Origin of the sequence: Pseudomonas fluorescens (assembly GCF_902497875.1) — a bacterium.
In the GTDB taxonomy this organism is placed as follows: domain Bacteria; phylum Pseudomonadota; class Gammaproteobacteria; order Pseudomonadales; family Pseudomonadaceae; genus Aquipseudomonas; species Aquipseudomonas fluorescens_BR.
This window is the reverse complement of the sequence record NZ_CABVHY010000042.1, coordinates 1-49,407: the sequence shown is the minus strand read 5'-3', so window position 1 is coordinate 49,407 and position 49,407 is coordinate 1. Positions and strand designations below refer to the sequence as shown.

The 49,407-nt window shown below is 58.0% G+C and carries 52 protein-coding genes, 1 rRNA gene and 1 pseudogene; 20 read left to right on the top strand and 34 right to left on the bottom strand.

Translation table 11 applies throughout. The features are described 5' to 3' along the window. Window positions 1-195: ribosomal RNA gene (locus F8N85_RS30160) — 16S ribosomal RNA — on the bottom strand; the annotation flags it as partial. Window positions 196-897: 702 nt separating this feature from the next. Between F8N85_RS30160 and rhtA the strand changes: the two genes are divergently transcribed. After that, on the top strand, window positions 898-1,785 hold the full coding sequence (rhtA, locus tag F8N85_RS30150; RefSeq protein WP_150807098.1) for a threonine/homoserine exporter RhtA: 888 nt from the start codon (window positions 898-900) through the stop codon (window positions 1,783-1,785). Between the two features lie 157 nt (window positions 1,786-1,942). Next, entirely contained in the window at window positions 1,943-2,224 is a 282-nt protein-coding gene (locus tag F8N85_RS30145) for a hypothetical protein (RefSeq protein ID WP_150807097.1), read from the top strand. 12 nt (window positions 2,225-2,236) lie between these two features. Here the strand turns inward: F8N85_RS30145 and F8N85_RS30140 are convergent, their stop codons facing one another. Further along, a complete protein-coding gene (locus F8N85_RS30140) occupies window positions 2,237-2,806 on the bottom strand; it encodes a TetR/AcrR family transcriptional regulator (RefSeq protein WP_150807096.1) in 570 nt (189 codons plus the stop codon). Between the two features lie 92 nt (window positions 2,807-2,898). Here F8N85_RS30140 and F8N85_RS30135 point away from each other — a divergent pair, with 92 nt between their 5' ends. Both F8N85_RS30135 and F8N85_RS30130 read left to right on the top strand, forming a co-directional pair. Further along, on the top strand, window positions 2,899-3,639 hold the full coding sequence (locus F8N85_RS30135) for an SDR family oxidoreductase (protein ID WP_150807095.1): 741 nt from the start codon (window positions 2,899-2,901) through the stop codon (window positions 3,637-3,639). Window positions 3,640-3,678: 39 nt separating this feature from the next. Then, window positions 3,679-4,269 (top strand): 2-hydroxychromene-2-carboxylate isomerase, encoded by a 591-nt coding sequence (locus F8N85_RS30130; protein WP_150807094.1) that lies wholly within the window; start codon window positions 3,679-3,681, stop codon window positions 4,267-4,269. Here F8N85_RS30130 and F8N85_RS35515 read toward each other — a convergent pair whose 3' ends face one another. From F8N85_RS35515 to F8N85_RS30100, 7 genes are all read right to left on the bottom strand, one after another. Beyond that, the gene (locus F8N85_RS35515; RefSeq protein ID WP_263596394.1) at window positions 4,270-4,395 is read right to left on the bottom strand and encodes a hypothetical protein; all 126 of its coding nucleotides are present in this window, start codon (window positions 4,393-4,395) and stop codon (window positions 4,270-4,272) included. A 65-nt stretch (window positions 4,396-4,460) separates the two neighbouring features. Further along, window positions 4,461-6,269, bottom strand: a complete 1,809-nt coding sequence (locus F8N85_RS30125) for an aminopeptidase P family protein (protein ID WP_150807093.1) — start codon at window positions 6,267-6,269, stop codon at window positions 4,461-4,463. A gap of 54 nt (window positions 6,270-6,323) precedes the next feature. Continuing rightward, the gene (locus tag F8N85_RS30120) at window positions 6,324-7,493 is read right to left on the bottom strand and encodes a cysteine desulfurase family protein (RefSeq protein WP_150807092.1); all 1,170 of its coding nucleotides are present in this window, start codon (window positions 7,491-7,493) and stop codon (window positions 6,324-6,326) included. A gap of 299 nt (window positions 7,494-7,792) precedes the next feature. Next, window positions 7,793-9,166, bottom strand: coding sequence for a DUF1552 domain-containing protein (locus F8N85_RS30115; protein WP_150807091.1), 1,374 nt, complete (start codon window positions 9,164-9,166; stop codon window positions 7,793-7,795). Window positions 9,167-9,168: 2 nt separating this feature from the next. Further along, entirely contained in the window at window positions 9,169-13,335 is a 4,167-nt protein-coding gene (locus F8N85_RS30110; protein WP_150807090.1) for a DUF1592 domain-containing protein, read from the bottom strand. A gap of 312 nt (window positions 13,336-13,647) precedes the next feature. After that, window positions 13,648-14,265 (bottom strand): LysE family translocator, encoded by a 618-nt coding sequence (locus F8N85_RS30105; RefSeq protein ID WP_150807089.1) that lies wholly within the window; start codon window positions 14,263-14,265, stop codon window positions 13,648-13,650. 97 nt (window positions 14,266-14,362) lie between these two features. Next, window positions 14,363-14,656, bottom strand: coding sequence for a hypothetical protein (locus F8N85_RS30100; RefSeq protein WP_412072523.1), 294 nt, complete (start codon window positions 14,654-14,656; stop codon window positions 14,363-14,365). Between the two features lie 188 nt (window positions 14,657-14,844). Here F8N85_RS30100 and F8N85_RS30095 point away from each other — a divergent pair. After that, window positions 14,845-15,018 (top strand): annotated as a pseudogene (locus F8N85_RS30095) (FMN reductase); the annotation flags it as partial. A gap of 19 nt (window positions 15,019-15,037) precedes the next feature. Next, window positions 15,038-16,183, top strand: coding sequence for an FMNH2-dependent alkanesulfonate monooxygenase (gene ssuD / locus F8N85_RS30090; RefSeq protein WP_150807087.1), 1,146 nt, complete (start codon window positions 15,038-15,040; stop codon window positions 16,181-16,183). Window positions 16,184-16,241: 58 nt separating this feature from the next. Here ssuD and F8N85_RS30085 read toward each other — a convergent pair whose 3' ends face one another. Next, window positions 16,242-16,607, bottom strand: a complete 366-nt coding sequence (locus F8N85_RS30085) for an antibiotic biosynthesis monooxygenase (RefSeq protein WP_150807086.1) — start codon at window positions 16,605-16,607, stop codon at window positions 16,242-16,244. A 94-nt stretch (window positions 16,608-16,701) separates the two neighbouring features. Between F8N85_RS30085 and soxR the strand changes: the two genes are divergently transcribed. The 6 genes from soxR to F8N85_RS30055 all read left to right on the top strand — a co-directional run bounded on the left by soxR (window position 16,702) and on the right by F8N85_RS30055 (window position 23,726). Next, complete coding sequence (gene soxR, locus F8N85_RS30080; RefSeq protein ID WP_150807085.1) at window positions 16,702-17,169, top strand: redox-sensitive transcriptional activator SoxR; 468 nt, start codon at window positions 16,702-16,704, stop codon at window positions 17,167-17,169. A gap of 161 nt (window positions 17,170-17,330) precedes the next feature. After that, on the top strand, window positions 17,331-17,792 hold the full coding sequence (locus tag F8N85_RS30075; RefSeq protein WP_150807084.1) for a VOC family protein: 462 nt from the start codon (window positions 17,331-17,333) through the stop codon (window positions 17,790-17,792). A 222-nt stretch (window positions 17,793-18,014) separates the two neighbouring features. Continuing rightward, complete coding sequence (locus F8N85_RS30070; protein WP_150807083.1) at window positions 18,015-19,787, top strand: N-acetylglutaminylglutamine amidotransferase; 1,773 nt, start codon at window positions 18,015-18,017, stop codon at window positions 19,785-19,787. A gap of 3 nt (window positions 19,788-19,790) precedes the next feature. Continuing rightward, on the top strand, window positions 19,791-21,536 hold the full coding sequence (gene ngg / locus F8N85_RS30065) for an N-acetylglutaminylglutamine synthetase (RefSeq protein WP_150807082.1): 1,746 nt from the start codon (window positions 19,791-19,793) through the stop codon (window positions 21,534-21,536). 207 nt (window positions 21,537-21,743) lie between these two features. Continuing rightward, complete coding sequence (locus tag F8N85_RS30060; RefSeq protein ID WP_150807081.1) at window positions 21,744-22,931, top strand: osmoprotectant NAGGN system M42 family peptidase; 1,188 nt, start codon at window positions 21,744-21,746, stop codon at window positions 22,929-22,931. A 567-nt stretch (window positions 22,932-23,498) separates the two neighbouring features. Beyond that, complete coding sequence (locus F8N85_RS30055) at window positions 23,499-23,726, top strand: YheU family protein (protein WP_150807080.1); 228 nt, start codon at window positions 23,499-23,501, stop codon at window positions 23,724-23,726. Between the two features lie 4 nt (window positions 23,727-23,730). Here F8N85_RS30055 and csrA read toward each other — a convergent pair whose 3' ends face one another. The 3 genes from csrA to F8N85_RS30040 all read right to left on the bottom strand — a co-directional run bounded on the left by csrA (window position 23,731) and on the right by F8N85_RS30040 (window position 25,350). Beyond that, window positions 23,731-23,916: a carbon storage regulator CsrA gene (gene csrA / locus F8N85_RS30050; protein ID WP_150807079.1), complete on the bottom strand. Its 186-nt coding sequence runs from the start codon at window positions 23,914-23,916 to the stop codon at window positions 23,731-23,733. 221 nt (window positions 23,917-24,137) lie between these two features. Then, window positions 24,138-24,470: a YnfA family protein gene (locus tag F8N85_RS30045; protein ID WP_150807078.1), complete on the bottom strand. Its 333-nt coding sequence runs from the start codon at window positions 24,468-24,470 to the stop codon at window positions 24,138-24,140. Window positions 24,471-24,534: 64 nt separating this feature from the next. Then, window positions 24,535-25,350: an SDR family oxidoreductase gene (locus F8N85_RS30040; RefSeq protein ID WP_150807077.1), complete on the bottom strand. Its 816-nt coding sequence runs from the start codon at window positions 25,348-25,350 to the stop codon at window positions 24,535-24,537. A gap of 333 nt (window positions 25,351-25,683) precedes the next feature. Here F8N85_RS30040 and F8N85_RS30035 point away from each other — a divergent pair, with 333 nt between their 5' ends. Continuing rightward, a complete protein-coding gene (locus tag F8N85_RS30035; protein ID WP_150807076.1) occupies window positions 25,684-25,836 on the top strand; it encodes a DUF3309 family protein in 153 nt (50 codons plus the stop codon). A gap of 70 nt (window positions 25,837-25,906) precedes the next feature. On the opposite strand, the gene F8N85_RS30030 is transcribed toward F8N85_RS30035, so the two are convergent. Further along, window positions 25,907-27,994, bottom strand: coding sequence for an LTA synthase family protein (locus tag F8N85_RS30030; protein ID WP_150807075.1), 2,088 nt, complete (start codon window positions 27,992-27,994; stop codon window positions 25,907-25,909). 23 nt (window positions 27,995-28,017) lie between these two features. Here F8N85_RS30030 and F8N85_RS30025 point away from each other — a divergent pair, with 23 nt between their 5' ends. After that, entirely contained in the window at window positions 28,018-28,197 is a 180-nt protein-coding gene (locus F8N85_RS30025) for a hypothetical protein (RefSeq protein ID WP_150807074.1), read from the top strand. Window positions 28,198-28,295: 98 nt separating this feature from the next. On the opposite strand, the gene speE is transcribed toward F8N85_RS30025, so the two are convergent. Further along, on the bottom strand, window positions 28,296-29,171 hold the full coding sequence (speE, locus tag F8N85_RS30020; RefSeq protein WP_150807073.1) for a polyamine aminopropyltransferase: 876 nt from the start codon (window positions 29,169-29,171) through the stop codon (window positions 28,296-28,298). 177 nt (window positions 29,172-29,348) lie between these two features. Between speE and F8N85_RS30015 the strand changes: the two genes are divergently transcribed. After that, the gene (locus F8N85_RS30015) at window positions 29,349-29,822 is read left to right on the top strand and encodes a methylated-DNA--[protein]-cysteine S-methyltransferase (RefSeq protein WP_150807072.1); all 474 of its coding nucleotides are present in this window, start codon (window positions 29,349-29,351) and stop codon (window positions 29,820-29,822) included. Window positions 29,823-29,872: 50 nt separating this feature from the next. On the opposite strand, the gene F8N85_RS30010 is transcribed toward F8N85_RS30015, so the two are convergent. The 5 genes from F8N85_RS30010 to F8N85_RS34700 all read right to left on the bottom strand — a co-directional run bounded on the left by F8N85_RS30010 (window position 29,873) and on the right by F8N85_RS34700 (window position 33,605). Next, a complete protein-coding gene (locus F8N85_RS30010) occupies window positions 29,873-30,064 on the bottom strand; it encodes a PLDc N-terminal domain-containing protein (RefSeq protein WP_150807071.1) in 192 nt (63 codons plus the stop codon). A 71-nt stretch (window positions 30,065-30,135) separates the two neighbouring features. After that, window positions 30,136-30,666: a hypothetical protein gene (locus F8N85_RS30005; RefSeq protein ID WP_150807070.1), complete on the bottom strand. Its 531-nt coding sequence runs from the start codon at window positions 30,664-30,666 to the stop codon at window positions 30,136-30,138. A 221-nt stretch (window positions 30,667-30,887) separates the two neighbouring features. Beyond that, window positions 30,888-31,406 (bottom strand): ankyrin repeat domain-containing protein, encoded by a 519-nt coding sequence (locus F8N85_RS30000; protein ID WP_150807069.1) that lies wholly within the window; start codon window positions 31,404-31,406, stop codon window positions 30,888-30,890. Between the two features lie 93 nt (window positions 31,407-31,499). Further along, window positions 31,500-33,338: a long-chain-acyl-CoA synthetase gene (locus F8N85_RS29995; protein WP_150807068.1), complete on the bottom strand. Its 1,839-nt coding sequence runs from the start codon at window positions 33,336-33,338 to the stop codon at window positions 31,500-31,502. A 99-nt stretch (window positions 33,339-33,437) separates the two neighbouring features. Next, the gene (locus F8N85_RS34700; RefSeq protein WP_191636293.1) at window positions 33,438-33,605 is read right to left on the bottom strand and encodes a hypothetical protein; all 168 of its coding nucleotides are present in this window, start codon (window positions 33,603-33,605) and stop codon (window positions 33,438-33,440) included. A 543-nt stretch (window positions 33,606-34,148) separates the two neighbouring features. On the opposite strand from F8N85_RS34700, the gene F8N85_RS29990 reads away from it, so the two are divergent. After that, window positions 34,149-34,424 (top strand): DUF3509 domain-containing protein, encoded by a 276-nt coding sequence (locus F8N85_RS29990; RefSeq protein ID WP_150807067.1) that lies wholly within the window; start codon window positions 34,149-34,151, stop codon window positions 34,422-34,424. A 161-nt stretch (window positions 34,425-34,585) separates the two neighbouring features. Here the strand turns inward: F8N85_RS29990 and F8N85_RS29985 are convergent, their stop codons facing one another. From F8N85_RS29985 to aroC, 6 genes are all read right to left on the bottom strand, one after another. Next, on the bottom strand, window positions 34,586-34,807 hold the full coding sequence (locus tag F8N85_RS29985; RefSeq protein ID WP_150807066.1) for a response regulator transcription factor: 222 nt from the start codon (window positions 34,805-34,807) through the stop codon (window positions 34,586-34,588). A gap of 260 nt (window positions 34,808-35,067) precedes the next feature. Then, on the bottom strand, window positions 35,068-35,751 hold the full coding sequence (gene mtnC / locus F8N85_RS29980; RefSeq protein WP_150807065.1) for an acireductone synthase: 684 nt from the start codon (window positions 35,749-35,751) through the stop codon (window positions 35,068-35,070). A gap of 4 nt (window positions 35,752-35,755) precedes the next feature. Then, complete coding sequence (locus F8N85_RS29975; protein ID WP_150807064.1) at window positions 35,756-36,301, bottom strand: 1,2-dihydroxy-3-keto-5-methylthiopentene dioxygenase; 546 nt, start codon at window positions 36,299-36,301, stop codon at window positions 35,756-35,758. 98 nt (window positions 36,302-36,399) lie between these two features. Then, window positions 36,400-37,020 carry a methylthioribulose 1-phosphate dehydratase gene (locus F8N85_RS29970; protein ID WP_150807063.1) on the bottom strand — a complete coding sequence of 207 codons (621 nt, stop codon included), beginning with the start codon at window positions 37,018-37,020 and terminating at the stop codon, window positions 36,400-36,402. After that, the gene (locus F8N85_RS29965; protein WP_150807062.1) at window positions 37,017-38,162 is read right to left on the bottom strand and encodes an MFS transporter; all 1,146 of its coding nucleotides are present in this window, start codon (window positions 38,160-38,162) and stop codon (window positions 37,017-37,019) included. Before F8N85_RS29965 ends, F8N85_RS29970 begins: the two co-directional genes overlap by 4 nt. Before the next feature lie 34 nt (window positions 38,163-38,196). Further along, complete coding sequence (aroC, locus tag F8N85_RS29960; RefSeq protein ID WP_150807061.1) at window positions 38,197-39,288, bottom strand: chorismate synthase; 1,092 nt, start codon at window positions 39,286-39,288, stop codon at window positions 38,197-38,199. Window positions 39,289-39,412: 124 nt separating this feature from the next. Here aroC and F8N85_RS29955 point away from each other — a divergent pair, with 124 nt between their 5' ends. Beyond that, on the top strand, window positions 39,413-40,411 hold the full coding sequence (locus F8N85_RS29955) for an alpha/beta hydrolase (protein WP_150807100.1): 999 nt from the start codon (window positions 39,413-39,415) through the stop codon (window positions 40,409-40,411). Between the two features lie 97 nt (window positions 40,412-40,508). Beyond that, window positions 40,509-41,300: a hypothetical protein gene (locus F8N85_RS29950; RefSeq protein ID WP_150807060.1), complete on the top strand. Its 792-nt coding sequence runs from the start codon at window positions 40,509-40,511 to the stop codon at window positions 41,298-41,300. Between the two features lie 61 nt (window positions 41,301-41,361). Here F8N85_RS29950 and F8N85_RS29945 read toward each other — a convergent pair whose 3' ends face one another. From F8N85_RS29945 to cysK, 3 genes are all read right to left on the bottom strand, one after another. After that, window positions 41,362-42,225 carry a DMT family transporter gene (locus F8N85_RS29945; protein ID WP_150807059.1) on the bottom strand — a complete coding sequence of 288 codons (864 nt, stop codon included), beginning with the start codon at window positions 42,223-42,225 and terminating at the stop codon, window positions 41,362-41,364. A gap of 427 nt (window positions 42,226-42,652) precedes the next feature. Beyond that, on the bottom strand, window positions 42,653-43,591 hold the full coding sequence (locus F8N85_RS29940; protein ID WP_150807058.1) for an aspartyl/asparaginyl beta-hydroxylase domain-containing protein: 939 nt from the start codon (window positions 43,589-43,591) through the stop codon (window positions 42,653-42,655). Between the two features lie 428 nt (window positions 43,592-44,019). Continuing rightward, entirely contained in the window at window positions 44,020-44,994 is a 975-nt protein-coding gene (cysK, locus tag F8N85_RS29935; protein WP_150807057.1) for a cysteine synthase A, read from the bottom strand. A 127-nt stretch (window positions 44,995-45,121) separates the two neighbouring features. Between cysK and F8N85_RS29930 the strand changes: the two genes are divergently transcribed. Continuing rightward, the gene (locus tag F8N85_RS29930; RefSeq protein WP_150807056.1) at window positions 45,122-46,198 is read left to right on the top strand and encodes a DUF748 domain-containing protein; all 1,077 of its coding nucleotides are present in this window, start codon (window positions 45,122-45,124) and stop codon (window positions 46,196-46,198) included. 360 nt (window positions 46,199-46,558) lie between these two features. Here the strand turns inward: F8N85_RS29930 and F8N85_RS29925 are convergent, their stop codons facing one another. The 5 genes from F8N85_RS29925 to F8N85_RS35265 all read right to left on the bottom strand — a co-directional run bounded on the left by F8N85_RS29925 (window position 46,559) and on the right by F8N85_RS35265 (window position 48,786). Continuing rightward, the gene (locus F8N85_RS29925) at window positions 46,559-47,185 is read right to left on the bottom strand and encodes a recombinase family protein (RefSeq protein WP_150807055.1); all 627 of its coding nucleotides are present in this window, start codon (window positions 47,183-47,185) and stop codon (window positions 46,559-46,561) included. Between the two features lie 144 nt (window positions 47,186-47,329). Continuing rightward, the gene (locus F8N85_RS29920; protein WP_150807054.1) at window positions 47,330-47,545 is read right to left on the bottom strand and encodes a hypothetical protein; all 216 of its coding nucleotides are present in this window, start codon (window positions 47,543-47,545) and stop codon (window positions 47,330-47,332) included. Between the two features lie 172 nt (window positions 47,546-47,717). Further along, entirely contained in the window at window positions 47,718-48,128 is a 411-nt protein-coding gene (locus F8N85_RS35270) for a hypothetical protein (RefSeq protein WP_224795777.1), read from the bottom strand. After that, a complete protein-coding gene (locus tag F8N85_RS29910) occupies window positions 48,125-48,385 on the bottom strand; it encodes a hypothetical protein (protein WP_100783151.1) in 261 nt (86 codons plus the stop codon). The genes F8N85_RS35270 and F8N85_RS29910 overlap by 4 nt, the downstream gene beginning before the upstream one ends. Window positions 48,386-48,426: 41 nt before the next feature. Then, window positions 48,427-48,786, bottom strand: coding sequence for a hypothetical protein (locus tag F8N85_RS35265; RefSeq protein WP_224795776.1), 360 nt, complete (start codon window positions 48,784-48,786; stop codon window positions 48,427-48,429). Between the two features lie 215 nt (window positions 48,787-49,001). On the opposite strand from F8N85_RS35265, the gene F8N85_RS34695 reads away from it, so the two are divergent. Continuing rightward, window positions 49,002-49,407, top strand: a 406-nt coding sequence (locus tag F8N85_RS34695) for a hypothetical protein (RefSeq protein WP_191636292.1), incomplete at its 3' end; no start/stop codon positions are given.

The following is a 49,407-nucleotide window of genomic DNA, read 5'->3' as shown; positions in this document are numbered from 1 at the left end:
GCTTTCTCCCGTAGGACGTATGCGGTATTAGCGTCCGTTTCCGAACGTTATCCCCCACTACCAGGCAGATTCCTAGGCATTACTCACCCGTCCGCCGCTCGCCACCAGGTACAAGTACCCGTGCTGCCGCTCGACTTGCATGTGTTAGGCCTGCCGCCAGCGTTCAATCTGAGCCATGATCAAACTCTTCAGTTCAAACATCTTTGGGTTTTTAAGAAACCCTAAACTTGGCTCAGCAATCGTTGGTTACATCTTTGATTTCTCGCGGAGTAACTTGTGATGCTGATAATCTTGTTGACTATCAGTCTGACTCCACAAGCACCCACACGAATTGCTTGATTCAGTTGTTAAAGAGCGGTTGGTTAAGATCTTTCGTCTCAACCGAGGCGCGCATTCTACGCTTTCCTCTGCTGCTGTCAAGCGGTTATTTTCAGAAGCTTTCAAAGTTTCCCTTGTAACTTCAACCACTTGGCGCTTCCGATCACTCGTTAGCGGGAGGCGAATTCTACAGCGTTACTCGCTGCTGTCAACACCTGTTTTACACCGCTTTCGACCGAGTGGATCGAACCGTCAATAGGGCCAAACCCGCCGACCTTACCAACTCCTTCTGGGCTTCAATGAACTGAAGCAGCCCGCTGTCGAAAACCGCGTAACTCTTTGTTTACCAAGGAGTTTTCCGTTTCGACTGCGCCGGAAGTGGGGCGAATTATAGACTTCCAGGATCTGCCGTCAACACCTAATTACGCTTTTCTATCAACAACCACCGAAAACCTGAAAACCTGCTTATATATAAAGGTGCATCAAACGGTATGCGCACTATATTGCTCATTTGGCATTAGTTGAGCATCATGTGTCCAGCACACCTCCCTGCCCTACTATTGCGGATGACGCCTCGTAATGACTGACCAACCCCGCAGCCTTGCATCGACTCTTATCCCGGTCGGCCTGCTGCTTATCGCCATGGCTTCCATTCAGTCCGGAGCATCCCTTGCCAAAAGCATGTTCCCCGTAGTGGGAGCACAAGGTACAACAACCCTGCGGCTGATCTTTGCCAGCATCATCATGCTGCTGCTGTTACGCCCCTGGCGTGCCAGGTTCACCGCCAGCAGCCTGCGCACGGTCGTCGTTTACGGCATGGCGCTTGGCGGGATGAACCTGCTCTTCTATATGTCACTCAACACCGTTCCGCTGGGGATTGCGGTTGCCCTTGAGTTCACCGGCCCGCTGGCGGTGGCTATCTATGCTTCACGCCGGGCAATGGATTTCCTCTGGATCGGCCTGGCAGTCATCGGTTTGCTTCTGCTGATCCCCACCGGCGATACCAGTTCCGGGATTGATCTCGTCGGCGCTGGCTATGCGCTGGGTGCCGGGGTCTGCTGGGCGCTGTATATCCTTTTCGGCCAGAAGGCCGGGGCCGATAATGGCGTTCAAACTGCCGCACTGGGCGTGATGATCGCCGCGTTGTTCGTCGCGCCGGTGGGCATCGTCCATGCTGGAGCGGCTTTGCTGACGCCTTCGCTGATCCCGATCGCCATTGGCGTGGCGATTTTGTCTACCGCCCTGCCTTACACCCTCGAGATGGTTGCCCTCACCAGGATTCCAGCCAGGACTTTTGGCACATTGATGAGTATCGAACCCGCTTTCGGTGCCTTGTCAGGCCTGTTGTTCCTTCACGAACACCTGTCCCTTGCCCAATGGCTAGCCATCGCTTGCGTTATTCTTGCCTCCGTCGGTGCCACCCTGACCATGCGCCGCGTATCCAGCCCCATGCTCGCCACTGAGTGAGTTTGGTGTAACCTAGCTCTGGCATTGTCTATTCAATCAGGCCATGTTTGAGCCGTGTAAGTCCTTGATATTTTCGTATGGGTAGCACCAACGACACGCATGAGCGGATAACGCCAGACTCGGGCGCCAGACCCGAGGCCAGCTATAAAGGAAGGGAATGAAACGAGTTTTGATACTTTTAATCGTGCTTGCCATTGCAGGCTGTGCCGCAACTTCAAAAACCGAGGTAAAGCGCGGCAAGAAGGGGCTGCATATCAACTGCTCCGGCCTGTCCTCTTCCTGGGACAAGTGTTACGCCAGCGCCGCCAATTCCTGCGGCGCCAAGGGCTACAAAACGATCGCCAAATCCGGCGACGCAGTGGAAGAGCCCGGCGATTATCCCTTTGGCCTGAACCCCGCCGGCTATACGAGCCGCAGCATGATCGTCATCTGTAAATAAACTGGCACGTTTTTATTCACCGCTCTGTAGCGCAATCTGGCGACCGATCTCGTCGTGGCTCGACTTCAGGACCTTGCGTTGAAGGTCCGGACTGGCCAGCATCCGCGCCACGACCAGCGTGCCCACGCACTGCGACAGAATCGCCCACGCCAGACTGTCGCTGCCCAGGGTGCGAGCCCAGCTTTCCTGCAATCGACAGATCCACTGCTCTGCCTGCTGCCGGACAGCAACGTCGGCACGGGAAATTTCCGCTCCCAATGCCGGCAACGCACAGCCCGTCTCGGGTTGCTCTACATGGGCCATGCTCAAATAGTGCTTGAGACAGCGTTCAAGCCGTTGCCGATTCTGCTCCCCATCCCCGCTTAATCGTTCAAGGCTTTGACGCAGCTCTCGCTCGACGATCGAACCAAACAACTCATCCTTTGAAGAGAAATGGCTATAGAAAGCCCCGCCACTAAGCCCTATCGCTTTCATCAGGCCATCGACGCCGACCGTGGCAAAACCTGCCTGTTTAGCCGACACAGCGCTGCTTTCCAGCAATCGCTCCCGGGTTTCCTGCTTGTGGCTGGCTGAATAACGCATCACTCCTCCTCCGGATCTATCGCCTTGACGCCTTGCAAATCATAGCATAACGTTCGTTTAGTTAACGATCGTTTACTAACAAGGCGATATCCATGACTACAGCTATCAATAACAACAAAGTCGTTTTGGTCGTCGGAGCGGGCGATGCCACCGGTGGAGCAATAGCCAAGCGCTTTGCCCAAGAGGGATTTATCGCCTGCGTCACTCGGCGCAGCGCGGACAAATTGCAACCTTTGGTCGATAGCATTCAGGCTGCGGGAGGCCAGGCCCATGGCTTCGCCTGCGATGCCCGCAAGGAAGAGGAAGTGATCGCGCTGGTCGAACAGATCGAGAGCCAGATTGGTCCGATCGAAGCCTTCGTTTTCAACATCGGTGCCAACGTGCCGTGCAGCATTCTTGAAGAAACCGCGCGCAAGTATTTCAAGATCTGGGAAATGGCCTGTTTCTCAGGTTTCCTCAACGCTCGTGAAGTCGCCAAACGCATGGCCACCCGCCAACGCGGCACCCTCCTGTTCACCGGTGCCACCGCGGGGATGCGCGGGGCTGCCGGGTTCGCCGCGTTTGCCGGGGCCAAGCACGGAATCCGCGCGTTAGCGCAAAGCATGGCGCGCGAGCTGGGGCCAATGAATATCCACGTCGCCCATATCGTCGTCGACGGCGCCATTGATACCGACTTCATTCGCAATAGCTTCCCGGAAAAGTACGCGCTCAAGGATCAGGACGGAATACTCAATCCGGAACACATCGCCGAAAACTACTGGTACCTGCACAGCCAGCCAAGAGATGCCTGGACCTTCGAGCTGGACCTGCGGCCATGGAGCGAACGCTGGTAAGCCCGCCTCAACAACAATAATAATCAGAGAGCCTCGACCATGAGCAAAACCCTGGAATTTTTCTTCGACCTTGGCAGCCCGAGCACTTACCTGGCCTATACACAGCTAGAAAAAATCTGCGCCCAGACCGACTGCCAGCTCATCTATCAACCGATGCTGCTGGGGGGAGTCTTCAAAGCCACCGGCAATGCCTCGCCGATCACCATACCGGCCAAGGGACGCTACATGCTGCATGACCTGGATCGTTACGCCAAACGCTACCAGGTCCCGCTCAATTTCAATCCGCACTTTCCGATCAATACGCTTTTACTGATGCGAGCGGTCACCGGCATGCAACTGCGGCACCCGGAACGCTTCCTCGATTTTATCGACTGCCTCTTCCGCGCATTGTGGGTCGATAAGCGCAACCTCAATGCCCCTGAAACGGTCGCTGCGGTGCTGACGGAAAACGGCTTTGAGCCGACCGAAGTCCTGGCCCTGGCCAACGATGACGAGGTCAAGGCGGCCCTCAAGGACAAGACCGAACAGGCCTTGCAACGCGGTGTATTCGGCGCGCCGAGTATGTTTGTCGATAACCAGCTGTTCTTCGGCCAGGACCGTCTGGATTTTGTCCTCGAAGCCTTGAGCTAGCTAGATCTCGATCACCCGCCGCCCTTGCGCCTCTCCTGCTACAAGCAGGTCATAGCCAGGGTCGGCGAGGATCTGCCCGATGATTGTCGCGCCCCTACCGGACAGCAACGGCAGTAAGGTGAACATTCCAGAATAGGCTGTCCCCGAAAGGACATGGCGGCTCAAGCGCCTGAGCTTGCGCCGCCCTCGGCTTAAATAGCCGCCGTCCGAGTGTTCAGCCACTCCAATGCTGCACCTTCAAGCAGTGGGCTCAAACGCTCACGGACTTGCGCGTGATAGCCGTTGAACCACTCTTTCTCCTCTTGAGTCAGCAATGCCGGCTCCAGGCATCGGGTGTCGATCGGGCACAGGGTCAGGGTTTCGAACTTGAGAAATTCACCGAACTCAGTGCTGCCCGCTTCGCGATTCAACACCAGGTTCTCGATCCGCACACCCCAGCGGCCAGGACGATAAGTGCCCGGCTCGATGGAAGTGATCATCCCCGCTTGCATCGCCGTTTGTGGCGCGGCCACTGCCTGATAGGCAATCACCTGCGGACCTTCATGGACGTTGAGGAAATAACCGACGCCATGCCCGGTGCCGTGACCGTAGTCGACGCCTTCGGCCCAGATCGGCGCACGGGCGATCGAGTCCAGCAGCGGCGATAGAATGCCCCGTGGGAACTGCGCGCGGGACAGCGCGATCACGCCCTTGAGTACCCGCGTGCAATCGCGCTTCTGCTCCTCGGTCGGGGTGCCGACAGGGACCATGCGGGTAATGTCGGTGGTGCCGCCCAGGTACTGACCACCGGAGTCGATCAGCAACAGGCCATCGCCTTCGATCAGCGCATGCTCTTCTTCGGTGGCGTGATAGTGCGGCATCGCACCGTTGGCGTTGAACGCCGCGATGGTGTTGAAACTCAACGAGACATACCCCGGCCGACGGGTACGCGCCGCCGTCAGGTGCTCATCAATGGTCAGCTCGGTAACCCGCTCACGACCCAATGCGCTGTCCAGCCAGGCGAAAAATTCGCACAAGGCCGCGCCATCCTGCTCCATGGCCTGACGAATATGTTCGGCATCGGCGAGGCTTTTTTGCGACTTGGCCAGGGTGGTCGGGTTCAGCCCTTCCAGCAGCTTGACGCCACTGCCCAGATTGTCCAGCAGCCCCGCCGTGACCCGTGCAGGATCGACCAACAGGCTCGAGCCGTTCGGTACTGCACTCAATGCCGCGGCCACTTCGCTGTAATCGCGCAAGGTCACGCCATCCTGTTCAAGGATCGCGCGCAATGGCCCATCGACTTTGCTCAGCGCCACAAACAGCGTCGCCTGCTGCTGGCCGATCAGGGCGAAGGAAACGAATACCGGGTTGAACGACACATCGGCGCCACGCAGGTTGAACAGCCAGGCGATGTCATCGAGGGTCGCGATGAAGTGCCAGTCAGCGCCACGGGCTTTCAGGTTTTCGCGCAGTTTGGCGAGTTTCTCACCACGGCTGACGGTGGCCTGAGGCGGCAAGTGTTGGTAGATCGGCTGATCCGGCAGCGCTGGACGGTCTTGCCAGACTTCGTTCAACACATCGATATCGGTCCGCAGTCGAGCGCCTCGCTCCTGGAGCTTGCTGCCCAGGGTACGCGCCGAAGCAACCGCCATCACCGCGCCATCGACGGCGACCACGCCACCTTCGGGAGTCTGCTCGGCCAGCCAGTCCAGCGGGCCTGGTTGCCCGGGTTGAAGTTTTACCAACTCGATACCGCTGCCCTTGAGTTCCTTGCCAGCCTGCTCCCAGTAACGGCTGTCAGCCCAGACGCCGGCGAAATCAGGGGTCACTATCAGCGTGCCGACCGAACCATGAAAGCCCGACAGCCATTGCCGTCCCTGCCAATAGCCTGGCAGGTATTCCGACAGGTGCGGATCGGCCGACGGCACCAGCAGGGCATGAATGCCCTCCCGGCTCATCAGCTCGCGGGTTTGCGCCAGGCGCTGGGAAACCGCTCCGTTGCTCAATGGTTGCGTGCTCATTGTGTCTCCTGCTAATCACTCATGATTTTTATTGGGTGCCGTGTGGATCAGCCCCTATGGTTGGGCAACGGCCCAGAACGCCGGTGGACTGGCGGATGAAGCCTTGATCAATTGTGCCGCTTGATCGACGTCCTGCTCGGTGGTGAAACGCCCCAGACTCAGACGGATGGTGCGACTGGCCGCCCGGGCGTCATGCCCCAGGGCCAGCAACACATGGGACGGTGCATTACTCGCCGAGTTGCAGGCCGAGGTCGCCGAAAAGGCGATCGATGCACTCAACGCCGCCGGATTGAACTCGCCCTCATTGAAGGTCAGGCTCAAGGTATGGGGAATGCGCTGGGTCTCGCTGCCGTTCAAGCGTACACCAGGAATACTGAACAGTTGCTCAAGCAAACGTTGACGCAAACCGGCGATGGTTGCAGCTTCTTCGTCGAAGGACTCTGCCGCCAAGGCAAACGCCGCGCCCATGCCCGCAATCTGGTGAGTCGCGAGCGTCCCGGAACGCAAACCGCCTTCGTGCCCGCCCCCATGAATCTGTGCCTGCAGGCGCTGCTGCGCACGCGGGCCGACATACAACGCACCGATGCCCTTGGGGCCATAGATCTTGTGCGCCGAGAATGACATCAGATCTACCGGCCACTCGGCCAGGTCAATCGCCACCTTGCCTGCGCCTTGCGCGGCATCGACGTGGAACAACGCGCCATGCTCTCGCACCCGTTGGCCGATGGCCGGGATGTCATTGACGGTACCCAGTTCGTTATTGACCAACATCAGCGACACCAGAAAGGTGTCCTCGCGCAGCGCTTCACTGACCGCCTGCGCACTGATCAGCCCCTCGGCATCCGGTACCAGCCAGGTCACTGCGACCCCGGCCTCCTGCAATTGCCTGGCAGTATCGAGAATCGCCTTGTGTTCGATTTGACTGGTAATGATATGTCCACCCGACACACCGCGAGCCTGGGCGACGCCCTTGAGCGCAAGGTTGTTTGATTCGGTGGCGCCGGAGGTCCAGACGATCTGCGCAGGCTCGGCGCCGACCAGTTCGGCCACCTGCCCGCGGGCGTGCTCAACCGTTTGCCGGGCCTGCTGGCCGAAGGCATGGGAGCTGGAGGCCGGGTTGCCGAAGTTACCGCTGAACCCCAGACAATTGACCATCACTTGAATGACCCGTTCATCCACCGGCGTGGTGGCGGCGTAGTCGAAATACAAAGGACGTTTATTCATAAAAGAAGACTCGCAGAGCGTGTTCCGGGATCAGGCGTGCTCGGTGATGAACATTGACTGGCGCCACCCCGAAGTGGCGCAGAACGGCAGACCGTAAGCAATACCTGATCGGATGCAGTTAAAGAAGGACAACTTCTCTTAAAAGTGCGTAGGAACGCTCCTGAAATTCAGCTTAACAGGCTGCATAAGGGGCTAGCGAGAGGTGATCGGCCAATGGCCACGCCTATCGCCAGATCAAAACATAAAAACCGGAAAGCCCGACACCAGGACTTTCCGGTTTTTGAGCAGCAAGACGTCATTCAGACATTGGTGAATATACCGGTCACCGGAGTGATATTGCCTGCGTAAGGCACGCTGGTTCCCGCTGCTTTGGCGATGGTGGCCCAGATGCGTTGCATGTCGACGAAGTTCTTGCCGATGTCCGGATTCCCCGAGTGATGCGGTCGATCGAACTGTGAAGTGATATTGAAATAGCGTCCGGCACCGTCGCCACTCTTCAGTAATCCACCGGCTCCGCCCATAAGCACCAGAGGCATGTCGATCATGTGCTCTGGCGCGCCATCGGCCATTTCGCTGGTCACTACGACCAGCGTATGTTTCAGCAGATTGTCACCCGGCACATCAGGATCGGCATGTTTTGCCAATTCGTCCATGAACAGTTTGACCCGCTTGACGTACCACTGACGCGTACCTTTCCAGAAGGCTTCTCCGGAACGCCGGTGAGCGCATTCATGAGGATTACTGGTAGGGCTGACGTCAATAATGTTCAGCGATTCTGCCGAACGCCCGACCTGAATCGTGGCGACGCGACTGATTCCGCAACTCAAGGCGGTAGCGACGACCTGGTGATGACTCGCCTGCACTCGAGTCCGATAATCCGCCGACTTGAACGGGAGAGGTTCCAGGCTCAGTGGAGGGCACTCGCCATCCGGCGGCAGCGTATCGTCGATATCCTTGATGACCTGCTCCACCGAGTCCATATGGGTTTCCAGCTTCTGTCGCTGAGCGCCGGAAAGTTTGCCTTTGAGCTCCTGGATTTCGATCCGCGCAGGATCAAATATGCTGGTGTTATGGACTTGCTGTTCACGCGCCGCACGGCTGGGAATACTGAGTATCGATTCATACATCAGCACCGGATCCTGATAGGGCGTGCGAATTGCATTGCCGGTCCATGAAACAAACCAGGACGTATGATCAATGCCTGCATGAGGTCCTGAAAACAGGCTGCGCTGGGATGGAACCGAGCCAGGTAATGCCTGCCCCAGCAATACGTCGATGGACGACATGCTGGCCGCACTGTCACGCAACACCCAAGTCCAGCCTTTATGACCGACATTTCCGGGTCCAAGGATGATGCCGCGAAGGTACAGGGACTGGCTGCGATAGGCTGCCAACTCCTGGCTGACCTCATTCAACTCGAACACGGTGGTGTCTGTACTACCCTGCGTCTGCGGATGCGGATGCCACAGGCCGCGTCCATCGCCAAAGCCACCACCCTGGAAAGAGTCCACCGCCAGGCCATCCGGTAACACCACAAACACCACCTTCAATTTTGCCTGCTGGGTTTGCCCCGCCAAGGCCATGCGCGCAAGACCGAACTGAGTCAGGGGACCATACACACCGGCTGCGGTCAGGCCAGCTAAAAAACGTCGACGACTTTTCAAGATACCCATGTTCACTCCCTCTCGGTCTTGTATAGGAATGCATTGGAAGTGCCCAGGGCTCTGAGCATTTCACGCAGAGAACCGGAGGCCTGCAAACCATCGGCGATAGCCTTGACGGTCCCGGAAGTCGCCTCATCGGATTTGTTGCCGAATGCGAAACGGAAGTAGCTATCCGCCATGCAGAACAACGACGCGGGATTACGCGGAATCAGCTTTGCAATATCGCGGACGTCATTGATGTCTTCAGTCCCGGTGGTGCTCAAGAAAGGACCGGAAGACTTGATCGGCAACATTTGCGGGTAGTGCACATAGTTGAAGGCGGGTTCCACAAGACGATAGCGCCCCGCCGCGTCGTAATGCTCCATCGAAGAACCGGTGTCATTCATGTATTGATGGCATTGCCAGCAACGTCCCCCGGACGCCTGTTCGCCGTTGACCAGATCCCAGTGTTCACGGGTGGTGATTGCACGTGCGGGGTATTCCGGCTCTGTAGGATCCGCTTCGACGGGTGCGCCAAACTCACGACAGAACATCTGCTCGCGAATCATGATGCCGCGCTTGACCAATGACGTAGCCTGGTAGTCCGAGGTGGCTGCCTGAGTGAGTCCGAGATGAAGCAACCCGCCTCGCTTTTCATCGACCGCGACTTTGTGCAGGGTGTCACCACTGACGCCACTGATCCCGTAATGCGCTGCAAGAGGAGCGTTGAGGTAGGTATACCCAGGGTTGAACAGTTCATTAAGCGTTCCTTGCCCATCCAGCATCACATTGCGCGTTAACAGATACTGTTCCCGAGCCATCAACTGGACCATGGCCGCGGTCAACCCCGGCTTCTCCTGTACGCCGCGATTGGTCTTGATGTAGTAGCTGACAAAGCGGTTGAACTGCTCGACACCTCGATCGGAGCGCATCATCCGCTCGATCTCAGCCCCGATTTGTTGTGAGGTTTCCAGTTCGTTCCTTCCGGCCTTGGCTAAAAGTTCAGTACCAGGCGTGGTTCCCTCAAAGGCATAGGAGAGCGCCGTCGCCAATTCGAACGGTGTGAGTTTGAACACGGTTGAGCGGCCCGCCACCGTCTGCCCGAGCTCCGAGCGATACAAGAAGTTAGGTGACAGCAGCATCCCGGCCACCAGGCCAGTTTGCCCATCCTTGTCCAGCAAAGACTTATAGCGTGCATGTTCTGCATCACTCAAAGGACGCCGGAACAACCGGTAACCCAAAGCGGTCACGAGGTCAGGCTGGCGGGCCACTTTGAGTAAGGCCCATTGTTCGGGAGCAACCTTGTCAGCCACGAACAACGCCATGTCGTAGAACAGTTTTACATCTTCGGTCTGAAGAATGCCTTTATCCGCCTCGCCTGGGTATTTGAAATCCTTCTCCGATTTGTCCGCCGGTAACTTCTCGGGATTGATCTCGACAGCCAGTATGTCTTTAACGCTGGCGGCATATTCCGCAGGCGTCAGCAGTCGCAGTTGCCGCTCACCATAGGACTCGGCCGGGTTCAGGTAAGGCGCCCAGACGACGTTGTACAAGTGCTTGCTGATTTCCGAGGCACAGGTGGTATCGCAATGCCCCGCTACCGGCATGCTCTTGATCTGTTTTACCAAGGCATCCTGACCCGCCACACTCCAGGCAAGGGCCATGCGCAAGCTATTGAAATACTCCACGGCGTGACATTTGGTGCAGGTCTCGGCAAGTACCACAGGGCCCAGTTCTTCAACCTTGCGGTACGACATCGGTAAAATCGACATGTCTTCACTCGACTCATCGATCACTACGCTCACCCGTTCAGGCTGCGGTTTTTCTTTTGCATAGAACGGATAAAGAATCTCGTACTGACCGTAGTTCAGAATCTGCGTAACACTTCCCCCCCAAGGGACGTTTACCGTCCGTGGTTGCTCAGCAAGATCGGCCTTGTTCCTGAGGGTAATAGTCCATTGGTCATCAGTTACTGATGCAGGTTTTTGCGGGGCCGGAACAGTCACCTTGACCTCAAGTTTTATCGGCCGCTCGCGGTACTGCAAGTTGATCGATTTGGTTTTGTTTGCTGCGGACAATGTGAAGTGGGTCGTGCGAACTTGCGGAATCCAGTTTTTTACATCATTGAGCTTTAGCTGATAATCCCCATAGCTGAGTCCCTTGAGTACCAACCCGGCCTCGCTGTCAGAGGGATGCCATGACACATGAAACAGTCGGCTATTGCCGCCCGGGGAGATCAAATATCCGCTGATCATCTCGTCGTCCAATTCAGGGGCAGGTACCAACATCGGACGCAACGCCAACTGGGTATCCAATACCGCGCCGGCGTCGTAGCGCACGCGATAAATCATCCCGGCCACGTCATCGGAAATCAGCAGACTTTTGTCTGCCAGTTCGAGGAAGTCCGTCGGCCGCCCCGTTGAACCATTCAGCGCATACACATCGTTTTGATCAAGGTCCTGCACGGAGTGATTGATCAGCGGGATCTGATTGACCACCCGGGTCCCGCCCTGGATCGTCAGCATCCGCACATCCATCCCCGGCCTTTCGGTTGAACCGGCACCGTGTAGCGCTACCAGTAACCGCTGGGTGTCCCCCTGAGTTGGGTAACCATCCCAGAATTTGACACCCAATGGCGCAGTATTGGTACCCAACGCAAACACCGCAGGCACGTAATCCTGTGAATTGATCTGCTCCAGCGACTTGTCTGAAACAATCGCACCGGGCACCAACGGAGGCTGAACAACACCAGGGTTTTCGAACTCCTCTTTTGTGAAACCTGGCGTATCTTTGCCGAACCGATAGGGGACTCCGAAATGCTGACCCTGGCCACTGATCCGGTTGACTTCATCGGGATTGGGAAAACCCTGCCGATTGTTATCGCTGAACCAAATCTCCCGAGTCTTGGGATTCCAGTCAAACCCCACGGTGTTGCGAATCCCCTTTGCCAGCACTTGCGCCTTGCCGGTCTCCAGGTCATAACGCAGCAACGCACCGTAACGCCCGTCGGCGGGAATCATGCACAGGTTGCAGGGCGTTCCGACCGCCGTGTACAGCCCCTTGTCCTCCGGATCGAACGGGTTGAAATGCAGCGGATGCTTCATATGCCAGATACGCGTTGAAGAACCTGACGCCTGGGACGGCAAAGGAAATAGAGTGTCGTCTGCCGGAAAGTTCAGAACACGTTCAGGCTTGGGGTCTTTGTAGTTTTCATCGGCATTGCTCAACCGATAAAGTCCACCGGTGGTCGAGTAGTACAAATCGCCATCGCGGTAAGCCACGCCATGAGGTTCCTCCAGACCGCTGGCGATCACGTAGATTCCCGTCGGCTTGCCAGCGCCATCCAGAGGTAGCGCATAAATCATGTCGGCAATTTTCCCGTCATGGACATACGACGGAATCGCACTGGAACCGACATAGAGTACGCGCTTGCCCATGGCCATTTGCCGAGGCTGGATCAGCCCTTGGGCAAACATCTCGATCTTGATTCCGGGCAGGCCACTGAGTTTGCCGATATCGATCGGCGGACGATATTTCACGGTCAACGTCTGATGATCGCCCTCATCTTCTTTGAAGGACACGATTCGCGGCGTGTTGAGCGGCGCAAAACCATCGGCAACATCCATTACCAGCTGATAGTCGCAGGCTTTCAGACCATCGATATCGAGCGTTTCATTGGCTTTGGCACTGATGGGAATTTCCTGCGCCTTGCAACGCAAGACTCCGGTGACGACCTGATCGGCGCGAGCGACACCGATCACCGCCTCTTTCAACGGGGCTTTGCCACTGAGGGTGGCAAAATTCAGACTTAGACGGTTGCCTTCAAAACCACCGCATTCGAGTTCTTTCCAGGCGTCAGGCCAATTCGCTGAGTTTTCGGGTTTTCCGGGGGCGTAGGCTGCCTGTTTACACCACTTCCAACTGTCTGGACCAAGCGGTGCCTCGTCATCTTTCCAACACTCGAAATACCGGTCGAGGTTCTTTACCTGATCCCCTTGCTGATAGTCCGTGCCCGCAATATAAGGATCCGCCGCACACGCCGCCGGTGGCTTTTGCGCTGACTTGGCGGGCGCCGCAAGCGTTTGGCCGATGGACGAGTCAGAGAAATAGGCAAAGACAAACCAGCCGCCCAGTAACAGGACCGGTATGACAAGACATGCAGTCCAAAAAAAGCGCTGAAAGACGATAGGCGCACGCATATATAGCTTCTCCTTGCTAACCCGATACGCCCCTGCATGGCAGACAACTTGTTCGCTATTGCAAGAGAGTATTCGGAGCCGAAACTCACTGCTCAACACTGTTGAGCAGTGATGTTTCTATTGAAAGCAAGCCCAAACAATTCCACTACGTCCACACCCTGACAGGAACGCGCAAGCACTCACTTTATTATCAAGTGCGCGACCAAAAAGACTGTTTTTATCGCCGCGCTTCTTAGGCTTAGTTCGGCTCTATAACGGCGTCAAAAAAGACTATCAGAACTACTAGTCACTTCATTCCGGCTATTGACAAAACTAGTGTCCTGCACTCTCCAATAATAACGGGTACAGCGAGACCACCAGCAGCAAGGCCATGCTCAAATTGAACACCCGCAACCAGCGCGGATCGCGCAATACCTTACGCAACAAGCTGCCACAGGCGACCCAAAGACTGACGCTCGGCAAGTTGATCACAGCAAAGACCGCGGCGATCACCACTACGTTGGTGAAGTATCCCTGCAAGGGTGTGTAGGTGCTGATGGCGCCGACCGCCATGATCCAGGCTTTGGGATTGACCCACTGAAACGCCGCCGCACCCCAATAGCTGATCGGTTTGCCTTGCCCCTGCTCTGTTTCGGAAACCGGCCCGGAGCGGGCGATTTTCCAGGCCAGGTACAGCAAGTAAGCCGCGCCGACATAACGCAGCACGTTGTAGAACAATGGATAGGTCTGAAATACCGCACCCAGGCCGAAACCGACCGCCAGCACCAGGACGAAGAATCCACAGCTGATGCCGAGCATATGGGGAATGGAGCGGTTGAAACCGAAATTGACACCCGAGGCCAGCAGCATGGTGTTGTTGGGGCCGGGGGTGACGGAGGTAACTAGCGCAAACAGGGCGAAGCCCAGCAGCAAATCCAGCGAGAGAGTCATGGGGCAATCCATCAGGGTCGGTCAGGCGTTGACCCTATCCCAGGAACCCGGTGAAACCCACGGACAGTTGCGCAAAACTTTGAGCAGTACAGTCTACTCAGCTGGGGCGCCCAGGCAGGGTCACGCTACGCTCGGCGTTCATTTCGCCTTGAGCATTGAAACCAAGGGCTTTTTTCGAATGGCCGAGCAATTCGGCTTTTTTCTGGTTGTACTCATCGAAAGACAACCCGCGACGATTCAACGCTTCCAACGCCAGCTCACGACTTTCTTCTGCTGTGTACGGCCGCAACTCGGGGGAGTAATGAGTCCCACAGCCGGCAAGAACCGAGGCGGCAAGCAGCAAAAAAATGGCGAGAAAACGATTCACGGGAGTCCCCTGACAAGCTGGCATTAGGCAATGAACACAGGCTACTCCCAGGCTTTGGCCGACAAAAATCAACACGCTCAATAGTCGCTATTCGACTTCGACATAAACAGATCCATTCGCGCCGCATATGCTATATCGATCTATCAATATCTTTTTACGATATTTTACGGAATAACTACGAGCCTTTATAACGAACCTGCTCGCAGTGATGTCGTCCGCTGTTCAGCTTTTTCCAGGCACTGACCCTGCCAAACAGTGTGTACGCCACCGAGGCCGACTTCTCCCACTATCAAATAACCAGTGAGCCTTTGAAGGCTCGCATTCGTCTTGCTGCAGAACGCGCCGCACCGCTGCTCTTCGGCGTGCACTCAACCGCTCTGCTGTAAATCGCTTAAGGATCTGTTCATGGATGTTTTCTGGTTTCTCCCCACTCACGGCGACGGCCATTACCTGGGCACCACCCAGGGCGCGCGCCCGGTCACGCTCAATTACTTGAAACAAGTGGCCCAGGCGGCAGACAACCTCGGTTACCACGGAGTGTTGATTCCCACCGGACGTTCATGCGAAGACTCGTGGGTCATCGCTTCGGCCCTGGTGCCATTGACCGAACGCCTGCGTTACCTGGTGGCGATTCGTCCAGGAATTATCTCGCCGACCGTTTCGGCGCGCATGGCCGCGACTCTCGACCGGCTGTCCAATGGCCGCTTATTGATCAACGTGGTAACCGGTGGCGACCCTGACGAAAACCGTGGCGATGGCAGCTTCCTTGATCACAGCGAACGCTACGAAGTCACCGATGAATTCCTCAAGATCTGGCGCCGGGTACTGCAAGGCGAATCGGTGGATTTTGAAGGCAAGCATCTACGGGTGCAGAACGCCAAGGCGCTGTATCCACCGGTGCAGAAACCTTATCCACCGTTGTACTTCGGCGGTTCTTCCGAAGCGGCCCACGACCTGGCCGCAGAGCAGGTCGATGTCTACCTGACCTGGGGCGAACCACCAGCCGCTGTCGCCGCGAAGCTGGCCGATGTCCGTGAACGCGCGGCGCGTCAGGGCCGTACGGTGAAGTTCGGGATTCGCCTGCACGTGATCGTCCGCGAAACTGCCGAGCAAGCCTGGAAAGCTGCCGACAAACTGATCGAGCACATCAGCGACGAGACCATCGCTGCGGCACAAAAGTCCTTCTCGCGCTTCGACTCAGAGGGCCAGCGACGCATGGCCGCGCTGCATGATGGTCGGCGTGACAACCTGGAAATCGCCCCCAATCTCTGGGCTGGAGTCGGCCTGGTGCGTGGCGGTGCCGGCACCGCGCTGGTCGGCGATCCGCAGCAAGTGGCGGCACGGATCAAAGAGTACGCGGACCTGGGCATCGAGAGCTTTATTTTTTCTGGCTACCCGCACCTGGAAGAGGCTTACCGCTTTGCCGAACTGGTGTTCCCGTTGTTACCGGAACCCTATGCCAGCCTCGCCGGTCGTGGCATCACCAACCTCACCGGACCGTTTGGCGAAATGATCGCCAATGATGTTTTGCCTGCTAAAGCCCGGGCTTGATCGATTGACCTGCTGAACGGGGCTCTGTGGTGGCTAACAGAACTAGCCACACAGGCCACTAATGCACCAGGTTGCAGTGCAACGCATCGTCATGGCTGCGCTCGATGCTGCGCAGCACCTGGAATGAACCGAAGGTAACGGTCCTGGCCTGAAAGGCGCGGATCAGTTTCCAGAAATCCTGTTCGCCATTCTCGAAACTCTGGAAAGCCGCCTCACCCGCCTCCCGCGATTGCCATTGCAGATAATTGAGCACCCGCCGGCCGTCATCGCTGGCCTGCACGCTGGCGCTGAGAAAACCGCTATAAAGCTGGGCCAGACGTTCGGTCTGTGCAGACAAGGCCGAGACCAGCCCTGGCTGCTGATGAGGTTCGATTTCGAATTCGATCAGTTGCGTGAAGCTGCGATTTTTCTCAAGCGACTGCATGAATAGTCCCCACTGACAGGTAAGCGGAATCTTGCGATCCGAGGCCATGCAGGGTAAAACCTCTAGTTAACTAGAGGTCAAGTGGCAAATTTCAATGATCAGCAACGAAACTATCCACAAAGAACTGACCGTCGGCCAATTGTCGGCGCGCAGCGGCGTCGCAGTCACTGCCCTGCATTTCTACGAGTCCAAGGGGCTGATCAAAAGCACTCGCAACCAGGGCAACCAGCGCCGTTACCCGCGGGAAGTCCTGCGGCGGGTGGCGATGATCAAGGTTGCACAACGATTGGGCATTCCCCTGGCAGAGATCGGCGATGCCCTGAAGTCACTGCCCAACCATCGCGCGCCGACCGCGGCGGACTGGAAGCGGCTGTCAGAGCAGTGGAGCAAAGATCTGGATGAGCGGATCAACCAGTTGATCATGCTGCGCGACAAGCTCAATGGCTGCATCGGTTGCGGCTGTTTGTCGATGGAGGCTTGCCCGCTGCGCAACTATGGCGATGTGCTAGGTGAACGCGGGCCGGGGGCGCAGTTGTTGGAGTCGAGGGCGGAAACACAATAGCGTCGCCCCTGTGGCGAGGGCACTTGCCTCCGTTTGGCCAAATAGTGGCGATGCTACTATCCGTCGACCCCTCGGCTCCCCGGTTTTTCGTGACCTATAGTGAATCGACCGGAAAACGGTGAAGGATTACGTTTATCCCCCCAACGAAAAGGAGAACCGACATGAGCGTTAAACCGATACCTGAGGGCTATCACAGCATCACGCCATATCTGGGCATCAAAAAAGCCGCGGAGGCGATCGACTTCTACAAAAAAGCATTCGGCGCCACGGAAATCATGCGCCTGGTTGCACCCAACGGCGACATCGGCCACGCCGAACTGCGTATCGGCGACTCGGCCATCATGCTCGCCACCCCCTGCGAGGCTGCGTCTCTGCGCAGTCCTGAACAGACCGGCATCTCGGTAGGTCTGCATTTGTATGTCAACGATGTCGACAAACAATTCGCCCAGGCGATTGCCGCCGGAGGCGAGATGGTCTCTGAAGTCAAAGACCAGTTCTACGGCGATCGCACCGGCACGCTGAAAGATCCATACGGTCACTTGTGGTTTCTTGCAACCCATAAGGAAGACTTGTCCCAGGAAGAAATCGCCAAGCGCGCCGCAGAGATGTTCAAGCAAGCTTGAGTAAAGCCTTTGCCTCGGACCGAGAAGCCCTGCAGCTTTTAATATGTGCAGGGCTTTTCTGCTGTTAGTCCCGCCGTGATTGCTGCCCTCAAAGCCAACCCAGGCGACTTATAACTTATCGATCTAAAACTCCAGAGATTCACCCGGGTCAGTTTCAGAGTACCTGCCATTTGGCGCGGTAACGCTTGACCCCTCCCCAACGGAAAAGCCGGTAAGGAATTTATGTGCGGATTAGCTGGAGAATTACGTTTCGATCACCAACCTGCCGACCTGGCTGCGGTGGAACGGATCACCCATCACCTGGCACCTCGCGGGCCTGACGCGTGGGGTTTTCACAGCCAAGGGCCGATTGCCCTGGGCCATCGTCGTCTAAAGATCATGGATTTGTCGGACGGCTCGGCGCAACCGATGGTCGACGCTCAACTGGGCCTGTCCCTGGCCTTCAACGGCGCGATCTACAACTTCCCGGAACTACGCGCCGAACTGGAAAGCCTTGGCTATGCCTTCTATTCCAGCGGCGACACCGAGGTGCTGCTCAAGGGCTACCACGCCTGGGGCGAGGATCTGCTGCCCAAGCTCAACGGCATGTTCGCTTTCGCGATCTGGGAACGTGACAACGAACGGCTGTTCATCGCCCGCGACCGTCTGGGCGTCAAGCCTTTGTACCTGTCGCGCACCGGCCAGCGCCTGCGGTTTGCCTCGGCATTGCCGGCGCTGCTCAAGGGCGGTGATATCAACCCGGTCCTCGACCCGGTGGCGCTCAATCACTACCTGAATTTTCACTCGGTGGTTCCGGCGCCGCGCACCTTGCTGGCAGGCATTGAAAAGCTGCCGCCAGCCACCTGGATGCGCATCGATGCCAATGGCACCACCGAACAGAAAACCTGGTGGACCCTGCCCTACGGCCCGCGCGCCGATGAACTGAATCTGACCCTGGAAGACTGGCGCGACCGCGTGCTCGAAAGCACCCGTGAAGCGGTGGCGATCCGTCAGCGGGCTGCTGTGGATGTCGGTGTCCTGCTTTCGGGCGGCGTCGATTCGAGTCTGTTGGTCGGGCTGTTGCGGGAAGTCGGTGTGGAGAATCTGTCGACTTTCTCCATCGGCTTCCAGGATGCCGGTGGCGAGCGTGGCGACGAGTTCCAGTACTCGGACCTGATCGCCAAGCACTACGGCACCCAACACCACCAGTTGCGCATCCAGGAAAAAGAGATCATCGAGCAACTGCCCGCGGCGTTCCGCGCCATGAGCGAGCCGATGGTCAGCCATGACTGCATCGCCTTTTACCTACTGTCGCGGGAAGTGGCCAAGCATTGCAAAGTGGTGCAGAGCGGCCAGGGTGCGGACGAATTGTTCGCCGGTTATCACTGGTATCCGCAAGTCGATGGTGCGAGCGATCCGTACGCGGCCTATCGCGATGCGTTCTTCGATCGCAGTTACGACGACTACGCCGCTACCGTGCAGCCTAAATGGTTGACCGCCAACGACGCCGCTGGCGACTTCGTCCGTGAACATTTCGCCCAACCGGGTGCCGATGCCGCGGTGGATAAAGCACTGCGTCTGGACAGCACGGTAATGTTGGTGGATGACCCGGTCAAACGCGTCGACAACATGACCATGGCCTGGGGCCTGGAGGCGCGCACGCCGTTTCTCGACTATCGACTGGTGGAACTGTCAGCCCGCGTTCCGGGCAAATTCAAACTGCCGGACGGTGGCAAGCAGGTGCTCAAGGAAGCCGCTCGGCTAGTGATCCCCAGCGAAGTCATCGACCGCAAAAAAGGTTACTTCCCGGTGCCGGGCCTCAAGCATTTAGAGGGCGACACGCTGCATTGGGTTCGTGAACTGCTGCTCGATCCAAGCCAGGATCGTGGCCTGTTCAAACCGGCGATGCTCGATCGCCTGTTGACCGATCCACAGGGCCAGTTGACCCCGTTGCGCGGTTCCAAGCTGTGGCAACTGGCGGCGCTGAATCTGTGGCTCAGCGAACAAGGAATCTGATCCATGAAACCCCACGCTACGGCCTACAGCCAACGCCTGCTGCGCGGTCAGTCGCCCTCTTATGAGCGCCTGCAAGCACGCTTCGCCGAAGACGGCAGCGAACCTGGCCCCGAGCCCATCGCCGTGCATTGCGGCTGGGGTCGGTTGCTGATCGGCCATACCTTTCCAGACGCGGCGAGCCTTGCCGAGGAATTGCTCCATGAGCAACCGGGCGAGCGAGACATCGCGCTGTACGTAGCCGCGCCCCAGCAAGTGTTGGGGTTGGAGCCGGCGCAGTTGTTTCTCGACCCGTCCGACACCTTGCGCCTATGGTTCAGCGACTACCGCCCGGCCACCCGGGTGTTTCGCGGCTTCCGCATCCGCCGGGCACAGAACGAAGCGGACTGGCAGGCCATCAATCAGCTGTATCACGCCCGCAGTATGCTGCCCATCGATCCGGCCCTGCTGACGCCTCGTCATGAAGGCGGCCCGGTGTACTGGCTCGCCGAAGACGAAGACAGCGGCACGATCATCGGCAGCGTGATGGGGCTCAATCATCAGAAAGCCTTTCACGACCCGGAGAACGGCTGCAGCCTCTGGTGCCTGGCAGTCGACCCCAATTGCACGCGGCCGGGAGTCGGCGAAGTGCTGGTGCGCCATCTTATCGAGCATTTCATGAGCCGCGGCCTGAGCTACCTCGACCTTTCGGTCTTGCACGACAACAGTCAGGCAAAAGGTCTTTATACCAAGCTAGGGTTTCGCACCCTCTCGACCTTTGCCATCAAATGCAAAAACGGAATCAACCAACCGCTGTTTCTCGGGCCGGGACCGCAGGCAGAGTTCAATCCCTACGCGCGGATCATCGTCGAAGAAGCCCATCGTCGTGGCATCGATGTCCAGGTCGATGACGCCGACGCCGGGATGTTCACCTTGAGCCACGGCGGGCGCCGGGTGCGCTGCCGTGAATCGCTGAGCGATCTGACCAGCGCCATCAGCATGAGCTTGTGCCAGGACAAAAGCCTGACCCACAAAGTGCTGAAGGCCGCCGGTTTGAATTTGCCGTCGCAACAACGGGCGGGCAATGCCGACGACAATCTGGCGTTTCTCGACGAGCACCAGCGCGTGGTGGTCAAACCCCTGGATGGTGAGCAAGGGCAAGGCGTGGCCGTGGACCTGCAAACGATCGAAGAGGTGCAACAAGCCATTGAGGCTGCTCGTCAGTTCGATAGCCGTGTACTGCTGGAAAGCTTCCACGAAGGCCTCGATCTGCGCATCGTGGTGATCGGCTTTGAAGTGGTGGCTGCTGCCATTCGCCGCCCGGCGCAAGTTGTCGGTGACGGTCAGCACTCGGTTGGCGAACTGATCGAAGCACAAAGTCGTCGACGCCAGGCCGCCACCAGCGGTGAAAGCAAAATACCGCTGGACCACGAAACCCGACGCACCTTGCGTGCCGCTGGTTATGACTACGACAGCATCCTGCCAGCGGGCGAACATCTGTTCGTGCGCCGCACCGCCAACCTGCACACCGGCGGCACCCTGGAAGATGTCACGGCGATTCTGCATCCCACGCTGGTCGATGCCTCCGTGCGCGCCGCACGGGCGCTGGATATCCCGATGGTCGGGCTCGACCTGATGGTGCCGGCGGCCGATCAGCCGGAGTATGTGTTTATCGAAGCCAACGAACGTGCCGGGCTGGCCAACCACGAACCGCAACCGACTGCCGAGCGTTTTGTGGATTTGTTGTTTCCCCATAGTCAGCCGACGGTTTAGGCCCTGTGGCGAGGGAGTTTGCTCCCGCCGGCCGGTCCGCGCTCGGGCGCAGCAGTCGTAAAACCTGCACATGCGGTATGCCTGACGAAATGTGATTGCAGGTTTCAGGGCCGCTTCGCGACCCAGCGGGAGCAAGCTCCCTCGCCACAAAAACCAGATACTCACCTCAGAATCCCTCTATTCCCCCTTCCTCAATCAGGAGTTTCCATGACCAGCAAAATTCCCGAACCGGATCTCAACTATCTGCAGAAAGTCCTGCTGGAAATGCTCGCCATCCCCAGCCCCACGGGGTTCACCGACACCATAGTGCGCTACGTCGCCGAGCGTCTTGAAGAACTGGGCATTCCCTTCGAGCTGACTCGTCGCGGCACCATTCGCGCCACCCTCAAGGGCCAGAAAAACAGCCCGGACCGTGCCGTGTCGGCGCATCTGGACACCATCGGTGCCGCGGTGCGCGCAATCAAAGACAACGGTCGCCTGACCCTGGCGCCGGTGGGATGCTGGTCCAGTCGTTTTGCCGAAGGCAGTCGCGTCAGCCTGTTTACCGACAGCGGCGTAGTGCGTGGCAGTGTGTTGCCGCTGATGGCCTCCGGGCACGCGTTCAATACCGAGGTGGACGCAATGCCCATCAGTTGGGACCACATCGAACTGCGCCTGGACGCCTACTGCACCACCAAGGCTGATTGTGATTCGCTGGGCATCGGCATCGGTGACTTTGTCGCCTTCGACCCGCTGCCGGAGTTCACGGAAAGCGGCCACATCAGCGCCCGTCACCTGGACGACAAAGCCGGGGTAGCAGCCTTGTTGGCAGCGCTCAAAGCTATCGTCGACAGCGGCGAACCATTGATGATCGACTGTCATCCACTGTTCACCATCACCGAAGAAACCGGCAGTGGCGCGGCGGCGGCCTTGCCATGGGATGTCAGCGAATTCGTCGGCATCGACATCGCCCCGGTCGCCCCAGGCCAGCACTCCAGCGAACATGCGGTGAGCGTGGCGATGCAGGATTCCGGCGGGCCGTATGACTATCACCTGTCACGGCACCTGCTGCGACTGGCCAGCGACAACGAACTGCCGGTGCGTCGCGACCTGTTTCGCTATTACTTCAGCGATGCCCATTCCGCGGTGACTGCCGGTCACGACATCCGCACCGCCCTGCTCGCCTTCGGCTGCGATGCCACCCATGGCTATGAACGCACCCATATCGATAGCCTCGCCGCACTCAGTCGCCTGCTCGGCGCCTACATCCTCAGCCCACCGGTGTTCGCCAGCGACGCACAACCGGCCAAAGGCTCGCTGGACCGGTTCAGTCACCAACTGGAACATGACGCGCAGATGGAAAGCGATACACGAGTGCCATCGGTGGACAGCCTGGTCGGGCAGCGGTCGACGTAGCTGGCGAAAGTTGGGGCCGCGTTCGGACGATCTTTTGGCGGCTCTGGAAGGTGCCGAGAAGCAAGATCAAAAGATCGCAGCCTGCGGCAGCTCCTACAGGGGAATGCGTATCCCCAGGCCGGCCGGTAGGCCGCCTCGCTTTTGATGTTGATCTTGATCTACCCGCCCCTTCGGCAGGCCGAGTGGAGGTGTTCATCAGGGGGGTGGCGCGCAGCGCCGTCAGCGAAGCTGACTCCGCCGCATTGCGGCGCCCCATGATGGACACCGGAGCGAGGGAACCCCGAGCCTTAGCGAGGGGCCGTACGCTCGGGGCGTGAGCCTTTTTGGGTCCTTTTGTGGCGTTTGACAAAAGGGCCTCGCCGTAAGGGCGAAACCCTAAGTGGCCGTTACCGCAGAAATGGATATGTACACCATCAAGAGCCAGGCCGGCTACCAGGCCGCCTTCGCGGGCAAGCCAGTTCCAGTCTGCGTACATCCGCGAGAGACAGGTGAGGGTCAAGACGGTATCTGCTGGCCCCGCAGCCCCAAGCCCAGTAGCATCGCCGGGATTATTTACCCGAGGTACCTATGCTGATCCCCTACGACCAACTTGAAGTCGACACCCTGACCCGTCTGATCGAAGACTTCGTCACCCGTGACGGCACCGACAATGGTGACGAAACCCCGCTGGAAACCCGCGTGCTGCGGGTTCGCCAGGCGTTGACCAAAGGTCAGGCGCTGATTGTTTTCGATCCGGAAAGTCAGCAATGCCAGTTGATGCTCAAACACGACGTGCCCAAAGAGCTGTTTGATTGATCCATCAGCTGCGTCTGGTTTTTTCCGTTCGCGTTTGGATGCGTTCGTAGACTTCCGCCCGGTGGACCTCGACTTCCTTGGGCGCCTCGACGCCGAAGCGAACGCTGTTGCCGTTCACCGAGAGTATGCGTACGGAGATGGTGTCTCCGATGGAAATCAACTCGCCCACAACGCGGCTTAATACAAGCATGGCACTCGTCCTTCAGGGTTAGCGGACTTTGAAGATGCCCGGAGAGCCGATCGCCTTCAATACGCCATCACACAATCAGTCTCGCCCTACGCCGCACGCAGACACGCCTGACAGAAAACCCTTTCAAGACTCGTTTTTTACTGTTGTTTAAACCGCCCTTCGCTTGAGTAAGCTAATTCTTACGCTCGCACAGATACTTCATTTGTGGTGGCGGGAAGAATTCAGACACTGGAAAAACGTGGCCCCAACAAAATGATGCTCGCGCCGAGCACACAGAGCGCAACACCCAGCCAATCGGAACTCAAGGGACGAATCCGCTCGACAACGCCCAGCCAGCCGATGGACGCAATAATGTAGATGCCACCGTAAGCCGCATAGGCGCGGCCGGCATAGCTCGCTTCGACCTTGGTCAGCAGTACTGCGAAGAGGGTCAGGCTGAGCAACGCAGGAACAATCCACCAGGCGCTTTTACCTTGGCGCAACCACATCCAGAACGCATAACAACCGGCAATTTCAAACAGCGCCGCGAGAAAAAACCACAGGTAATTGAGCATGCAATTGTCTCGTCAAGGCTGCCGGAATCGGCAACCCTAACGATGCAGGTTCGCGCGAGCAAGTTCAGCCGGCAGTTTGTTTAGCCTTGGCGCGCATCTTGTCGGCCATCTGGGTCATTTCGTTGTAGAGCAGTTGCGGGTTCTTCTGCTTCAACGCCCAGGCCATGCGGCCTTGTTCGTGGGGCAGAATCATGAACTCACCTTCGGCGACATGCTGGTAGATGTAGTCGGCGATGTCGCTGGCGCTGATCGGAGAGCTTTCCAGCAATTTGCCGACCTGGGCTTTCATCGCCGGGGTCGGGCCACGGAAGGAATCCAGCAGGTTGGTCTGGAAGAATGACGGGCAGACCACGTGCACCGCGATGTCCTGGTGCGCGAGTTCAATCAGCAGACTCTCGGACAATGCCACCACACCGGCCTTGGCCACGTTGTAGTTGCTCATGGCCGGGCCTTGCATCAAGGCCGCCATCGAGGCGATGTTGATGATCTTGCCTCTGCTTTTTTCCAGCAACGGCAAGAACGCCTTGCAGCCTTTGACCACGCCCATCAGGTTGATCGCGATCTGCCAGTCCCAGTCTTCGAGGGACAGTTCACTGAAGAAACCGCCCGAAGCCACGCCGGCGTTATTGACGATCACATCGATGCCGCCAAGCTTCTCTTCGCAGGCTTGGGCAAACGCGGTCAGCTGGCTGTAATCACGTACGTCGCAACGCTGCACAAAGCCGTCGCCACCGGCTTCGCGTACTCGTTTCAGGGTTTCTTGCAAACCGGGTTCACTGACATCCGACAAGGCAAACTGCCAGCCTTCACGGGCCCAGCGCAGAGCGATTTCGCGACCCAGGCCGGACCCGGCACCGGTGATCATCATGCGATTTTGCATAGGAATTGCCTTGTTGTTCTGGGGAAGATAAGCCGCAGTGTAGCGAAGGTTATTCCGGCACCCACACACCATCAGAGTGCTGAATACCTCAGGCAAACTTTCGCCCGGTACCGGCCGAGCTGACGTGCAGGAGCGTGCTATACCCAAGAAGAACGATAACGCTGTCGGCTGTTGCTAATGAAATAAGCCAGACATCGAAAAAACATTAGAAACAATCGGAATTATCTGCCGATCGGGAGAGTCGGAGATGTTAAGGGGCTCGGTTTTATTGCAGTCGGGCTTGTCGTTAAAACCGCTAGGGTCTTTCCAGTACATACCCATAAGGAAGTCGACATGAGCACCATTCTTATCGTTATTCTGATTCTCCTGCTGGTGGGTGGCCTGCCGGTCTTCCCGCACTCCAGAAGTTGGGGTTATGGCCCGTCCGGGATCATCGGTGTGGTCCTGGTGGTGCTGTTGATCCTGCTGTTACTCGGCAAGATATAACGCTCTGCCGTCTTTCAACGCTGCAAAAAAAAGAGGCCCGCGTGGGCCTCTTTTTTATTGAGCCAGACGCTTAGTCCGGCATGCCGTTGACAACGCCTGCGGTGTTATCGATCAGGCTTTTGGTTGCCGTCTGCAGGAAGGACTCGAGCTTGAGCTTGAGCTCGGCCGTTTCCGGAGCATCCGGGATGATCGCGGAAGTCGGCTTGGCGCCCAGTTCGTACTGGTACATCTTCGGCTCCATACCCTTGGGCAGAACCAGAATGCGGTCGGCCGTGACAATCGCCACCGTCTGTTCGCTGCCCGACGGTTTGATCACGCCAAAACCCGTGTCGCCTTGCGGCAGGTTGAGCATGTCGCGGCCCCAACACTGATGACGCACTTCACCACCGAGCCGGCCCATGATGGTCGGCACGATGTCGATCTGGTTGCCCACGGTGTGGTCAATCTTGCCGAACTTCTCCTGGATGCCCGGGCCGATTAACAACAGCGGTACGTTGAAGCGTCCCAGGTCCATTTCGGTGATCTGGCGCTCGTCGCCAAAACCATGGTCACCCACTACGACGAACAGGGTTTCCTTGAAGTAAGGCTCTTTGCGCGCCTTCTCAAAGAATTGACCCAGCGCCCAGTCGGAGTAACGCATGGCCGTCAAATGCTCATTCAAACTACCGCGACCAGTGACCTGATCGACCGGCAGTGGATTCGGCAAGGCATACGGCGTGTGGTTGGACAGGGTTTGCAACAACGCATAGAACGGTTTTTTGTCTTCGCGGGCTTTCAGTTCTTCCAGGCCACGGTTGAACATATCCTGGTCGGACACGCCCCAGGTCGGGTCGGAAAACACTGGATTGACGTAGTCATTGCGGCCAATGAAGGTGGTCATGCCCTGGTTGCTGAAAAAGCCCGCCTGGTTGTCCCAGGCAAAATCGCCGTTGTAGACATAGACGTCGTCGAAGTCACGGGCGCTGAGCAACTGCGGCAGGCCGGACAGCTTGTGGCTGCCTTCCGGAGTCTGCATCAGGTATTCAAAGCCGGGCAGGTTCGGGAAACAAGCCATGGTGGCGAACATACCCTGGTGGGTATGGGTGCCGTTGGAGAAGAAACGATCGAACAGCAGGCCTTCTTTCGCCAGTTTGTCGAAGTAAGGCGTGATATTGCTGTCTGCACCCAGGGCGCCCACCGAGTGACCGGCGAAGCTTTCCATGAGGATGATCACGACATTCTTGATCGGCAGGGTCTTATCGGCCGGTGGAGTGTAGTCGCGGCGTACGGCCGCAATGTCGGCGTCGACCAGTTTTTCGTCGGGTGTCACCAGCATGTCGCGCACAGTCTGCTGAGCTTCCGGCTGTGGCAGCGTGGTCTTCCATACATTGTCACGGTGTTCGGAAAACCGGCTCTTGGCCGCCTCGACCAACGACAGCGAACCGTTCAGGCCCAACTGGTTGGCGAAGTTCGAATCGGTAGTGTAGACATCACCCCAACGCAGTGGCGGGCCTTGGCGCAAGGTGCCACGGGCAGCCACGACGCAGATCAGCAGGCACACCACAAAGACACCGACGCGGGCGTACCACGGGGCGATCTGCCGAGTGCCTATGCTGCCACCGCTGAACGGACCACGAGGCCGGGTCGCACGGTCGGCACCTTTGAACGCCAGGCTCAACAGCCAGGTGCCAACGGCCCACGCCAGCAGGTAGCGAACCACCGGGAAGCCATACCAGAGCATGCTCATCACGGTTTTCGGGTCTTCCTTCACGTACTGGAAGACCAGCCCGTTGAGGCGCTGATGGAACTCGCGATAGAAGTCCATCTCCATCAGGCCGAGGAACAGCGCGATGCTGGAGACGAGGGTCAGCCAGAAGCGGAAGAAACCGCGGGCGGCCATGGCTCGGGCACTGAACAACGCCAGCACCAGCGGGATGCAGAGGTAGATCACCAGGCGCAAGTCAAAGCGCAGGCCGTTGGCAAAGGCTTCGAGGAAGGTCGAGGCCGGGGTGTCGAGGATCATTTCCCGGTTATAAACCAGCAGCGCCACGCGCAGCAGGGAGAGCATTACCATCATGACCAAGGCACAGAGCAGCGTGTAAGCCAGATGCGATTTGACGGTCGGTTGCAGCAGGCGACTTGAAGCTCGCTGCTGACTCAGGGCGTCCGGGATTGACATGTCGTTTTAGGACCCATTGGAAGTTGAAGTTTCAAAAATACAGCTGCGCCTGCCCTCTCATTGTCGATTACGACAGCGGGGATTACGCGGTGCGCAAATGTTGCACGATCATTCGCGGCATTGCCATTGATTACTGGCAGGCCCTCAACCCGGCCTTGCGGGTCTGGAATATACGACTGCTGGAGGTTGACCGCCGGAAATAACGCGGGCGAATTGTCTTGGAGTGGTTGTGAAAATTTCGTTTAACGCATATTTAGACACATAAAAAAGGGCCTTGCGGCCCTTTCATCGACATGACTGCTTAGTCATTGCTCGGCTTGTTGACCGCCTGCAATACATATTGTGGCAGGGCAAACGCGCCGATATGAATTTCAGGATTGTAGTAACGGGTGATGATGCCGCTGCCGGCGAAACGCTGACGCAGGGTCTCGAGGGGCAATTTGCGGTACGCGGTATTGGTCGCGCCCCAGGCGAAGGTCATCGCGCCGCCGATGTAGGTCGGCACGGCTGCCTGATAGAAGTGCCAGTCCGGGAACAGGCTACGCATACGGCCGGCAGTGGTTTGCACTTCGCTCAGTTGCATGAATGGCGTGCCGTTCTGGGTCACCAGAATGCCGCCTTCGTTCAGGCAACGGCGGCATGCCTCATAGAAGTTTTCCGAGAACAGCACTTCGCCCGGACCGATCGGATCGGTGGAGTCGGAAATGATCACGTCGAACTTCTCTTCGGTGGTCGCGACGAAACGCATGCCGTCGTCGATCACCAGATTCAGACGCGGATCGTCGAACGCACCCTTGGAGTGGTTCGGCAGAAATTCCTTGCACATCTCGACCACAGTGCCATCGATCTCGACCATGGTGATGTGTTCGATGCTGCCGTGTTTGGCCACTTCACGCAGCATGCCGCCATCACCGCCGCCGATGATCAGCACGCGCTTGGCGGCACCGTGGGCGAAGATCGGTACGTGGGTGAGCATTTCGTGGTAGATGAACTCGTCGGCTTCGGTGGTCTGGATGACCCCGTCCAGCGCCATCACGCGCCCCATTCGCGGGTTCTCGAAGATCACCAGGTGCTGATGTTCGGTACGCACTTCGTGCAGCAGTTTTTCCATGCGAAAACGCTGGCCGTAGCCTTCGTAGAGGGTTTCCAGGTATTCGCTGTTCTGGGAAGTGGTCATGGGTAGTCCCCCGGTGAATGCTGGTGGCAACGGACGGTTACCCGCCCATGATGGGCAATCGACAACACGCTGCGCTCTCGATTGGCCTAGGAAGGCGCGCATTCTACGTCGCAGAACATGACAGGTCGAACCTTCTGGCTCTATCTTTGTGTCTGATACAGGTCGGGAGCCAAGCAGATGTTTTATCGTTATCTACCAAGCCCGATCGGGCCGCTACTGCTGGCCGGCGATGAACAGGGGCTGCGTCAGTTGTACATGGACAACTACCCGTACTGGATCCCGCCGGAGCAATGGTTCGAAGCCGGTAATCAACTTGATACCGTCTGTCGGCAACTGGATGAGTACTTCGAGGGCAAGCGTGAGCGTTTCGACGTACGCCTGGCGCCCCAGGGCACGGCATTCCAGCAAAGGGTCTGGCAGGCGTTGCAGGAGATCCCTTTTGGCCACACCTGGAGCTACGCCGGGTTGGCCGAGCACATCGGCAACCCGAAAGCGGTACGTGCGGTCGGTACCGCCAATGGCGCCAACCCGATATCGATCATCATCCCGTGCCACCGCGTGATCGGCAGCAACGGTACGCTCACCGGTTATGGCGGCGGACTGGAACGCAAGCAGGCACTGCTGCAGCTTGAGGGTGCGTGGCTGATTTAACGCAGCACAGGTCAGTGGGGCGAAAAAAGATCGCAGCCTTCATCGCCCCGTTATATCCGTACATTGCCCCGCGGCCCGGCAATCGCCCAGATGATCAGGCCCAGTACCGGCAGCAAGAAAATCACCAGCACCCAGATGATTTTCATCCCGGTTTCGGTGCCGCTCTTAAGAACGTTGATGATCGCCCAGATATCCAGGGCGAGGATGATCAGCCCGACCAGACCATTGAAGGTAGAACCCATGGTGTCGCTCCCAAGTGATGGTTTGCACCATTAGGATAGCCGGGCTTGAGAAGGGTTCCGTTTTATTACGCTCAGACGTGAATCGCCACTCGCAATGCTTCCAGCGAAGGCGCCGCGTTGATACCGACTTCAGCGCACAACTCCAGCACCCGTGGCACGTCATTGCCATACACCAGCACCGCCTGAATCTCGTCATCGAGCAGCTGGCTGAAATTCATCAGCACATAACCGCCCTTTTCCGGATTCATGCTGCTCAGCTGGATCTGGATCCGGTTCAGCGCGGTCAGCGCTTCGACCTTGGCCAGTTGCTTGGGCTTGATGTTGAAGGTGACGCCCGGACCGAACGAAGCGACGATCTGAGCGAGCAGGTCCATATAGGTGTCGGCCTGGAACAACACGGTCTCCGGCAGGCTACCGACCACGATCCACTCACCCAACGGAATCGGAAAGGTTTCGTCGTAGTTGATATCCGGATTGGCCGCCAGGAAAGCATCCGCGTCGGCGTAGGCCTGCGCGGCTTCATCGGCGATCCGCGCCACGTCATCCTCGGCCATGCACCCGGAGCTGATTTTGCCGATGAGTTCAACGAGCGTGGTTTTCATGGATGGATCCTGTAGCGAGGGAAATTTGAGGGCGCGAAGGATAGCGCAAAGGCTTGACCCAAGGTAATCCGAGAGACCGGCAAAAGATCGCAGGCTATGCGCAGAACCTGTGGGAGCGTGGCTTGCCCGCGATGAACGATGACGCGCAACACCTGAAAAACCGTGGAGTACGCTTCGCGGGCAAGCCCGCTCCCACAGGGATCCGCGCTTACCCTGAACTCTCAGCCCAGCAGTTTTTCCAGCTGCGCCGTAGTATCGGCCGCGCCCATGGTCTTGGCCGCGTCCAGCGCGGTCACCCCATTGGCGTCTTTGGCCTTCGGATCGGCGCCTTTGCTGATCAGGTAGTCGACAATCGCCGTGCGATTGAACATCGCCGCCATCATCAGCGCGGTGCGACCGTCAAAAGACGAACCTTCGACCTGGGCGCCACCTTCGACCAGCACCTTGACCACCGGCAAGTCACCTTTGAACGCAGCACCGGCAATCGGACTTTGGCCGTTGTCGTTGCGGATCTCCGGATCGGCCTTGTGCTCGAGCAGGACCTTAACGGCCTCGGCATGCCCGTGATAGCTGGCGAGCATCAACAAGGTATCGCCCTTGTGATTACGCAGGTTGACCGGCAGGCCCTTGCTCAGCAGCGCGGCGAGCATGGGCGCATCGCCCTGACGCGCCACGTTGAATACCTGCTCGGCAAACTCCGCTGCTTCTTCTTCGGTCATCTGGCGGCTTTTGTCTGACATTCGGGACTCCACATTCACTTCGCAAAGCCGTTAGTTTCCCGAGCCGTCTTGAGCCTGTCATCCCTTTTTTCTCAAACCGGGCAATAGCCAGAATCAATAGCGGAACTTGCCACCGTGAATATCCGCCAGTACTTGCTCGGTTACTCGCACGTAAGTATCCGATCCCGGCAGCCAGGCGTAGATCGGGTCGTCACCGGTTTTGGCCGGGTCGAAGGCCTCGTCCTTGAGCCGGACTTTCTGATATTTGAAGGTGCCGGTGGTCTCCATTTTCACTTTCACCCGTAAAAACAATGGCACTGCGTAAGCCGGCATTTGCTGCCTGGCGAAGTGCAGCAGTTCACCGAAATCCAGGGTGGCCAGGGATTCGGCCGGGGTAATAGCGGCCATCCCGGCACGCCCATTGGTGTTGCTGATCTCGACCCCATAGGCCACTGCCTCGGCGATATGCGGATGCTGCAGGAGAATGTTCTCGACCTCGGTAGTCGATACGTTCTCGCCCTTCCAGCGGTAGGTATCGCCCAAGCGGTCAACGAACTGTGCGTGACCAAAACCGATACTCCTCAGCAAGTCTCCGGTGTTGAAGTAGCAATCCCCCTTCTCGAACACATCATGGAGGATGACCTTTTGGGTCTTTTCCGGATCGGTGTAGCCATCGAGTGGGGCATTGTCGTCGATCTTCGCCAGCAGCAGGCCCGGCGCGCCCTTGGCGACTTTTTGCATGAAACCGGCCTTGTTGCGAATCGGTATACAGCTGTCATGGGCATATTCAACCAGCGCCCAGGACATCAGGGAAAAACCGATGGTGTTATCGAAGTTGAGGATGTTGCTGAAACCGATGTTGCCGTCACTGGCGGCGTACAGTTCGCAGACATGATTGACTCCGAAGCGCTTCTTGAACTCGCTCCACACCCCCGGGCGCAAGCCGTTGCCGATCATTTTCAGCACGCCGTTATGAGGGTCATCGGCGTTCGGTGGCTGGTCGATCAGGTAACGACACAATTCACCGACGTAACCGATAGTGGTGGCATTGAACTTGCGCACGTCATTCCAGAACTGACTGGCGCTGAATTTGCGGCGAATGGCAAACCCCGATGCCCCACAGATGGCGGAACCCCAGCAAACGCAAAGGCCGGTGGCGTGGTACAGCGGCAAGGTGCAGTAAACGACATCCGCCGGGCCCATATTCAGGGCGATCATGCCGAAGCTGACGGAAGTCCTCATCCAGCGCCCGTGCTTGAACACCCCGGCCTTGGGCAAGCCGGTGGTGCCTGATGTGTAGATATAGAAGCAAGGATCATCGAAGTAGATCTGCTGACTGCTGAGCGGGTTATCTGTCGCGCACTCGGCACTGGCGGTCATCAGGTTGATATAGCCTGCGGGCACCTCGCCGGGATCGCCACAGGTGTCTTGATCGGCCACACACCAGACTCTGCTCCGATCGATGGCAACCTGCTCGCGGACTGCCGAAAAAACCTCCGTCAACTCTGCCCCGACCACGATTGCCTGCGGTTTTACCAGGTTCAGGCTATGGACCAGCACATGCTGAGTCTGCGAAGTGTTGAGCATGGCGCAGATAGCGCCCACTTTGGCGACGGCCAAGACTGTGACCAATAGTTCGGGCCGGTTCTCGATGAATATCCCGACGACGTCACCTTTGCCGATGCCTTGGGCAATCAGGTGATGGGCAATGCGATTGGCCCACTGGTTGACCTGGGCATAGCTTAACGAAACGTTGCCGTAGAGCAGCGCCGAACCTTGGGGATTGCGTAGCGTTGCTTGTTCGAATGCCCAACCCAGACCGCAGGGTTGATTCGGCTTATTGGCATTGGCGACCTTGAGCCCCTTGACCATCCGCGGGATGGTTTTGGCAATGGCGGGCAACTTTCGGAGCATCATGCCCCAGCTAATCATGTCGTTTGAGTTGCTGCTCATGGTTGCTCCTGTTCGACACAAAACGCCGCCGCGCCGGCTGGCAGCCAGGACAGTGTCGATAACGATGAAGGGATTTACCGAGGGAGACGGTGACTGGCGTCAGGCAGGCCAGGGAATGGCGCGAGGCTCGCTCGCCTCACAACGCTGGGCAGCGGGCACGACTGGAGCGGTCTTGCTGAAGTGGATCGGGATGAAGACGCTATCGTCGATGTACAGAATGCGAGGTTGGCGGGTGCCGTTGACGATTGCGCGAAAGATTCTGCTCATCGGTGAGATCCTGTTTTTTTATTATCGGGCGAACGCCGAACCATTCAACCGGCGACGCAGAACATCCACTGTCCGCGACTGAAACCTATAGGGGTGCTGTACACCGTTAAACGTCAAAAGGCGCTCAACGGTGTTCAACTAAAACAGTTAACAGCAGCCGTGAAACACGATGAAAATACGTCAGCCGTTCTTCGGCTGTACATGGAGAATTTGAAAAGTTTTGTATCTACCTGCAGTAGCGCTCGCTTTCTCGCTGATCCATGCAGGTTTTCTACACTGCGGCCTCCGGTCCCCACGATGGAATTTTTCCTGCCTGCCGAGGGTCTGACCGTTACCGGAGGTTCTGTGGCTCACGAAAAATCCGGCAAACCACGCAAAATGCAGGATGCACGATGGCGACTCATGCAAATTGCACGAAAGCGAATTTTTAGAGAAACTATAACTTGTTGATTTATATAGTTATTTAAAAAACTCAATACTGGCACAATCACTGCACCTATCACTCCACGCTTGCCATTCAAGCAATTAACGGAGCTGATAGACATGAGCCTGATCCAAGAAAAATTCGCGTCTTTGTTCTCCAACTTCGAAGTCACCATCCAGGCACGGCCTGACGGCGGTATCTTGCTGACGCTGCGTAATAGCGAAAAACAGCTCAAACGATCGATTTCCTATGCACAGCTGCATGCCGGCGACCAACTGTCCTGGGTGATCAGCGCCATTCGCCGCGACTTGGCGGAACAGGCCAGCGAACTGCCACAGATTTCGATGTTACAGAGTCAACACCGCTTTGCCTTGCCGACCTATCACTCGGTTTGAATCAGTAGTGGTGTAGGAGCTGGCGAAGAGTGCGATGCTGGTTGTTTGATCGACGCCAAATTATTGCGCCGCGAATGAAGATCAAAAGATCGCAGCCTGCGGCAACTCCTACGGGGTCGTGCAAGCCTTCAGGCTTCACGGCCCAACGTCGTTTGGGGGGGTCAATTCAGCAATCCCCTGTTCAACGCCTCGCCTACAGCCTGAGCTCTATTGGTCACTTCCAGCTTGCAGTAGATGTTGCTCAAGTGGAATTTGACCGTGGCTTGGGATATGGCCCGAATCACACTGATCTCCCACACCGTTTTCCCGGCCCTGGCCCAGCGCAGGATTTCCAGTTCCTTTTCGCTCAAAGGCTTGCCGACCGGGCGCTGTCGACTTCTCATTCATAACCCTCCCTCTCACCTCGACCTATCGCACCACTGCCAACATAAACATTGCGTTGACCAGCCATGCACGCGGAGGCGAAGGGTTACACAGACATGAGATTTAACAAGGACACAAGGCACTAAAGGGCAAAGAGCTACAAACTAACAAGCACCTTCCTACACCACCTAAGGAAGATAACTTTGGTCAGCGTTTGAACGTCGCCCAATGGCGCTCGGCTGACTACTGGCACTGCTTATCACTAGTCAGCCATTTCAACTTAGAACGTTGACGGGTCTATTTGCGCAAAACTGCTCACGTTCAGATGCCCTGCCAGCTCACCGCCATCGCGCACGAGCCCGCAGGTGGCCATCCCCGCTTCCCGCGCCGCATCCAGCTCCTGGACGATATCGGACAGGAACAGAATCTGCCGGGATTGAAAGCCAATGGACTGTGCAATCCGCTGATAGGACTGAGCTTCGCGCTTGGGCCCCGACGTGGTGTCAAAATAGCCACTGAACAGCGGCGTCAAATCACCCGCCTCGGAGCAACCAAAAATCAGCCGCTGGGCCTGGATCGACCCGGATGAATAAACAAAGAGTTGATAGCCATCCTGCTGCCAGCGCTTGAGCGCTTCGACCGCATCCGGATAGACGTGTCCTTTGAGTTGCCCAGCCAGATAGCCCTGCTCCCAGACCATCCCTTGCAAGGCCTTGAGCGGCGTGGCCTTGCGGTCTTCAGCGATCCAGTTCAAGAGGATCTGAATGACCCGCTCGACGTCAGCCGTCGGCTCTCCACTGTCCTGACGTACCGCCTGCAGTTGCTCGGCTACGTCCGGTCGATCGGCATTGTGCCGGACAAACTCCGGAAGATGTTTTGCGGCATAGGGAAACAGCACCTCAAACACGAAACTCACCGCGCTGGTGGTGCCTTCGATGTCGGTGAGGATGGCTTTGATCGACATTCGCTCAGTCCTCCAGGCCAGGAAAACGGCGGGCAATGTCTTCGCCGGTGAACTGGGCTACCCAGCCCTCGGGATTGTTGAACATGCGAATGGCCACGAAGTGCGGGTTCTCGCCCATGTCGAACCAGTGCGGCGTGCCGGCGGGCACCGAGATCAGGTCGTTCTTCTCGCAGAGTACGGCGTACACGTAATCATCGATGTGCAAGGTAAACAGACCCCGTCCGGCGACGAAAAAGCGCACCTCGTCTTCGCCATGGCGGTGTTCATCAAGGAATTTGGCCCGCAGTTCGGCTTTTTGCGGGTGATCACTGTTAAGGCTGATGACATCGACGGTGACGTATCCACGCTCGGTCATCAAGCGGTCGATCTGCTCCTGATAGGCGGCGATCACTTCCTCCTGACTGGCACCAGGCTGGATCTTCGTAGCAGCTTGCCAGCGGTCGAAGCGCACGCCTTTGTCGGCCAGGGTCGAGGCAATATCGTCGAAGTGGGTCAGAACCTTGTTCGGCAGTTCCGGGCTGGATACGTGGTAAACGGACAGGCTGCTCATGCTGGCAACTCCTCGGTATCATCATCACCCGCAGGCTTACAGGTCGGTCAGGTGATGCGTTTCATCAGACGGCAGGCTACTTCTGAAGAAGTAAGCGGTTAACGGTTGAGCACTGAGCGGGTCTTCAACTCGCACTCGAACAAAAATTCAAAGGCTTCGATCTGCCGCAGCGCATCGCTCATCCGCGCGCCCCAGGTGTAGAGACCATGGCCGCGGATCAGGTAACCCACGCAGTCGGGATGTGCCTCAAGCCAAGGCTGCACCCTGGCGGCCAGTCGGGCAATATCCTGGTCGTTATCGAAGATCGGCACCCGCACTCTGGATTCGTGGGTGGAGACGCCGCTGAAGGCCTTTTGCAGTTCGTAATCTTCGAACTCGATAAAGTCTTCGGCGGTCAGCCGCGACAGCACCGTGGCATTCACCGAGTGCGTGTGCAATACCGCGCCGATGTCCGGGCGCCAGCTGTAGAGCTGGGTATGCAGCAGGGTTTCGGCCGAGGGTTTCTTACCCGGCTCCAGGCTGTTGCCGGCCAGGTCGGTGGCCAACACGTCATCCGGGCCCAACTGCCCCTTGTGCTTGCCAGAGACGGTCAGCAAGGCCTGGCTGGGCGACAAGCGGGTCGAATAATTGCTGCTGGTGGCCGGTGACCAGCCGCGGCCATAGAGAAAACGCCCGGCTTCGATGATTTCCAGGGCTAGCTGTTCGCGGGTAAGGCTCATGGCCTGTCCTCTTGCATACGAGTGGCAATGATAACGGCTGCAGCCAGAGCTGCGAGGCTGGCAATGCTAAACGTCAATGTCGCCCCCAGGGCATTCCAGCTATAGCCGGAATACAACGCACCCAACGCACCGCCGGTGCCGGCCAGTGCGGCATACAGGGCCTGGCCCTGACCTTGCTGGCGAGCGCCGAAGCTACGTTGCACGAAATGGATGGCAGCCGCGTGAAAGCTGCCAAAGGTGGCCGCGTGCAAAATTTGCGCAAACAGCAACACCCACAAGAACTCGGCAAAGGAGCCAAGCAGCAGCCAGCGCAACGCAGCCAGCAGGAAACTCGCCATCAACACCCGGCGCACCGAGAAGCGCGCCAGAATCTTGCTCATGCCCAGGAACATCAATACTTCGGCGACCACACCCAGGCCCCAGAGCATGCCAATCAAGCCACGGCTGTAACCCAGATGCTCAAGGTGCAGGGTCAGGAAGGTGTAATACGGCCCATGACTCAATTGCATCAGCGCCACGCAGGCATAAAACGCCAGCACGCCGGGACTGCGTAATTGCTTGAGAAATCCTTCACCGGTCAGACGGCTGCCCTGGACAGGCTGAGCATTTGGCACCCAGGCGCTGCTGACGACAATCCCGCCCATGATCACCACCAGCGTCACCGGGTAGATGTCCAGGCTCAGCCATTCGAACAAACTTCCGAGGGCCACCACCGTGATGATAAATCCGATGGATCCCCACAGGCGGATCTGACTGTAACGGTGAGTCTGACCGTTCAAGTGCGCCAGGGTGATCACTTCGAATTGCGGCAATACCGCGTGCCAGAAAAAAGCATGCAGGGCCATGACCATCGCCAGCCAGGCATAGCTCTTGCTGACGAAGATCAGCGAGAAGGTCAGCAGCGTACAGACTGCCCCGAAGCGTACAATCGCCAGTCGGCGCCCTGTGTAGTCACCCAGCCAACCCCAGATATTCGGCGCCACGCAGCGCATCAGCATCGGAATCGCCACCAGTTCGCCAATGCGCGCGCTGGAAAAACCCAGGTGATCGAAGTACAGCGCCAGAAACGGCGCTGTCGAACCGAGCAAGGCGAAATAGAACAGATAGAAACTGGATAGCCGCCAGTACGGCAGCGTCGCCACGGCTGTCAGACCGTGGCGACTGCGAAGGCCGCCATTACAGCTGGCCCAGCACCGGTGTGCTGACCCGCACGTCGGCATTCTGCCCGCGATGGCGCAGCAAGTGGTCCATCAGCACGATGGCCATCATCGCCTCGGCGATCGGCGTGGCGCGGATGCCGACGCACGGGTCGTGGCGGCCTTTGGTGATGACGTCCACCGGGTTGCCGTGGACATCGATGGAGCGGCCCGGCGTGGTGATGCTCGAGGTCGGCTTGAGGGCCAAGTGCGCAACGATCGGCTGCCCGGAGGAAATCCCGCCGAGAATCCCGCCAGCATTGTTGCTGAGGAAACCTTCGGGGGTCATTTCGTCACGGTGCTCGGTGCCGCGCTGGGCGACGCTGGCGAATCCGGCGCCGATTTCCACGCCCTTGACCGCATTGATGCTCATCAGCGCATGGGCCAGTTCCGCGTCGAGGCGGTCGAAAATCGGCTCGCCCAGACCCGGCATCACACCCTCGGCGACCACGGTGATCTTCGCTCCGACCGAGTCCTGATCACGGCGCAACTGGTCCATGTAGGCTTCAAGCTCCGGCACTTTGTCCGGATCAGGACAGAAGAAGGCGTTCTCTTCCACCGAATCCCAGGTCTTGAACGGAATTTCGATCGGCCCCAGCTGGCTCATATAGCCACGGATCACGATGCCCTGGCTGGCCAGGAATTTCTTTGCAATAGCGCCGGCCGCTACCCGCATGGCGGTTTCCCGCGCCGAGCTGCGCCCGCCGCCGCGATAGTCGCGTTCACCGTACTTGTGGTGATAGGTGTAATCGGCATGGGCCGGACGGAACAGATCCTTGATCGCCGAGTAGTCCTTGGACTTCTGGTCGGTATTACGAATCAGCAGACCGATCGGGCAACCAGTGGTCCGGCCTTCGAAAACCCCGGAGAGAATTTCGACTTCGTCGGCTTCCTGGCGCTGGGTGGTGTGGCGGCTGGTGCCAGGCTTGCGCCGATCCAGATCGCGCTGCAGGTCCTCCAGCGACAGCTCGAGGCCTGGCGGGCAGCCATCGACAATGGCGACCAACGCCGGACCATGGCTTTCGCCCGCGGTGGTGACAGTGAACAGCTTGCCGTAGGTATTGCCGGACATGCAGGGCGCTCCGTGTAATCGCTGAAGTTACTCAACCGGGATAATCTAAGCTTATAAATAAGCCTTGGTAACCAAGTGCGCGCCAGTATACGCAGGCTACCCGACTAGTTCATCCTCGAACCTTATCGGTGTCTGTGAGTCAAACCGGCACCTTGTTCATGATGGCGTGATGATGCTGCGAGTTCTTGCCTTGAGCCTTACACTGTTTACCGGCCTGGTCCAGGCCACCGTTCTACAACGCCCGGTCAGCCTGGACACTGGCAACGGCGAGTTACATGGCTCGTTGTTGCTGCCCAAATCCGACACCCCGGTGCCGGTGGTATTGATCATCTCCGGCTCCGGCCCCACCGACCGCGACGGCAACAACCCCGATGGCGGGCGCAACGACAGCCTCAAGCGCCTGGCCTGGGTGCTGGCCAAACACAACATCGCCAGCGTGCGTTACGACAAACGTGGCGTGGCCGCCAGCCTGGCAGCGACACCCGACGAACGCAACCTGACACTCGATGCCTATGTGGCCGACGCCGTGGCTTGGGGTCGGCAGCTCAAGACCGATCCTCGCTTCGGTAACCTGATCCTGCTCGGGCACAGCGAAGGCGCGCTGATTGCCAGCCTCGCCGCGCCCACCGTGGATGCCGCAGCGGTGATTTCGGTCTCCGGCAGCGCCCGTCCGATCGACCAGGTGCTGCGCCAGCAGTTGAGCTATCGCCTGCCACCGCCGCTGGTGCTGCGCAGCAATCAGTTGCTCGACAGCCTCAAGGCCGGTCACGTCGACAACGCTGTGCCACCGCAACTGGAGGTCATTTTCCGCCCCAGCGTGCAGCCGTATCTGATCAGCCTGTTTCGCCAGGATCCGGCAGCAGCCTTCGCCAGGCTGAAAATGCCGGCCTTGATCATTCAGGGCAGCAACGACATCCAGGTCGGCGTCGGTGATGCGCAGATGCTCAAGGCCGCCAAACCGGACGCCGAACTGGCGCTGATCGAAGGCATGAACCACGTCATGCGCATCGTGCCCAATGATATCAAGCGCCAACTGGCCTCTTACAAAGACCCGCAGCTGCCGCTGGCCGTCGAGTTGGGCGCGCATATCTTGAGCTTCATTGAAGGTCTTCGCGCCAGTTAAGCGGCTTTCACCCTCCAGTCCTGAAAAAAACGGCCGATAAGCCTATGCCGACAGTTCATTTGCTGTCGGCAAGCAGGGCTGACAGGATCTCGCCGTTATGACAGAAACCCGGAACTCACCCGAAATCGCAGTCGATGAAACCGCCCCGCAAGTGGTCGAGTTGCCGTGGGCGGACGTCAATGCTGAGCACCACCGGATGCTCCGCCTGGCGCCGCTGCAAACTGACCGCACCACCGGCGCACGGCCGCTGCGCTTTGTCGAGTTCGGTTATGCCGAGCGCACTGACAAGGAACGCAGCCTGCTCAGGATGAGTATCCAGCTGCCTAATCAGCGGGTACGCAAAGAACAGAACCACCTGGATGTGTGGGTCGATCACGCCACCCGCCGGGTCCATTTCAGCCCTGAAAGCGGTTTGCAGACAGAGCCTTTGAACCGTGGGATCGGCCGCTTTCTGATGGCTCAGGGCATCTCCTGGGCGCAGAAAAAATGGTCGCGCTACCACGTCGACGGTTTCGATCTGGCGAACAAGGATGCCCTCAACGAGGACACCCGCCTGCGCCGCGATCACTCTTTGAAAGCCCATGGTTTCGAAGTGGTGTACGCCGATGCTCAGCACTTGAAGGGCAGCGTGAAAGACACCCCGGTCGGTGAATTGCGGGCGGGTTGGAACACTGAAAAACTGCAGTTCGTGGAAATCCTCGAAGCCGCGCAGATGCTCCAGCAAGCCGAGCAGAACCTGGCGGAACAGGAAGTCAAACTGCGTAAACAGGAAGAAAAGGTTACCCGGTTCCAGCGCGACGACACCGGGTTGCGCTTCACCATCACCTGCCTGGTGGCGTTCTCGGTATTCCAGGCCGGGTTGTTGATCTGGATTGCCACACACCGCTAAGCAAAAGCGACTGATCGGCCGGAGCCTTCGACAACGCCGAAGGCTCCGCCAACACCTCCAATCAGCTGGCTTTACGGAACACAAACACCAGTCCGACAATGATCAGCAGCATGCCAAGCATGCTCAATGTCGCCAGTTTGTTGCCGAAAAACAGGTAGTCCATTACCGCAGTCACTGCTGGTACCAGGTAGAACAGGCTGGTGACATTCACCAGATTGCCCCGGGCGATCAAGCGATACAGCAGCAAGGTCGCCAACACCGAAACCACCAGGCCCATCCAGATCACCGGCACGATAAACCCCGTGCTGTGTTCGAAGTGGAACGGCTGAAACGGCACAAACACCCCGCACAGCAACAGACCGGCCAGGTACTGCAGCGGCAAAGTGCCCAGCGGATTATCAGTGATGCGCTTCTGCATGATCGAGCCAAAGGTCATGCTCGCCAGCGCCAGCAAACCGAAGAGCATCCCCGCCAAGGACATTCCGGCGAGGCCAATACCTTGGTAAACCACCATGATCAGCCCCGCCAACCCCAGTGCCAGTCCGAAGATCCGGCTCCAGGAGCGCCGACGCTCGATCAGCATCACCGTGAGGATCGGTTGAACCCCCATGATCGTCGCCATAACGCCGGGGGTGACCTTCAAGTCGAGGGCCAGCAGATAGAAAATCTGATAAGCCCCCAGCAGCATTACTCCGGTGGCCGCTGCATAGAGCATGGGTTTGCCGCCACGGGGCAGTTTGAGCTTGAGCAACGGCATCAACAGCACCAGCCCGAGCAGCGCAATGGCAAAGCGGATCAATAAGAAGGCAAAGGGCGAGGCGTGGGCCAGTCCCCATTTAGAGAAGATCGCCCCGCTGCTCCAGAGCAGGACGAACAGACTCGTCGAGGCCGCCGCGGCCACGGATTGTTTCGAAATGACAAACATGGATACCACCTGTAATCAGGCAAAAAGCCAACTCAGCAAAGGCTGAAGTCCAGTAGTTTTTTCAGGCGGGCACAGGGAACAGCAAACGAAGCTGATCAGCCCGAGAAGCCAACGCCTGGCGGTGATACAACTGCGCACACCGGCGTGCTACTGACAGGTGGGGGGTAATGACTGATCTGCACAGGTTGCTGATTCCCGCACGGCACGACGCCAGCGTTGACCGCTGAATCGACTACCGCGTTGATGAGGGAAACTGGCATGCGCTGATCTTTTTTGATGAGAGAAGGCAGGTGGGTTATGGAACGCACCGGGCGCCGACTATAACCAGCGCCCGATATATATTGCAACGACTTAGCCAAAAAACCAGTAACGACAGCCAACGTGATGAGGTCTCTGTAGGAGCGGTTTTTTCGTTCAGAAACCGGCATCAACCAAACAGCCAATACCCCAGCAACGTCAGCACCAACACCGCCAGTACCGGACGCAAAATTCGATAAAGCTTCGGATTGCGGCGTTTCCACTGTTTGATCACGCCGCTGAAGTTGTCGCTGGAGCGCTTGTTCCAGGCATAGACCCGGTTGATCCCGCCGACGCGTTCGTCATCGAGGTTCTGCGGCGCAGTGGCGCGGCCCAACAGACCACTGATCCTGCGGTTGATGCCGATCATGAGGCGGTTGCTCAGCGGGCGCTCGATGTCACAGAACAGGATGACCCGGGTCTTGTCGGTGTCGTTCTTCACCCAGTGTACGTAGGTTTCGTCAAATATCACGTCCTCGCCATCGCGCCAGGCATATTGCTGACCGTCGACGAAAATCCGGCAATCGTCACAATTGGGTGTCGACAATCCCAGGTGATATCGCAGGGAGCCGGCGAATGGATCGCGGTGCGGGTTGAGGTGACTGCCGCCTGGCAGCAACGCGAACATCGCGCCTTTTACGTTGGGGATAGTACTGAGCAGCGCCACCGTTCTCGGGCACAGTGCCTCGGCCGATGGCAGCGGTTTGTCGTACCACTTGAGGTAGAAACGCTTCCAGCCCCTCTTGAAGAACGAACTGAAGCCGGCGTCGTTGTTTTTCTCGGCGGCGCGGATGTAGCCCTCGTCGAACAGGTGCATGGCTTCGTCGCGAATGACTTCCCAGTTGTCCTTGAGCACCTGCAGTTCCGGGAACTTGCTGCGATCCAGATAGGGTGTGGACGGCACGTCAGAGAACAGATACATCAAGGCGTTGTAAGGAGCGAACAGTGCTGAATGGTTGACGAACTGACGCAACACCGGCAAACGCGCCTTGCCACGTAAATGGACAAAAAGCGTGCTACCCAAAAACAGCAGCAACACCGACGCCTTCGCAGCGAAGGAAAAGCTCATGACCCACTCCCTGATAGTCAGTAACTCTGCACCCTGTCATTTACCCGACACGGCAGCCGGCCATGATAAACACTCCCGGCCTCGGGAAAAACCGCCTGAATCAACATTCAGTGTTGAGGAATACCTAATAAAGCACTTAATCGCATAGGGTAGCTGAACGAGAGCCGATGCCGATCAGCAAATACCCTTTGCGGGGGTGTACTCGGTGGGCGGAGGAGCCTGCGATCTTTTCTGCGGATACTACAACCGCGAAGATCAAAAGATCGCAGCCTGCGGCAGCTCCTACGGGGGGATTGTGTATATCCCCTAACATCGCAGGTGGACTCGGTCGGCGCTGGCGAAGCCTGCGATCTTTTCTGCGGATACTATAATCGCGAAGATCAAAAGATCGCAGCCTGCGGCAGCTCCTACCGGGAGGAATCCCGTCGTTATTGTTGAGTTTCCTGCTCAGTGAACAGATCACTGAACAACATGCTCGACAGGTAACGCTCTCCCGAGTCCGGCAGAATCACCACGATGGTCTTGCCCTGCATTTCCGGGGTTTCGGCCAGACGCACTGCGACCGCCATGGCGGCGCCACAGGAAATACCGCTCAGAATCCCCTCTTCCTGCATCAAGCGCAGGGCCATGGCCTTGGACTCTTCATCGCTGACCAGCTCGACCCGGTCGACCATCGACAGATCGAGGTTTTTCGGTACAAACCCGGCACCGATGCCCTGGATCTTGTGCGGGCTTGGCTTGATCTCTTCACCGGCCAGTTTCTGAGTGATCACCGGTGACACTATGGGCTCCACCGCCACCGACAGAATCGGTTTGCCCTGAGTGAGCTTGATGTAGCGCGACACTCCGGTTAGGGTCCCGCCAGTGCCCACGCCCGCGACCAGCACATCCACCGCACCGTCGGTGTCATTCCAGATTTCCGGGCCGGTGGTTTTTTCATGGATAGCCGGGTTGGCCGGGTTGTCGAACTGCTGCGGCATGAAGTACTGGGCCGGATCACTGGCGAGAATCTCGGCGGCCTTTTCGATCGCGCCTTTCATGCCTTTGGCCGGTTCCGTCAGCACCAGCTCTGCACCCAGGGCCTTGAGGACTTTGCGCCGCTCGATGCTCATGGACGCCGGCATGGTCAGCACCAGCCGGTAGCCACGGGCGGCCGCGACGAATGCCAGCCCGATGCCGGTATTGCCCGAGGTCGGCTCGACGATGGTCATGCCTGGCTTGAGCTTGCCACTGCTTTCGGCGTCCCAGATCATGTTCGCGCCAATCCGGCACTTGACCGAATACCCGGGATTGCGCCCTTCGATCTTGGCCAGAATGGTCACGCCACGGGGTGCGATGCGGTTGATCTGTACCAACGGCGTATTGCCGATGGAATGGGCGTTGTCAGCGTAAATGCGGCTCATGGCTGGGTCCTTATGCAGCGTTGAAGAAGCATTCAAGGGTATGCCTCGGGCCCCATGGGCGTCCAGTTGCGACGAACGACTACTTGTTACAGCAGTCACAGGCTTTATACGGCGGAGACTAAACATTATGAAACGTCGCTATAGTTGGCCCCTCTGGACCCTGGCCGGCATCGTCGTGCTGCTGGTAGCGCTGCACATCGCCCTGCCCTTGCTGGTTCGCGACTACCTGAACGACAAACTGGCGGACATGGGTGACTACCGCGGCCAGGTTATCGATGTCGACCTGGCACTGTGGCGCGGCGCCTACCGAATCAACGGCCTGAAGATCGTCAAGGTCGACGGCAAGGTGCCGGTGCCTTTCGTCAGTGCGCCACTGATCGATCTTTCGGTCAGTTGGCATTCGCTCTGGTACGACCATGCGGTGGTGGCCGAAGTGCTGTTCGTCAGACCGGAGCTGAACTTCGTCGACGGCGGGGCCAACAAACAGGCCTCCCAGACCGGCCAGGGCACCGACTGGCGAGCACAATTGAGCAAGCTGCTACCCATCACCCTGAACGAAGTGCGGATCAACGACGGACGAATCACGTTCCGCAACTTCAACTCGAAACCGCCAGTCAACATGGACGCCACCCAGGTCAACGCCAGCGTCTACAACCTGACCAACGTGGTCGACGTCAAAGGCAAACGCGACGCCCGCTTCGAAGGTAAAGCCCTGCTACTTGGGCACGCTCCGCTGGAAACCACCGCGACCTTCGATCCGCTGAGCAATTTCGAAGAATTCGATTTCCGTCTGCGCGCCAGGCATATCGAGCTCAAACGCATGAATGACTTCGCCTCGGCCTATGGCAAGTTCGACTTCAATGCCGGTCACGGCGATGTCGTGATCGAGGCGCAGGCCAAAAAAGGCCAGCTCACGGGCTATATCAAACCGCTGTTGAGGGACGTCGATGTGTTCAATTGGCAGCAGGACGTCGAAAACGAGAAAAAAGGCCTGTTCCGTTCCGTATGGGAAGCCCTGGTGGGTACCACTGAAACAGTCCTGAAGAACCAGGGAAAAAACCAGTTCGCCACTCGCGTCGAGCTTAGAGGCAGCGTTCACCAGCGAGACATCAGCGCGTTCCAGGCGTTTCTGCAGATATTGCGCAACGGCTTTGTCCAGGCGTTCAACGCCCGCTATGAACAGTCCAAGCCATCGGCGGACTAGTCTTTGCTGGTGATCTGATAACGGCCGGTTTCTTGCGCCGCTTGCAGAGTAGACACGACCTGACTCTGCAACGAGTCAAGATGTGACGCCCCATTCAGAGACTAAACAAGAGGAAAGGTGTTCGGCCCAGTAAACACAGGGGTTTCAGCGGTATTTGCTGCATCTGCTCGCACCGTGCGTACCGTGCGCGTGTCACAAGCAGAACCGATCAGACTCCTCTCCGGGCACCAACATCCAGCATTGCTTGCCAGTGGTGCACAGGGGTCTGGCCGATCCCCAGTGTTCAAAGGGAATGCTCTCGCACCGTCCGGCGCTCTCGTTGTTTCAGACGGTGCACAGGGGTACTGCTTTCGGGGTTGCTCACGCTGGTACGGCCAGCTCTCGCTTAACGCGCTGCACTGTCTGTGTGCTGCATCCGATCAGCTCAGCAACCTTGCGAATGCTCTTGCCGTCGGCCAGCAGCTCACGCACACGCTGGTGCAAGCTCTCATCTATCTGCCTGCCCTTGTACGCGCCTTCGGCCTTCGCCTTCTCGATACCCTGCGCTTGACGGCGGCGGCGGTCCTCATAGTCCTTACGGGCCACAGCAGCGAGCATATCCAGAAGCATCGTATTGATTGCGCCCAGCATCCGGCCTGTGAAGTCGTCACCCTTGCGGGCTGGCTGCATAGCCTGATGTGACGTAGGCAGGTCCAAGGCTACAACCAACACACCCTTGGCCTGGAGTTCGCCCCGGAGCTTCAACCAGTCCGACTCATTCAGGCGTGCCAGTCGGTCTACCTGCTCGACCAGCAGCACGTCCCCCGGCTCACAGTCAGAGAGCAGGCGGAACAGCTCAGGGCGCTCCAGTGTGGCCCCGGATTCGTTCTCGGCGTACCAGCTCGCCACACGCTGCCCATGCTCAACAGCGAAGGCACGTAGCTGCTCCTTAGCGCGGGTGGCATCCTGCTCGATAGTGGATGCTCGGAGGTATGCGCGGATCATCATGGCAATGCACTCGTGTTGATTTGGGTGTAGTGATTATTAGTGTGGTGATTAGAGTTGTCAAGCGGCTCATATCACTACGAATCAGCACAGCCACACCCTATCCGACGAGTGGTGGCTCAGGTATACCCGTATCACTACACTCGGTCATTGCCTCAGCTTGAGGATTCCAGCGGTGATGGCGGATGCATTCATGTCGAGCGTATTGAGTGCTGTGATGGCGTTGTCATGGGTTTCGGGTGAACCGGTTGCCCTTGCCCATAGCGCCACTTCTTCAATTGCGGCAGCTAGTGCGTGTTGGTTGTGCAGCAACAGAGTCAGCACATCAGCTGTAGCGATGTTGGCTTCGTTCTGGTCTGGCATGACGATCATCCTTGAAGTGGGGAGCGATCATCCTAGCCCAGAGCTGGGCATCTGCCGACGTTCAGGATCGAGGGGCCATGGGGGCGGTTGCTGTGCCTTCAGTGGAGGGACCCACTCGGGTGGATATAATATTTTTAGGTCGCAGGGCCAGAGCCAAAAAGGGAAGCAGCCGTTAGGCCACTTCCAGTTGTTCCAGATGCTGTTCCAGATGCTGTTCCAGATGCTGTTCCAGCAATTGAATCTGCTGAGCACGCGCGGCGTGTTCCAGCAGGATTTCACGGACAACCCAAGCGGACACAGTTTCCAGCTGCATATCCCACTTCGTGAATCCGCCGAGGTCCGTACCTTCCCAGCCGACGATCACCGACGTACTGTAATGCCGAGGCCAGATGCAATGCTCGGCCATGCTCTTATCATGTGGCCAAGTCAGCTCAATCGCACAGCCAGCCACCACACTGGGATTACCGTTCACCAGAAGCCGTAGGCCACTTGGTGACGAGTCCGATAGCATGAACTCCTCATCCCAAGGTTTGATCTCCGGCTGCTGGTTCCGTGCCTCGATCCTTGTCCGGGCGCGGCTCATGCTGACACCACAGCGGTGCGATGCTGGGCGCGGTGCAGAGCAAGCAGGACATCCGCAGCCAGGTACTTGCTGCCTTCCAGAGTAACGACGTAAGTGCCTGAGTTTGTGCAGCTACCAGCCACGTCGCCAGCTTCACGGCTGCGCGTACCTGTGGTGCCGTTCCAGCGGTTCCAGCGCAGACCAGACGGCGAGGTTAAGTCGGGGGTAAAAGCGGCGCACATGCCGGACAGGACGGACTTTGTAATTCGTGCTTTCATTTAATGTCTCCAATAGGTGCAGCCCACCCATTGGGCAGGCATCAAGTTCGATTTGGTTTAGGTGCCGCAAGGGCTTGGGCGATCGTGCGGACGCACAACGCCAGTTCACGGTGTTGCTGGATAAGCGGTTCAATCGCAATGCGGGACTGTTCAGGATCACCAGACAGCAGGGCATCGACGGCAAGCATCAGCGACTCAGTGTCGAGCGCCACGGACCCGGCACGCAGCACGCAGCCACCCTCAAGGCAGTACCGACCGACGACCACTGGCCCCAAGCGGTTCAAGATGGCTTTCTGATCTAGCAGGCGCTGTGTTCGCAGGTGTCGCTGCTGCCAGTTATCAGAGGCTGAATCATCTTTTGACACGTACACGGTCTGACCATCGGGCAGTGTCTTGAACACGCTCGCTACGCGGGCACCATTGCAGGCCCGACACGTAAGGTTCCGAGTGTGCCGCTCGTTCCCGCTGCACTCAGTGCAACACCAGTCCGGATCATCGAACGTCCTAGCACCGGACATAACAGCAGCGTACCGGGCGGGCTTCATTGCCCGCATGCTCTGCAATCGAGCCTCATAGCCGGGGTATCCGAGCCTCATCTTTACTAGGTCGTCAGCGGATGGGTGCTGCCCGCGCCGAAGCGCAGGCCGCTCAGTACTCACACCAGCGCCCGGAGTTTGTCAGCGAAGCCACCGGCAATGACCGGAGTGGGACGTGCCGCGTGCGCACAATCGCGAGCTATACGGCGGCGATCCTCAACCGCACGGTCTTGACCAATGGCGCAGGCTTCAACCGGCATCCAAGTCTGACCGACGTATTTGCTGAGTACCCAACCTTGACCGGGTTTGACTTCAACGCTGTAAGAGCAACCCGCAGTTGCGGTGCCCGTGCCTTCAAACGTGACGGTTCCCCGAGACTGGCAGACGCCAGCCCACTCATCTGCGATGACACGCCAGTCTTGGGTTCTGCCTTGAACCAGCGCAGCAACATTCACGGCAGGGCCAGCAAGGTTCTGAGCCATACCG

Excerpts from the sequence above, each read along its gene's own strand:
- rhtA (WP_150807098.1), top strand. The coding sequence starts at position 898 with ATGACTGACCAACCCCGCAGCCTTGCATCGACTCTTATCCCGGTCGGC.
- F8N85_RS30145 (WP_150807097.1), top strand. The coding sequence starts at position 1,943 with ATGAAACGAGTTTTGATACTTTTAATCGTGCTTGCCATTGCAGGCTGT.
- F8N85_RS30140 (WP_150807096.1), bottom strand. The coding sequence starts at position 2,806 with ATGCGTTATTCAGCCAGCCACAAGCAGGAAACCCGGGAGCGATTGCTG.
- F8N85_RS30135 (WP_150807095.1), top strand. The coding sequence starts at position 2,899 with ATGACTACAGCTATCAATAACAACAAAGTCGTTTTGGTCGTCGGAGCG.
- F8N85_RS30130 (WP_150807094.1), top strand. The coding sequence starts at position 3,679 with ATGAGCAAAACCCTGGAATTTTTCTTCGACCTTGGCAGCCCGAGCACT.
- F8N85_RS35515 (WP_263596394.1), bottom strand. The coding sequence starts at position 4,395 with ATGTTCACCTTACTGCCGTTGCTGTCCGGTAGGGGCGCGACAATCATC.
- F8N85_RS30125 (WP_150807093.1), bottom strand. The coding sequence starts at position 6,269 with ATGAGCACGCAACCATTGAGCAACGGAGCGGTTTCCCAGCGCCTGGCG.
- F8N85_RS30120 (WP_150807092.1), bottom strand. The coding sequence starts at position 7,493 with ATGAATAAACGTCCTTTGTATTTCGACTACGCCGCCACCACGCCGGTG.
- F8N85_RS30115 (WP_150807091.1), bottom strand. The coding sequence starts at position 9,166 with ATGGGTATCTTGAAAAGTCGTCGACGTTTTTTAGCTGGCCTGACCGCA.
- F8N85_RS30110 (WP_150807090.1), bottom strand. The coding sequence starts at position 13,335 with ATGCGTGCGCCTATCGTCTTTCAGCGCTTTTTTTGGACTGCATGTCTT.
- F8N85_RS30105 (WP_150807089.1), bottom strand. The coding sequence starts at position 14,265 with ATGACTCTCTCGCTGGATTTGCTGCTGGGCTTCGCCCTGTTTGCGCTA.
- F8N85_RS30100 (WP_412072523.1), bottom strand. The coding sequence starts at position 14,656 with ATGCCAGCTTGTCAGGGGACTCCCGTGAATCGTTTTCTCGCCATTTTT.
- ssuD (WP_150807087.1), top strand. The coding sequence starts at position 15,038 with ATGGATGTTTTCTGGTTTCTCCCCACTCACGGCGACGGCCATTACCTG.
- F8N85_RS30085 (WP_150807086.1), bottom strand. The coding sequence starts at position 16,607 with ATGCAGTCGCTTGAGAAAAATCGCAGCTTCACGCAACTGATCGAATTC.
- soxR (WP_150807085.1), top strand. The coding sequence starts at position 16,702 with ATGATCAGCAACGAAACTATCCACAAAGAACTGACCGTCGGCCAATTG.
- F8N85_RS30075 (WP_150807084.1), top strand. The coding sequence starts at position 17,331 with ATGAGCGTTAAACCGATACCTGAGGGCTATCACAGCATCACGCCATAT.
- F8N85_RS30070 (WP_150807083.1), top strand. The coding sequence starts at position 18,015 with ATGTGCGGATTAGCTGGAGAATTACGTTTCGATCACCAACCTGCCGAC.
- ngg (WP_150807082.1), top strand. The coding sequence starts at position 19,791 with ATGAAACCCCACGCTACGGCCTACAGCCAACGCCTGCTGCGCGGTCAG.
- F8N85_RS30060 (WP_150807081.1), top strand. The coding sequence starts at position 21,744 with ATGACCAGCAAAATTCCCGAACCGGATCTCAACTATCTGCAGAAAGTC.
- F8N85_RS30055 (WP_150807080.1), top strand. The coding sequence starts at position 23,499 with ATGCTGATCCCCTACGACCAACTTGAAGTCGACACCCTGACCCGTCTG.
- csrA (WP_150807079.1), bottom strand. The coding sequence starts at position 23,916 with ATGCTTGTATTAAGCCGCGTTGTGGGCGAGTTGATTTCCATCGGAGAC.
- F8N85_RS30045 (WP_150807078.1), bottom strand. The coding sequence starts at position 24,470 with ATGCTCAATTACCTGTGGTTTTTTCTCGCGGCGCTGTTTGAAATTGCC.
- F8N85_RS30040 (WP_150807077.1), bottom strand. The coding sequence starts at position 25,350 with ATGCAAAATCGCATGATGATCACCGGTGCCGGGTCCGGCCTGGGTCGC.
- F8N85_RS30035 (WP_150807076.1), top strand. The coding sequence starts at position 25,684 with ATGAGCACCATTCTTATCGTTATTCTGATTCTCCTGCTGGTGGGTGGC.
- F8N85_RS30030 (WP_150807075.1), bottom strand. The coding sequence starts at position 27,994 with ATGTCAATCCCGGACGCCCTGAGTCAGCAGCGAGCTTCAAGTCGCCTG.
- speE (WP_150807073.1), bottom strand. The coding sequence starts at position 29,171 with ATGACCACTTCCCAGAACAGCGAATACCTGGAAACCCTCTACGAAGGC.
- F8N85_RS30015 (WP_150807072.1), top strand. The coding sequence starts at position 29,349 with ATGTTTTATCGTTATCTACCAAGCCCGATCGGGCCGCTACTGCTGGCC.
- F8N85_RS30010 (WP_150807071.1), bottom strand. The coding sequence starts at position 30,064 with ATGGGTTCTACCTTCAATGGTCTGGTCGGGCTGATCATCCTCGCCCTG.
- F8N85_RS30005 (WP_150807070.1), bottom strand. The coding sequence starts at position 30,666 with ATGAAAACCACGCTCGTTGAACTCATCGGCAAAATCAGCTCCGGGTGC.
- F8N85_RS30000 (WP_150807069.1), bottom strand. The coding sequence starts at position 31,406 with ATGTCAGACAAAAGCCGCCAGATGACCGAAGAAGAAGCAGCGGAGTTT.
- F8N85_RS29995 (WP_150807068.1), bottom strand. The coding sequence starts at position 33,338 with ATGAGCAGCAACTCAAACGACATGATTAGCTGGGGCATGATGCTCCGA.
- F8N85_RS34700 (WP_191636293.1), bottom strand. The coding sequence starts at position 33,605 with ATGAGCAGAATCTTTCGCGCAATCGTCAACGGCACCCGCCAACCTCGC.
- F8N85_RS29990 (WP_150807067.1), top strand. The coding sequence starts at position 34,149 with ATGAGCCTGATCCAAGAAAAATTCGCGTCTTTGTTCTCCAACTTCGAA.
- F8N85_RS29985 (WP_150807066.1), bottom strand. The coding sequence starts at position 34,807 with ATGAGAAGTCGACAGCGCCCGGTCGGCAAGCCTTTGAGCGAAAAGGAA.
- mtnC (WP_150807065.1), bottom strand. The coding sequence starts at position 35,751 with ATGTCGATCAAAGCCATCCTCACCGACATCGAAGGCACCACCAGCGCG.
- F8N85_RS29975 (WP_150807064.1), bottom strand. The coding sequence starts at position 36,301 with ATGAGCAGCCTGTCCGTTTACCACGTATCCAGCCCGGAACTGCCGAAC.
- F8N85_RS29970 (WP_150807063.1), bottom strand. The coding sequence starts at position 37,020 with ATGAGCCTTACCCGCGAACAGCTAGCCCTGGAAATCATCGAAGCCGGG.
- aroC (WP_150807061.1), bottom strand. The coding sequence starts at position 39,288 with ATGTCCGGCAATACCTACGGCAAGCTGTTCACTGTCACCACCGCGGGC.
- F8N85_RS29950 (WP_150807060.1), top strand. The coding sequence starts at position 40,509 with ATGACAGAAACCCGGAACTCACCCGAAATCGCAGTCGATGAAACCGCC.
- F8N85_RS29945 (WP_150807059.1), bottom strand. The coding sequence starts at position 42,225 with ATGTTTGTCATTTCGAAACAATCCGTGGCCGCGGCGGCCTCGACGAGT.
- F8N85_RS29940 (WP_150807058.1), bottom strand. The coding sequence starts at position 43,591 with ATGAGCTTTTCCTTCGCTGCGAAGGCGTCGGTGTTGCTGCTGTTTTTG.
- cysK (WP_150807057.1), bottom strand. The coding sequence starts at position 44,994 with ATGAGCCGCATTTACGCTGACAACGCCCATTCCATCGGCAATACGCCG.
- F8N85_RS29930 (WP_150807056.1), top strand. The coding sequence starts at position 45,122 with ATGAAACGTCGCTATAGTTGGCCCCTCTGGACCCTGGCCGGCATCGTC.
- F8N85_RS29925 (WP_150807055.1), bottom strand. The coding sequence starts at position 47,185 with ATGATGATCCGCGCATACCTCCGAGCATCCACTATCGAGCAGGATGCC.
- F8N85_RS29920 (WP_150807054.1), bottom strand. The coding sequence starts at position 47,545 with ATGCCAGACCAGAACGAAGCCAACATCGCTACAGCTGATGTGCTGACT.
- F8N85_RS35270 (WP_224795777.1), bottom strand. The coding sequence starts at position 48,128 with ATGAGCCGCGCCCGGACAAGGATCGAGGCACGGAACCAGCAGCCGGAG.
- F8N85_RS29910 (WP_100783151.1), bottom strand. The coding sequence starts at position 48,385 with ATGAAAGCACGAATTACAAAGTCCGTCCTGTCCGGCATGTGCGCCGCT.